Origin of the sequence: Caballeronia sp. LZ043, from assembly GCF_031451075.1 — a bacterium.
Lineage (GTDB): Bacteria > Pseudomonadota > Gammaproteobacteria > Burkholderiales > Burkholderiaceae > Caballeronia.
On the sequence record NZ_JARUXT010000012.1, the window covers coordinates 1 to 55,926 of the forward strand.

Annotated in this window: 55 protein-coding genes and 3 pseudogenes; 37 read left to right on the forward strand and 21 right to left on the reverse strand. The window is 65.2% G+C overall.

Annotated features, from left to right (window positions below; translation table 11 throughout):
* The first annotated feature begins 160 nt into the window (after positions 1–160).
* Both QCE64_RS34925 and QCE64_RS34930 read left to right on the forward strand, forming a co-directional pair.
* A complete protein-coding gene (locus QCE64_RS34925) occupies positions 161–733 on the forward strand; it encodes a PAS and helix-turn-helix domain-containing protein (protein ID WP_309927602.1) in 573 nt (190 codons plus the stop codon).
* Between the two features lie 421 nt (positions 734–1,154).
* Positions 1,155–1,274 (forward strand): annotated as a pseudogene (locus tag QCE64_RS34930) (alpha/beta fold hydrolase); the annotation flags it as partial.
* Positions 1,275–1,287: 13 nt separating this feature from the next.
* On the opposite strand, the gene QCE64_RS34935 reads toward QCE64_RS34930, so the two are convergent.
* A complete protein-coding gene (locus QCE64_RS34935) occupies positions 1,288–1,812 on the reverse strand; it encodes an enoyl-CoA hydratase/isomerase family protein (protein WP_404987863.1) in 525 nt (174 codons plus the stop codon).
* A 44-nt stretch (positions 1,813–1,856) separates the two neighbouring features.
* Between QCE64_RS34935 and QCE64_RS34940 the strand changes: the two are divergent.
* A pseudogene (locus QCE64_RS34940) lies at positions 1,857–2,459 on the forward strand (LacI family DNA-binding transcriptional regulator); the annotation flags it as partial.
* Between the two features lie 10 nt (positions 2,460–2,469).
* Here QCE64_RS34940 and QCE64_RS34945 read toward each other — a convergent pair.
* From QCE64_RS34945 to QCE64_RS34975, 7 genes are all read right to left on the reverse strand, one after another.
* Positions 2,470–2,961, reverse strand: a complete 492-nt coding sequence (locus tag QCE64_RS34945; RefSeq protein ID WP_309812398.1) for a MaoC/PaaZ C-terminal domain-containing protein — start codon at positions 2,959–2,961, stop codon at positions 2,470–2,472.
* Positions 2,962–3,001: 40 nt separating this feature from the next.
* A complete protein-coding gene (locus tag QCE64_RS34950; protein ID WP_310008805.1) occupies positions 3,002–3,853 on the reverse strand; it encodes a sugar phosphate isomerase/epimerase family protein in 852 nt (283 codons plus the stop codon).
* Between the two features lie 12 nt (positions 3,854–3,865).
* Positions 3,866–5,023, reverse strand: coding sequence for a dihydrodipicolinate synthase family protein (locus tag QCE64_RS34955; protein WP_310008808.1), 1,158 nt, complete (start codon positions 5,021–5,023; stop codon positions 3,866–3,868).
* 24 nt (positions 5,024–5,047) lie between these two features.
* Positions 5,048–5,881 carry a shikimate dehydrogenase gene (locus tag QCE64_RS34960; RefSeq protein ID WP_310008810.1) on the reverse strand — a complete coding sequence of 278 codons (834 nt, stop codon included), beginning with the start codon at positions 5,879–5,881 and terminating at the stop codon, positions 5,048–5,050.
* Complete coding sequence (locus QCE64_RS34965; RefSeq protein ID WP_310008812.1) at positions 5,878–7,482, reverse strand: CoA-transferase; 1,605 nt, start codon at positions 7,480–7,482, stop codon at positions 5,878–5,880. The genes QCE64_RS34960 and QCE64_RS34965 overlap by 4 nt, the downstream gene beginning before the upstream one ends.
* A gap of 59 nt (positions 7,483–7,541) precedes the next feature.
* A complete protein-coding gene (locus QCE64_RS34970; protein WP_310008814.1) occupies positions 7,542–8,885 on the reverse strand; it encodes an MFS transporter in 1,344 nt (447 codons plus the stop codon).
* A gap of 119 nt (positions 8,886–9,004) precedes the next feature.
* Positions 9,005–9,763, reverse strand: a complete 759-nt coding sequence (locus QCE64_RS34975) for an enoyl-CoA hydratase/isomerase family protein (protein WP_309927625.1) — start codon at positions 9,761–9,763, stop codon at positions 9,005–9,007.
* Between the two features lie 324 nt (positions 9,764–10,087).
* On the opposite strand from QCE64_RS34975, the gene QCE64_RS34980 reads away from it, so the two are divergent.
* From QCE64_RS34980 to QCE64_RS35055, 16 genes are all read left to right on the forward strand, one after another.
* Complete coding sequence (locus tag QCE64_RS34980) at positions 10,088–10,780, forward strand: TetR/AcrR family transcriptional regulator (protein WP_309927628.1); 693 nt, start codon at positions 10,088–10,090, stop codon at positions 10,778–10,780.
* 93 nt (positions 10,781–10,873) lie between these two features.
* Positions 10,874–11,920 (forward strand): Gfo/Idh/MocA family oxidoreductase, encoded by a 1,047-nt coding sequence (locus QCE64_RS34985; RefSeq protein WP_310008817.1) that lies wholly within the window; start codon positions 10,874–10,876, stop codon positions 11,918–11,920.
* Positions 11,917–12,732, forward strand: coding sequence for a shikimate dehydrogenase (locus tag QCE64_RS34990; RefSeq protein WP_310008819.1), 816 nt, complete (start codon positions 11,917–11,919; stop codon positions 12,730–12,732). The genes QCE64_RS34985 and QCE64_RS34990 overlap by 4 nt, the downstream gene beginning before the upstream one ends.
* Positions 12,733–12,796: 64 nt before the next feature.
* Positions 12,797–13,834: a LacI family DNA-binding transcriptional regulator gene (locus tag QCE64_RS34995; protein ID WP_309927637.1), complete on the forward strand. Its 1,038-nt coding sequence runs from the start codon at positions 12,797–12,799 to the stop codon at positions 13,832–13,834.
* Between the two features lie 203 nt (positions 13,835–14,037).
* Positions 14,038–15,021 carry a TRAP transporter substrate-binding protein gene (locus QCE64_RS35000; protein WP_309927639.1) on the forward strand — a complete coding sequence of 328 codons (984 nt, stop codon included), beginning with the start codon at positions 14,038–14,040 and terminating at the stop codon, positions 15,019–15,021.
* A gap of 22 nt (positions 15,022–15,043) precedes the next feature.
* Positions 15,044–15,604 carry a TRAP transporter small permease gene (locus tag QCE64_RS35005; RefSeq protein ID WP_310008821.1) on the forward strand — a complete coding sequence of 187 codons (561 nt, stop codon included), beginning with the start codon at positions 15,044–15,046 and terminating at the stop codon, positions 15,602–15,604.
* Positions 15,601–16,866, forward strand: a complete 1,266-nt coding sequence (locus QCE64_RS35010) for a TRAP transporter large permease (protein ID WP_309927646.1) — start codon at positions 15,601–15,603, stop codon at positions 16,864–16,866. The genes QCE64_RS35005 and QCE64_RS35010 overlap by 4 nt, the downstream gene beginning before the upstream one ends.
* Positions 16,842–17,642 carry a 3-ketoacyl-ACP reductase gene (locus tag QCE64_RS35015; protein WP_310008823.1) on the forward strand — a complete coding sequence of 267 codons (801 nt, stop codon included), beginning with the start codon at positions 16,842–16,844 and terminating at the stop codon, positions 17,640–17,642. Before QCE64_RS35010 ends, QCE64_RS35015 begins: the two co-directional genes overlap by 25 nt.
* A 40-nt stretch (positions 17,643–17,682) precedes the next feature.
* Positions 17,683–18,849 carry a dihydrodipicolinate synthase family protein gene (locus tag QCE64_RS35020; protein WP_310008825.1) on the forward strand — a complete coding sequence of 389 codons (1,167 nt, stop codon included), beginning with the start codon at positions 17,683–17,685 and terminating at the stop codon, positions 18,847–18,849.
* Positions 18,850–18,859: 10 nt separating this feature from the next.
* Entirely contained in the window at positions 18,860–19,618 is a 759-nt protein-coding gene (locus tag QCE64_RS35025) for an enoyl-CoA hydratase/isomerase family protein (protein ID WP_310008828.1), read from the forward strand.
* 4 nt (positions 19,619–19,622) lie between these two features.
* Positions 19,623–20,441, forward strand: a complete 819-nt coding sequence (locus QCE64_RS35030) for an aldo/keto reductase (RefSeq protein ID WP_309927655.1) — start codon at positions 19,623–19,625, stop codon at positions 20,439–20,441.
* 10 nt (positions 20,442–20,451) lie between these two features.
* On the forward strand, positions 20,452–20,925 hold the full coding sequence (locus tag QCE64_RS35035; protein ID WP_309927658.1) for a MaoC/PaaZ C-terminal domain-containing protein: 474 nt from the start codon (positions 20,452–20,454) through the stop codon (positions 20,923–20,925).
* 1 nt (position 20,926) lies between these two features.
* Positions 20,927–22,447 carry a CoA-transferase gene (locus QCE64_RS35040; protein ID WP_310008830.1) on the forward strand — a complete coding sequence of 507 codons (1,521 nt, stop codon included), beginning with the start codon at positions 20,927–20,929 and terminating at the stop codon, positions 22,445–22,447.
* A gap of 39 nt (positions 22,448–22,486) precedes the next feature.
* Positions 22,487–23,647, forward strand: coding sequence for an acyl-CoA dehydrogenase (locus QCE64_RS35045; RefSeq protein ID WP_310008832.1), 1,161 nt, complete (start codon positions 22,487–22,489; stop codon positions 23,645–23,647).
* 22 nt (positions 23,648–23,669) lie between these two features.
* A complete protein-coding gene (locus QCE64_RS35050) occupies positions 23,670–25,265 on the forward strand; it encodes an acyl CoA:acetate/3-ketoacid CoA transferase (protein ID WP_310008834.1) in 1,596 nt (531 codons plus the stop codon).
* A complete protein-coding gene (locus QCE64_RS35055; RefSeq protein ID WP_309935943.1) occupies positions 25,258–26,037 on the forward strand; it encodes an enoyl-CoA hydratase/isomerase family protein in 780 nt (259 codons plus the stop codon). Before QCE64_RS35050 ends, QCE64_RS35055 begins: the two co-directional genes overlap by 8 nt.
* 15 nt (positions 26,038–26,052) lie before the next feature.
* On the opposite strand, the gene QCE64_RS35060 is transcribed toward QCE64_RS35055, so the two are convergent.
* Genes QCE64_RS35060 through QCE64_RS35070 form a run of 3 tightly spaced genes read right to left on the reverse strand, consistent with a single transcriptional unit; the run spans position 26,053 to position 28,811 of the window.
* The gene (locus tag QCE64_RS35060) at positions 26,053–26,898 is read right to left on the reverse strand and encodes a sugar phosphate isomerase/epimerase family protein (RefSeq protein WP_310008835.1); all 846 of its coding nucleotides are present in this window, start codon (positions 26,896–26,898) and stop codon (positions 26,053–26,055) included.
* Between the two features lie 9 nt (positions 26,899–26,907).
* Positions 26,908–27,675: a 3-ketoacyl-ACP reductase gene (locus QCE64_RS35065; protein ID WP_309927673.1), complete on the reverse strand. Its 768-nt coding sequence runs from the start codon at positions 27,673–27,675 to the stop codon at positions 26,908–26,910.
* Positions 27,676–27,677: 2 nt separating this feature from the next.
* Complete coding sequence (locus QCE64_RS35070; RefSeq protein ID WP_309935944.1) at positions 27,678–28,811, reverse strand: acyl-CoA dehydrogenase family protein; 1,134 nt, start codon at positions 28,809–28,811, stop codon at positions 27,678–27,680.
* 178 nt (positions 28,812–28,989) lie between these two features.
* Here QCE64_RS35070 and QCE64_RS35075 point away from each other — a divergent pair, with 178 nt between their 5' ends.
* On the forward strand, positions 28,990–29,403 hold the full coding sequence (locus QCE64_RS35075) for a thioesterase family protein (RefSeq protein WP_309935945.1): 414 nt from the start codon (positions 28,990–28,992) through the stop codon (positions 29,401–29,403).
* A gap of 139 nt (positions 29,404–29,542) precedes the next feature.
* On the forward strand, positions 29,543–30,439 hold the full coding sequence (locus QCE64_RS35080) for an oxidoreductase (RefSeq protein WP_310008837.1): 897 nt from the start codon (positions 29,543–29,545) through the stop codon (positions 30,437–30,439).
* 27 nt (positions 30,440–30,466) lie between these two features.
* Here the strand turns inward: QCE64_RS35080 and QCE64_RS35085 are convergent, their stop codons facing one another.
* Together QCE64_RS35085 and QCE64_RS35090 are read right to left on the reverse strand one after the other, a co-directional pair.
* Positions 30,467–31,423: a hypothetical protein gene (locus tag QCE64_RS35085; RefSeq protein WP_310008839.1), complete on the reverse strand. Its 957-nt coding sequence runs from the start codon at positions 31,421–31,423 to the stop codon at positions 30,467–30,469.
* Positions 31,402–32,700 (reverse strand): winged helix-turn-helix domain-containing protein, encoded by a 1,299-nt coding sequence (locus QCE64_RS35090; protein ID WP_310008841.1) that lies wholly within the window; start codon positions 32,698–32,700, stop codon positions 31,402–31,404. Before QCE64_RS35090 ends, QCE64_RS35085 begins: the two co-directional genes overlap by 22 nt.
* Positions 32,701–32,901: 201 nt before the next feature.
* Here QCE64_RS35090 and QCE64_RS35095 point away from each other — a divergent pair, with 201 nt between their 5' ends.
* Positions 32,902–34,143 carry an FAD-binding oxidoreductase gene (locus QCE64_RS35095; RefSeq protein ID WP_310008844.1) on the forward strand — a complete coding sequence of 414 codons (1,242 nt, stop codon included), beginning with the start codon at positions 32,902–32,904 and terminating at the stop codon, positions 34,141–34,143.
* An 18-nt stretch (positions 34,144–34,161) separates the two neighbouring features.
* Here QCE64_RS35095 and QCE64_RS35100 read toward each other — a convergent pair whose 3' ends face one another.
* The 5 genes from QCE64_RS35100 to QCE64_RS35120 all read right to left on the reverse strand — a co-directional run bounded on the left by QCE64_RS35100 (position 34,162) and on the right by QCE64_RS35120 (position 40,534).
* Positions 34,162–35,385 (reverse strand): Gfo/Idh/MocA family oxidoreductase, encoded by a 1,224-nt coding sequence (locus QCE64_RS35100; RefSeq protein ID WP_310008846.1) that lies wholly within the window; start codon positions 35,383–35,385, stop codon positions 34,162–34,164.
* A 34-nt stretch (positions 35,386–35,419) separates the two neighbouring features.
* Complete coding sequence (locus tag QCE64_RS35105; protein ID WP_310008848.1) at positions 35,420–36,031, reverse strand: DUF1275 family protein; 612 nt, start codon at positions 36,029–36,031, stop codon at positions 35,420–35,422.
* Positions 36,032–36,412: 381 nt separating this feature from the next.
* Positions 36,413–36,694 (reverse strand): DUF3253 domain-containing protein, encoded by a 282-nt coding sequence (locus tag QCE64_RS35110; protein WP_309927695.1) that lies wholly within the window; start codon positions 36,692–36,694, stop codon positions 36,413–36,415.
* Positions 36,691–38,262, reverse strand: coding sequence for a sensor domain-containing diguanylate cyclase (locus tag QCE64_RS35115; protein ID WP_310008850.1), 1,572 nt, complete (start codon positions 38,260–38,262; stop codon positions 36,691–36,693). Before QCE64_RS35115 ends, QCE64_RS35110 begins: the two co-directional genes overlap by 4 nt.
* Positions 38,263–38,467: 205 nt before the next feature.
* The gene (locus QCE64_RS35120; protein ID WP_310008852.1) at positions 38,468–40,534 is read right to left on the reverse strand and encodes an EAL domain-containing protein; all 2,067 of its coding nucleotides are present in this window, start codon (positions 40,532–40,534) and stop codon (positions 38,468–38,470) included.
* 507 nt (positions 40,535–41,041) lie between these two features.
* On the opposite strand from QCE64_RS35120, the gene QCE64_RS35125 reads away from it, so the two are divergent.
* Positions 41,042–41,425 carry a hypothetical protein gene (locus tag QCE64_RS35125; RefSeq protein WP_309927702.1) on the forward strand — a complete coding sequence of 128 codons (384 nt, stop codon included), beginning with the start codon at positions 41,042–41,044 and terminating at the stop codon, positions 41,423–41,425.
* An 18-nt stretch (positions 41,426–41,443) separates the two neighbouring features.
* Here the strand turns inward: QCE64_RS35125 and QCE64_RS35130 are convergent, their stop codons facing one another.
* Positions 41,444–42,349: a LysR family transcriptional regulator gene (locus QCE64_RS35130; protein WP_404987875.1), complete on the reverse strand. Its 906-nt coding sequence runs from the start codon at positions 42,347–42,349 to the stop codon at positions 41,444–41,446.
* 149 nt (positions 42,350–42,498) lie between these two features.
* Here QCE64_RS35130 and QCE64_RS35135 point away from each other — a divergent pair, with 149 nt between their 5' ends.
* The 14 genes from QCE64_RS35135 to QCE64_RS35200 all read left to right on the forward strand — a co-directional run bounded on the left by QCE64_RS35135 (position 42,499) and on the right by QCE64_RS35200 (position 54,483).
* Positions 42,499–43,350, forward strand: coding sequence for a transporter substrate-binding domain-containing protein (locus QCE64_RS35135; RefSeq protein ID WP_309927708.1), 852 nt, complete (start codon positions 42,499–42,501; stop codon positions 43,348–43,350).
* Between the two features lie 4 nt (positions 43,351–43,354).
* Positions 43,355–44,035, forward strand: coding sequence for an amino acid ABC transporter permease (locus QCE64_RS35140; RefSeq protein WP_309935957.1), 681 nt, complete (start codon positions 43,355–43,357; stop codon positions 44,033–44,035).
* Positions 44,025–44,687, forward strand: a complete 663-nt coding sequence (locus tag QCE64_RS35145) for an amino acid ABC transporter permease (protein ID WP_309927711.1) — start codon at positions 44,025–44,027, stop codon at positions 44,685–44,687. Before QCE64_RS35140 ends, QCE64_RS35145 begins: the two co-directional genes overlap by 11 nt.
* Before the next feature lie 30 nt (positions 44,688–44,717).
* On the forward strand, positions 44,718–45,677 hold the full coding sequence (locus tag QCE64_RS35150; RefSeq protein WP_309821378.1) for an agmatinase: 960 nt from the start codon (positions 44,718–44,720) through the stop codon (positions 45,675–45,677).
* Entirely contained in the window at positions 45,674–46,414 is a 741-nt protein-coding gene (locus QCE64_RS35155) for an amino acid ABC transporter ATP-binding protein (protein WP_309927713.1), read from the forward strand. Before QCE64_RS35150 ends, QCE64_RS35155 begins: the two co-directional genes overlap by 4 nt.
* A 23-nt stretch (positions 46,415–46,437) precedes the next feature.
* The gene (locus QCE64_RS35160; RefSeq protein WP_309821382.1) at positions 46,438–46,851 is read left to right on the forward strand and encodes a RidA family protein; all 414 of its coding nucleotides are present in this window, start codon (positions 46,438–46,440) and stop codon (positions 46,849–46,851) included.
* Positions 46,848–47,984 (forward strand): acetylornithine deacetylase, encoded by a 1,137-nt coding sequence (argE, locus tag QCE64_RS35165; RefSeq protein ID WP_310008854.1) that lies wholly within the window; start codon positions 46,848–46,850, stop codon positions 47,982–47,984. Before QCE64_RS35160 ends, argE begins: the two co-directional genes overlap by 4 nt.
* A gap of 604 nt (positions 47,985–48,588) precedes the next feature.
* Positions 48,589–48,846 carry a PAAR domain-containing protein gene (locus tag QCE64_RS35170; RefSeq protein ID WP_310008855.1) on the forward strand — a complete coding sequence of 86 codons (258 nt, stop codon included), beginning with the start codon at positions 48,589–48,591 and terminating at the stop codon, positions 48,844–48,846.
* A gap of 75 nt (positions 48,847–48,921) precedes the next feature.
* Positions 48,922–49,821: a LysR family transcriptional regulator gene (locus QCE64_RS35175; protein WP_310008857.1), complete on the forward strand. Its 900-nt coding sequence runs from the start codon at positions 48,922–48,924 to the stop codon at positions 49,819–49,821.
* Positions 49,822–50,004: 183 nt separating this feature from the next.
* Entirely contained in the window at positions 50,005–51,327 is a 1,323-nt protein-coding gene (locus QCE64_RS35180) for an MFS transporter (RefSeq protein ID WP_310008859.1), read from the forward strand.
* Positions 51,328–51,356: 29 nt separating this feature from the next.
* The gene (locus QCE64_RS35185; RefSeq protein WP_310008861.1) at positions 51,357–52,400 is read left to right on the forward strand and encodes an amidohydrolase family protein; all 1,044 of its coding nucleotides are present in this window, start codon (positions 51,357–51,359) and stop codon (positions 52,398–52,400) included.
* Positions 52,397–53,065 (forward strand): RraA family protein, encoded by a 669-nt coding sequence (locus QCE64_RS35190; RefSeq protein ID WP_310008863.1) that lies wholly within the window; start codon positions 52,397–52,399, stop codon positions 53,063–53,065. The genes QCE64_RS35185 and QCE64_RS35190 overlap by 4 nt, the downstream gene beginning before the upstream one ends.
* A gap of 64 nt (positions 53,066–53,129) precedes the next feature.
* On the forward strand, positions 53,130–53,522 hold the full coding sequence (locus QCE64_RS35195) for a hypothetical protein (protein WP_309927727.1): 393 nt from the start codon (positions 53,130–53,132) through the stop codon (positions 53,520–53,522).
* A 124-nt stretch (positions 53,523–53,646) separates the two neighbouring features.
* The gene (locus tag QCE64_RS35200) at positions 53,647–54,483 is read left to right on the forward strand and encodes a bifunctional allantoicase/(S)-ureidoglycine aminohydrolase (protein ID WP_310008867.1); all 837 of its coding nucleotides are present in this window, start codon (positions 53,647–53,649) and stop codon (positions 54,481–54,483) included.
* Positions 54,484–54,493: 10 nt separating this feature from the next.
* On the opposite strand, the gene QCE64_RS35205 is transcribed toward QCE64_RS35200, so the two are convergent.
* Both QCE64_RS35205 and sdhB read right to left on the reverse strand, forming a co-directional pair.
* Positions 54,494–55,684 (reverse strand): amidohydrolase family protein, encoded by a 1,191-nt coding sequence (locus QCE64_RS35205; protein ID WP_310008868.1) that lies wholly within the window; start codon positions 55,682–55,684, stop codon positions 54,494–54,496.
* Positions 55,685–55,823: 139 nt separating this feature from the next.
* Positions 55,824–55,926: pseudogene (gene sdhB, locus QCE64_RS35210) on the reverse strand (succinate dehydrogenase iron-sulfur subunit); the annotation flags it as partial.

A 55,926-nucleotide genomic window follows, 5' to 3' on the forward strand; every position in this document is an offset into this window, starting at 1 on the left:
CGCTGCGATGGAACGCGCAGGCTGGAGCGAGTCGCGCATCAAGAAGGTGATGGGCGAGAACTGGATGCGCTTCTTCGGCGAAGTGTGGAACGTCTGAACGTGCTGGCCAGTCGCGCGGGCGTACAATCCCGACGCCTGTGTACACCCAATGCACGCCATCATGCCGAACCCGAGCGAGACGACGTCCAAGCTGGACTATGAAGATCTTTTCCGGCATCTGCCCGTTGCGGTGATCGTGGCCCGCGAGCGCATCATGGTGGACTGCAATGCACGCGCGCTCGAACTGTTCCGGGCGGAACGCGGCGATATCGTCGATCAGTCGTTCTCCAAGCTCTACCCGCAGAAAAAGGACTTCGCGAGCACCGGTCACCGTCTCGGACCGCTGATCGCGAAGCGCGCGGTCTTCAGCGACGACCGCATCATGCGGCGCATCGACGGCAGTCATTTCTGGGTCACCGTGCGCGGCTTCGGCTATAACCCGCAACGCCCTTTCGAGCTTGCCGTCTGGACCTTCACGGATCTTTCGGACAGCGCCAAGCCGCCCGATGTCACGAGCACGCTGACGGAACGCGAGCGCGACGTCGCCGCCTGTCTCGTGCATGGCCTGACGAGCAAGGAGATCGGCAAGGAACTGAACATCAGCCCGCGCACGGTGGATATCCATCGTGCGAGCCTCCTGCGCAAGTACGGCGTGCGCGCGACGCCGGAACTCATCACGCGGCTGCTGGCCTGACGGTCCGTCAACTCAAGGCGGTTTCGGCGAATTGCGTGCATTGCCGAAAGAACGAAAAGGGTTTCCCGACTTAGCATGATCCCGGCTCTTGAAGGTGACTGCCCTCCGAGACCCGGGACCCGAATCACTCGCGTGTTCACGCGCTCAAGCCCCGGTCCTGACTGAACGCACAGCAGCATCCAGCGAGGACACTGTGGCAAAGCTGATCGACACACCCATGATCGAACGCCGGAACATGCTCACCGTGAGCGCCGGCACCGCCATCGCCGCGATGGCGGCCGCGGCGGTACCGCTGGCATCGGCGGCGGAACGCGTGGCGTCTGCACACAGGACGCCGGGCAATGCATCGGTCGATTCGGTCACGGCGAAGGACGGCACGCGCATCTTCTTCAAGGACTGGGGCGCCGGCAAAACGGTCGTGCTGTCGGCGAAGCTATTGCGTCACGCGAGCCTGAAGGTGTATCCGGGTGCGCCGCACAGCATGTGCACCACCGACGCCGACAAGGTCAACGCCGACCTGCTCGAATTCCTGCGCAGCTGAACAGACCCGAGCCTCAGGTACAGGCTTCGATAGCAGGAGCCAACGCGAGAGGCTCGGGTTCGTCGTCGATCTCGTTGAAGAACATCTTCGCGGCGCGCTGCACCGAAGGCGAAAGCGGCAGCAGTTCCTGCACCAGCAGATCGGTGGCGCTTTCCAGATCGCTATCCACGGCGAAATCGGTCGCCAGTCCCCATTCGTATGCCTGCGAGCCGCTGACATAGCGCGAGCGCATCAGGATGTCCCGCGCCCGTCCCCCGCCCACGATGCCGGCCAGCCGCTGCAATGCGCCGGCGCCCGGAATCTGCACGACCTGATCCGAAGGAAAAGCGTACAGCGTGGTTTGCGTCGCGATGCGGAAGTCGCATGCGAGCGCCAGCTCGAACCCGGCGCCGAAGCAATAGCCCCGGCACGCGGCGATCACGGGCTTGGTGCAGCGCGCGGGCGCGTCGGTCTTCCAGTCCGCCGCGTGACCCGCAGGGCGGCACGCATCGGTTCCGCCGCGGCAGAAATGCTCGCCGCTCGCGCGCAGCACGATCACCTGAACCTCCGCCTGCGCCTCCAGTGCGCGAAACGCATGGTCGAGCTGCCGGCCTGCTCGATCTCGACAGACCGCTGGTCATGCTCCGGCACAGCGAGACCTTGCCTATCTCGAGCGTGGGCATCGACAACAGCCTCGCAACCTACATGCTCACGCGGCACTTGCTGGAGCGCGGTTTTCGCAGCTTCGCCTATCTGGGTTTCGGTCATGCGCAGATCAACGCTGCGCGCATTGCCGGCGTGCGCGACGGCCTTGCGGAAGCCGGTATCGAAGTCGACGTACACGACGCTCACACACCGACCAGCCGCGCCGGCGAGCATGCGTGTTCGCGCGTGATGCTGGGACCGCGCCGTCCGCAGGCCGTGATCTGCTACAACGACCTGATCGCGCTCGGCTTCATCAAGGCGGCGCGTGCGCTCGGCATTCGCGTGCCCGACGATGTCGCCATGACCGGCATCGACAACATTCCCTACGGAGAACTGTCCGCGCCGACACTGACGAGCGGGGACACGCAAAGCGAGACGATCGGGGAGGTCGCGATGCAGAAGCTGGTGGACATGCTGGGCGGGAAGGATCACATCGAGCACGTGACCATCGAACCGTGTCTGATCGTGCGCGATTCGACGGCCGTGACTGACGGCCGCTGAACGCGGCGGTTCAGGTCCGGTTCGCCATCAGCAGCAGCGTTTCTCCGTCCTGGACCACTTCGCGGGCCTGGTTCAGCACCTTGAGCCTGAGCGTCGCGATGCCGCGATCCGCGCGCTTGGTCGGCCGCTTCGCGACCACTTCGACCTCGACATGAATGCGGTCGCCGATCATCAGCGGCGCGCGGAACGACCAGTTCCAGCTCAAGGTCGCCAGTCCCTTCAGGCGGACGGCGCAACGGGTCTTGAGGCCGTCGGCGAGCGCGAGTCCCAGCAGTCCATGCGCGATGCGGCCGGGAAAGCCGGCTTCCTGGGCCGCGACGTCGTCGAGATGAAGATCGTAGAGATCGCCCGATACGCCCGCGAAATTGACCACGTGCGTTTCCGTGACCGTCATGCCCGAGGTGGCGAAGTGGTCGCCGGCCTCGATGTCGTTGAGGTCGTACATGCCGGGCGCGAGCGCACGGCCTTGGGCGATGGCATCGGTATCCTGTCGTACTTCCATGAGCGTCGTTGTCTCCATTGTTGGTGATGAGCGGTCGCCTTCAGCAGACCGTTTGCAGGCGCTGCGCACACACCTTCAGCACTTCGTCCGGCTCCGCCTTCCACCAGCGGTCGCGCGAAAACAACTCGACTTCCACCATGCCCGCATAACCCGCGCGTTCGATCTCACCGCGAAAGCCCGTCAGATCGATCACGCCGTCGCCCATCATGCCGCGGTCCAGCAGCATGTCGCTGGTGTCGGCGAGCCAATCGCACACGTGATACGCGAGGATCCGTTGCGCGCGTCCCGCCGCCGCGATCGACTCCGCGAGCAGCGGGTCCCACCAGCAGTGATAGACGTCGATGGCAACGCCGAGCATTGACGGATCGCCCGGCGCGATCTTCTCGCACAGCGAAAGCGCCTGCCCGATCGTGTTGATGACGGCGCGTTCCGCCGCGTACATTGGATGCAAGGGTTCGATGGCGAGCGGCACGCCGAGCTTGCGCGCCTCGGCATGCAACTCGGCGATGCCCTCTTCCACCTGCGCACGCGCGCCCGGAAGATCGCGCCCGTTCGCGCTCACACCGCCCACCACCATCACGAAGCAGCGCGCTTCGAGTTCCGCTGCCTCGTGCAGCGCCTTGATATTGCTGTCGATGCTCGCGCGCCGCGCGGCCTGCGTTTCGCCCGTCAGGTACGTGGAGCGGCAATAGCCGGTCACCGTGAGTTGCAGCGCCCGCAGCTTGCGCGCCACGGCGGCAACGCCCATGGCTTCCACTTCATGCCGCCATGGCGCGACGCCGCCGAAGCCGGCGCGCGCCACGCGTTCGAGCGTTACATCGAGCGGCTCGCGATGTCCGAGTGTCGCGGTATTGATCGCACAACGGTCCAGCCGGTTCTCAAGCGTCTCCATGCGTGTCTCCGCTCATAGTCCGAAGGTCTGCATCACGAGCCGCATGCGCTGCACAGCGAGTTCGGGCTCGCGCAGCAGGTTCGCGGCATCCGCGAGACGGAACACGTCCGCGAGATACAGCGGCGGACGCGCGCCGTGATGTCCGCCCGGCATGAAGAAGTGCGGCTGGAATCCGTTCAGGTACGCGAGGAATACGACGCCCGTCTTGTAGTACTGCGTGGGCGCGCGGAAGATGTGCCGCGACAGCGCCACCGTAGGTTCGAGCAGACGGTCATAGCGTGCGGCGTCGCCCGCGGCCAGTGCAGCAAGCGCCTGCGATGCAGCGGGCGCAATGGCATCGAAAATGCCGAGCAGCGCATGCGAATAGCCCTGCTCGTCGCCCTTGATGAGCGACGGATAATTGAAGTCGTCGCCCGTGTACATCTTCACGCCTTGCGGCAGGCGGCGCCGGAAAGCGATCTCGCGTGCATCGTCCAGCAGCGAGATCTTGATGCCGTCCACCTTGTGCGCATTGTCCGCGATCACCTGGAGGCACACATCGGCGGCTGCGTCGAGATCGTTGCTGCCCCAGTAGCCTTTCAGCTCGGGATCGAACATGTCGCCGAGCCAGTGCAGGATCACGGGCCGCGAGCACATTGCCAGCACCTCGCGATACACGCGCAGAAAATCGTCGCGATGCCGCGCCACACGCACCAGCGCGCGGCTCGCCATCAGGATCACGCGGCTGCCGGTGCGCTGGATGGCGTCGAGTTGCAGCGCATAGGCGCGGATCACGTCGTCGCAGGACGTGGCCTCGTGCGCTGGCAGATGATCGGTGCCGCAGCCCGAGGCGATCAGCGCGCCGGGCAGATCGCGAGTTTCCTGCATCGTGCGCTCGACGAGTTCGCGCGCGGTATCCCACGTCACGCCCATGCCGCGCTGCGCGGTGTCCATGGCCTCGGCGATGCCCAGTCCCTGACCGATCAGGTAGCGCCGGTATTCGATCGTGCGCGTCCAGTCGAGCACGGCGGGCTGGTTCAGCTCGCTGCTGCGAAGCGGATCGGCCACGACGTGCGCCGCTGAATAAGCGATGCGGTTGAACTTCGCGCCCATCGGCGCCCCACCGATCGGGTCGCCGGTAAGCCGATAGTTTTCCAACTGGCCGGAAGCGGCCGGAAGAACGATTTGCATGATGTCGAAGGCTTGAAAATTCGGTTACGACGCAGGCATCTCGATGCCGAAGAACGTCGCGAAGGCCGCGAGCTGTCCTTCGATCATCGGCTGGCCATTGGTCGCGCGGCAGCCGCACGCCCGCGCATGTTTCAGCAGCGGCGTTTCTGCGGGCGTCATGATGATGTCCACCACCTGAAGCGCAGGCGCGAACGCGCCGAATGCGACGGGCATGCCGTCGCCCGGCTTCATGCCGACGGGCGAACAGTTGATCAGCACGTCCACGCCCGCGAGATTGGCGGGATCGACATCGACGTTTGTCGCACAGCCCGGGTAGTAGCGATTCAGCCGCGCCGACAACTGCTCGGGCAACTCGCGCTGCGGATCGCTCAGCGCGATGCTCGCCGCGCCGGCCTCCGCCAGCGCATGCGCGACGGCCGCGCCCGCGCCGCCCGCGCCGAGTTGCTTCACATGCTTGCCGCGCACCTCGAAGCCAATGCGCGTCAGCCCCTGCACGAGACCGGTGCCGTCGAACAGGTCGCCGAACCAGCTGCCATCGGGCTGGCGGCGCATCACATTGAGCGCGCCGACGCGGCGGGCGGTGTCGGAGACTTCATCGACCATCGACATCGCGCGCACCTTGTGCGGCACCGTGACCACGAGGCCATCGAGATTGCCGAGCGCCTGAAGACCTGCGACGGCAGGATCGAACACGTTCACGGGGACATCGAAGGGCAGGCAGATTGCATCGATGCCGCCGGTCTCGAAGAGCGCGTTCATCAGCTGCGGCGTCTTCACCTGCGTGACGGGGTTGCCGAGAATGCCGAACAGCCGTGTCGATCCGCCGATGCGCGGTCCCTCTTGCGCATGCTTCGTCACGACTGCTGCTCCCTGAACGCAGCGAGCCGCGGATGCGACGGCCAGCTTTGTTCGTCCATCGCGGCGTCGAGGCCCATCGGCTCGGGACGGAACAGGCGCTCATCCATCAGCTTCAGGTCCGGCGAGATGACCGGACGGAACGCCATGTGCGCGAGCACGTCCCGTTCGAGATCGATGCCCGGTGCGATTTCGATCAGTTCGAGCGCGCCGTCGATGGTGCGGAACACCGCGCGCTCGGTCACGAACAACGTGATCTGGCCGCGTTCCTGCGCATACGGTCCGCTGTACGACACCTGCTGCAGTTTCGACACGAACTTGCGATGCGTGCCTTCCTTCAGGATCTGCAACTGGCCGCCTTCGCACGCCACCTTCAGGCTGCCCGCCGTGAAGGTGCCGCCGAAGACCATCTTGCGCGCGTTCTGGCTGATGTTGATGAAGCCGCCCACGCCGATCAGCTTGTTCGCGAAGCGGCTGATGTTGACGCTGCCCTGCGCATCGATCTCGACGGCGGACAGAAACGCGATGTCGATACCGCCGCCATCGTAGAAGTCGAACTGATACGGCATGTCGACGATGGCGCTGTAGTTGCGCGCGGCGCCCGCATCGAGTCCGGCCGCCGGCGCGCCGCCGATCAGCCCTTGCTCGTTGGTCAGCACGATGTGATGCAGCACGTCTTCTTCCGCCGCAACAAGGCCGATGCCGGTACACACGCCTGAGCCCACATTGCACACCGCGCCGACGCGCAGTTCCATCGCGAGACGCCGCGCGATGATCTTGCGTTCGTCGAGCGGCAAGCGCGGAAAGCCTTCCAGCGGAATGCGCATCTCGCCGGTGAAGGCGGGGTCGTAGGCGGTCTGGTAGGTCACGGGTTGTTCGGGATCGATCACCACGGCATCCACCAGCATGCCTGGAATCTTCACTGTCTTGGCCGGCAGGGTGCCGCGCTTCGCCAGCCGCTTGACCTGCACGATGACCAAGCCACCGTTGCGGCGCGTGGCCTGCGCCATCGAGAGCATGTCGCCGAACACGGCTTCATGTTCCATCGAGATGTTGCCGTCCTCGTCCGCCGTGGTGCCGCGCAGGAACGCGACATCGACTTCGAAGGGCTTGTAGAACAGCCACTCGCGGCCTTCGAGTTCGATCAGGCTCACGAGCTTGTCGTCGCTCGGCGCGCCCTGAAGGCCGCCGCTATTGCGCGGATCCACGAAGGTGTGCAGGCCGACATGGCTGATGAGCCCTGGACGCCCCGCCGCCATCTCGCGCGTCAGCAGCGAAAGCGCGCCTTGCGGCAGCGTCCACGCCTCGATCTCCTGGTTCAGCGCCATCTGCGCGAGCGGCGGCGAATCAACCAGCGTGCCGCACACGACGCGCTTCAGCAGGCCCGCATGCGCGAGCCGCGACGCGCCGCGCTCGCCGCGATCGCCCAGACCGACCGGATGCACCGACGTCAGCTGACGAGGCTCACCCTTCGCGAGAAAGCGCCGTTCAAGCGCTTCGATCAGCGTTTCCGGCACGGCATGTCCGCTCCCCGATCCGCCGATCATCAATGTATCGCCATCCTTGAGCAGGGATGCAGCCTGGTCGGCGGTCAAGATTTGCATGGTTTCAACTCCGCTTGTTTCTGTGTGTCGATTTCAATGTCCAGGCGTGTTCGCCTTCGTCACGCCGCCGTGCGCGCTTCCGGCAAGGCGGGCTCATCGTCGCGATGACGCGAGAGCTGCTTGCCGAGCAGCGCCGCAATCAGCGTGAGGAAGCTGAAGACCGCGAGAAACACCATCACGTAGGTGGGCTTGCCGTTCGCGTAGGCCACCAGCGCGGTGGCGATGAACGGCGTCGGCCCGCCTATGAGTGCGCCGGACATCTCGCGGCACATCGCGATGCCTGAAAAGCGGTACTGCGTGGGAAACAGGTTGGCCAGGAACGCCCCCTGCGCGCCGCAGGTGCAGCCCCAGCTGATGCCATAGACCGCGCTCATCGCAATGGTGGCGAGCACGACGTCCTTCGAATCGATCGCGAGGAACAGCGGATACACGAGCGCGAGGGCGATCATCGCGCCGGCGGCGAAGATGTTGGCGCTGCCGAAGCGGTCCGCGAGCAGGCCGCCGACCGGCGCACAGAACAATGAAAAGAACAGCGCGATGATGAGCACCACCAGACTGTCCGATTTCGCCATGCCGACCGTGTTGGTCATGTAACTGAGCGCGAAGGTATTGAGCACGTAGCTGAGCGCCTGATGGCCACCCATCGCGAAGAAGCCGCACAGCAGTTCGCGCCGGCTGTTGCGGAACAGTTGCGCCAACGGCACCCTCTCCGCCTTGGCCTTCTTGCTGGCCTTTTCCATGGCGGCGACGTACTCGGGCGTTTCATCGAGCTTCGAGCGAATGTAGATGGCGACGCCGAACAGCCCCAGCGACAGCAGGAACGGCACGCGCCACGCCCACGAGAACAGGATGTCCTCGGGCACATACGAGATCAGCAGAAAAGTTGCGATTGCAATCATCACGCCGAAGTTGGTCGCCGCGTTCGGAATCGAGGTGAAGAACGCGCGCCGGCTCGGCGGCGTGTATTCGGCGATCAGCGTGATGGCGCCCGCCAGTTCCGCGCCCGCGCCGAAGCCCTGCATCATGCGCATCAGCACCAGCAGCAAAGGCGCGATGATGCCCGCCTGCTGCCAGGTAGGCAGTATCCCCAGTCCGACCGTGGCCGCCCCCATGATGGTCACGCAGAACACGAGCGCCGGCTTGCGGCCGTACTTGTCGCCGATGTGCGAGATGACGATGCCGCCCAGCGGGCGAATGATGAAGCCCACCGCGAAGGTCGCGAACGCGGCCAGCGTGCCGGCCAGCGACGAGAGTTGCGGAAAGAACAGCTTGTTGATGATGAGGCCCGACGCCGCAGCGTACAGGCCATAGTCGTACCACTCGATGATGGTGCCGAGGGTCGACGCGAACACGGCGCGTCGGATGTTCCTGCGGTCTGCCTTCTGCGCGTGTGCTGGTTGCATGGCGCTGTCTCCTGCTTCGCTTTTGATTTTGTGCGACACCGCGGCCTCGCGGTGCACGTTGACGGAAATCCCTCCGCCTGTTGCGGCGGACGGTACTGCTGCATGAATCAGTCTTGCTGTCAGCCTTGCTTCGTGCGCTTGCCGAAGGCGTTGGCGCCCGCTTCGTAATTGCCCGACGCGAAACAGAGCGAGGTCAATTCGTTCTCGTAGCGGATGCCCTGCTCGACGCTCATCGACAGCGCCGCGCGCACGGCGGCCTTGACCGATTGCGTCGCGATGGGGCTGAATTCGGCCATCCTGCGGCACAGCGCCATGGCGCTGTCGACGACTTCCGCGTCTTCCACCACCATCTCGACCAGCCCGATATCACGCGCTTCGCCGGCGTCGATGGTATCGCCCGTCAATAGCAGACGCATGGCCTGTCCATAGCCGACGAGACGCGGCAGCATCTGCGACGCACCGCCGCCGCCCACCCAGCCGCGCAGCACTTCGGGCGCGCCGAACTTCGCGCTCTTGCCGGCGACCCGGATATCCGCACCGAGCATCATCTCGAGGCCGCCGCCCAGCACCCAGCCCTTCAAGGCCGCGACGACGGGCTTGGTGAAGTCGCGCACCACCATCGCGTAGTCGGTGCGTGCACGAAACTCCCATGCCGTCTGGTAAGTCTTGAGCGAATGCAGGTCGCTGCCCGCACTGAACGCGCGCTCGCCTTCGCCGCGCAGCAGCACGACGCGGATCGCCGCATCGCGCTCGATGTCCTGACGGATCCCGAGCAGCGCCTGCGTCATCCCGGGCGTCATCGAATTCATTTTCTCGGGACGGTTGATGACGATCTCGGCCACCGCGCCGTGACGCCGCATCACCATGTTCTCCTGCATCGCGCCTCCTCTTTTGTCGGCCGCCAGGGCAGCCTGTCCTCTTCGCGTTTCCCCTAATACTTACTTACTAGTAAGTAGCTTGAGCGGACATTATCATCAATCTCAGGCGTCAGGCAACGGAAATTTGAGGTGCAGCGAACGAAGGCGGCGCAGTCCTTTTTCAGGCGAGGGCGGCAACGGGAAAAGAATGAGGGTCGTGTAAAATCAGCCGCTGAAAAGTGCCGGATGGCTGAACACGGCACGCTCCGGTCCCCGCCCGCCACGCCCGTTTCTTTGCCCCGTGTGAGGCCCAGTCAACCCTCCGATCCTCACCAAGGTGCCACGTTGAGTCAGACCACAAGCGCCGTGAAACCCGCGAAGCCCGCGAAAGCCACCAAGGCCGGCAAGGGCGACCCGGCCGCCGCCGCACCGAAGCGCTCGTCGATGTACGACAGCATCAAGGACCTGGCGAAGCGGCTCCTGATCGCGCACGGCTATCACAAGACCACGTTTGGCGTGATCGCCAAGGAACTCGGCATCACCACGACCAACATCCACTATCACTTCGGCAACAAGAACAGCCTCGTCGAGGAAGTGGTGAAGGACTATGTGGCGGGCGCCACGGAAGGCCAGAAGAAGATCTGGCTCGATGAAACGCTTTCCTTGCAGGACAAGTTGCAGGCTGAGATCGGCTACAACCGCAACCTGTTCCGCAAATACAACCCGGGCGGCAAGACGCGCAAGCCGTGGAGCCTGATCGGACGCCTGCGCATGGAAAGCGACGTGCTGACCGACGAAGCACGCGCGGCCCTCGCGGGCTTCACTACCGAGATTCACGCGGCGGTCGAAGTGGCCGTCGAACAAGCAAGCCGCAGCGGCGAGTTGAAACGCGACACGCCGAAGGAAGACCTGATTCTTCTGCTGACGCATCTGATCGACAGCCTCTCGGTGTTCGCACAGGACGCGGGCGGCTTCGAGCGCGTCGAACAGTTCATGAACTCGTTCTCGCGCGTGGTGCTCGCGAAATACACCCGGTAAGTCTCTCGTACACGCGACGAATCGCACAGTCGGCGTTAAGCCTACTGGACAATTAGATCGATCTACCTTAATGTCTTCTCACGGAGACATTCTATGAACGAGACTGGCTTTGGCATTGCCGTCGTGGGCGCGGGCATGGCTTCCGCGCCGCATCTGGCGGGTCTGCTCGACTTGCAGGACCGGGTAAGCGTGCGACACGTCGTGGCGCGCTCGGCGGAACGGGCGGACGCATTCGCGAGCCGCTTGCCGCACGCCCGCGTCACGCTGGATCTGGACACCGCCCTCAACGACGAAAACGTGAACGGCGTGCTGCTGCTGACTCCGCCGAACACGCATCTCGAACTCGGCGCACGGATCGCGGCGGCGGGCAAGCACCTGCTGGTGGAGAAGCCCATCGACGTCACCACGTCGCGCGCACGCGAACTGGTCGCGTGTTGCGAACAACATGGCATCGTCGCGGCGGCGGTATTGCAGCACCGCACGCGCGATGCATCGCGCAAGCTGCGCCAGTTGCTCGATGCACGCGCACTCGGCGCGATTCACAGCGCCAGCGTGGCCGTGCCGTGGTGGCGTCCGCAGTCCTATTACGATGAACCCGGGCGCGGCACGCTCGCGCGCGACGGCGGCGGCGTGCTGATGACCCAGGCGATTCATACGCTGGACCTGTTCCTGTGGCTCGTCGGACTGCCGGACGAAGTCTTCGCCTATGCGGTCACCAGTCCCGCGCACCGGATGGAGTGCGAGGACACCGTGGCGGGCGTCATGCGCTATCGCAGCGGCTGTGTGGCGTCGCTGCATGCCAGCACGGCCATCTATCCCGGCTTTCCCGAACGCATCGAGATCAGCGGCAGCAAGGGCAGCGCCACGCTCGGCGGCGGCAAGCTCAGCGTGCAATACATGGACGGCTCGGCGCTCGAAGAAGGCGAGACAGCTTCGCTCGGCTCCGGCGCAGACCCGATGGCGTTCTCGCATCACGCGCATCGGGCCGTGATGTCCAGCTTCGTCGATGCCGCGACGCGCGGCGTCGAACCGGTCGCCTCGTTGCGCAGCGCGCTGGACGTCCACGTGCTGATCGATGCGCTGATCGCTTCGTCGGCCGCCCGCCAACCCATGCCCGTCAACCCAGGTTCGCCATCATGACTTCTGCCCTGAATGCCGCTGTCGGCGGCGATACACGCCTGTTCGCCATCGTCGGCGATCCGATTGCACAAGCGCGCTCGCCGCTGGTGTTCAACGCCATCTTCCAGCGCATGGGCGTGAACGCGGTGCTCGTGCCGATGCAGATTCCCGCGGCATCGCTCGAAACCGCCATTGCCGGCTTGAAGCGCATCGCCAATCTCGACGGCATCGTCGTCACGGTGCCGCACAAGATTGCGATGACCAGCTGGGTCGACCGGCTGCTGCCCATCGCGCAGAAGGTCGGCGCGATCAACTGCATGCGCCGCGCCGAATCCGGCGAGTGGATCGGCGAGATGTACGACGGCGAAGGCTTCACGCGCGGCCTGCGCAAGCAGGGCCACGAACCGCGCGGCATGGCCGTGTTCCAGGCCGGCGCGGGCGGCGCGGGCAAGGCGCTGGCGCACGCGCTTGCCAGCGCAGGCGTCAAGTCGCTGCGCCTGATCGATGTGGACCGGGCGAAGCAGGACGCGCTCGTCACGGAGATCGCGCAGGCCTATCCGCAGGTGAACGTCGCGGCGGGAGACTCGCAACCCGCTGACGTGGACATGGTCGTCAACGCGACGCCCTGCGGCATGGCCGAAGGCGATGCGTTGCCCTTCTCCATCGAGCAACTCGACCGCAACGTGCTCGTGGCCGACATCATCATGAAGCCCGAACGGACACCGCTGCTGCGACGGGCTGAAGAGCGCGGTCATCGCACGCACCTGGGACGGCATCTGCTGGAGAACCAGGCGGAGATCGTCGCCGAATTCTTTGGCCTGAAACCGATGTAGTGCGCCCCGGTCGGCGCAGCCGATTCATATACACTCCGGACATACGAATCTTCAAGCGCTCCCCATGTCCCGAGGCAAACCAGGCTCTTCCGTCACGCTGCTGGACATCGCCAACGAACTCGGCCTGTCCCGCGCCACGGTTTCTCTCGTGCTGCGCAACAGCCCGCGCATCTCCGAAGCCACCCGCGAACGCGTACTGGAAGCCTTCAAGCGTCAGGGTTATGTCTATAACCGCCATGCGGCGGGCATGCGCAGCAACCAGACGCATACCGTCGGCGTGGTCGTCAACGACCTCGCCAATCCCTACTTCACCATGCTGGTCCGCGCCATCGAGGCGAGCCTCAGCACGCAGGGATTCATGACGCTGCTCGGCAACACGGACGAGTCGCTCGACCGGCAAAGCCGCTTTCTCGAAACCGTGAGGCAGCACAACATCGACGGCCTCATCGTCTGTCCGACCGAATCCACCACAGCCACGCAGATGCGCCAGGTGCTGGCGTGGGGCATCCCGTGCGTATTCGCGTCGCGCTATGTGAGCGGACTCCAGGCCGATTACGTCGGCGTCGACAACCGTCGCGGCATGGCGCTCGCGACCTCGCATCTGATCGGGCTCGGCCACAAGCGCATTGCGATGATCGGCGGCATCATGCGCGCCTCCACCGGCAGCGATCGCGCCGAAGGCTATCGCGAGGCCTTGCAGGCGGCCAAGATCAAGTTCGACGAACGTCTGCTCGTGCCCTCGCCGCTCACGCGCTACGACGGCAAGCGCATCATCACCGAACTCCTGCGCCTGAAGAATCCGCCTACGGCGGTGGTCTGCGGCAATGACATCGTCGCGTTCGGCGTGATGCTCGGTCTGCGCGCGCATGGCATCGAACCGGGCCGCGACTTCGGCGTGGTAGGTTTCGACGACGTGCCCGAAGCCGCGCTCTGGGAGCCGCCGCTCACCACGGTCCAGGTCTTGCAGGACGAGATCGGCCAGAGCGCCGCGGACCTGCTGCTCAAGCGCATGACGGAGCCGTCGCGCACCGCCACGCGCATCCTCTCGGACCCTGTGCTGATCATTCGCGGCACCTGCGGCGGACGTCCCGGCGCGGCCTGAGCATCGCGCCCACGGCTTCGCCCGTTCGGGTTTCCCTTATAAAAATCCGCTTGCGTCACATCGAAGCTGCCCCTAACCTTTCAGGTAGATCGATCTACTCAATCTGCCTGATGGCTGGATGCGTGTGCGCAAACACGACGGCCAAGGCCCATCCGTGCCGCCTGTCGTGCGTCACGGCCATAAGAACCACAGGAATCCGACGCATGCGCGACTACCTACTCTCTCGCAGAAAACTCCTGACGCTCACGGTCGCCTCGGCGGCGGCCGGTTGGCTGCCGCGTCTCGCCAGTGCGGACAGCCAGACGATCCGCATCGGCGACGTGGTGGACCGGCACAACCCGGAAGTGATCACCGAGAACCTGATGGCGAAGCGGCTCAAGGAGACGACCGGCTTCGACGCCCGCGTGTTCCCCGACGGCGTGCTCGGCTCGCACACCCGCATGAACGAGCAGCTGCGCAACGGCACGCTGGAAATCACGGTGGCGAACGTGGCGGACCTCGAAGGCTATGACAAGCGCCTCGGTCTGTTCGCGATGCCGTTCGCCTTTCCCGATCGCAAGACGCTGTTCGCTGCGCAAGATGGCGCGCTCGGCGAGGCCTACGCGGGCATTCTGGAGAAGCTGGATTTCGTGCTGCTCGGCTGGTTCGATTCGGGTCTGCGCAGCGTCTACAACCGCACGCGCGCCATCAACGAGCCCAACGACATGAAGGGCCTGAAGATTCGCACGCAGGGCAACCAGATCATGATCGCAACGTTCAACCAGTTCGGCGCGCAGGCCACGCCGCTGGACACCACGCAGATTTATTCGGCGTTGCAGCAGGGCGTGGTGGACGGGGCCGAGAACTCGGTGACCTTCTTCGTCCAGCAGCATCACAGCGAGGTGGCGAAGCATTACTCGTACACGAACCACTTCTTCTCGATCGACCCGATGCTGGCCAGCAAGAAATGGTTCGACTCGCTCGACGCGAAGAAGCAGGACGCCGTCAAGCAGGCCGCCGCGCAGGCCCAGCAGCACGAGCGCGACCTGTGGCTTGCGTCGGACGCGAAGTATCTCGCCGAAGCGAAGAAGAACGGCGTCGAATTCAACGATACCAACAGCGCCGCGTTCCGCGCGGCCGTCAAGCCGATCTACGCCAAGTACCGCTCGAACTTCGCCGAGCTGGCGAAGTACCTGCCGGACCTCTGATCAACCGCACCAGGTGCCCGCCATGAAACCCCATTCGCGTTCCTCCGCGCGCAGGGACGGCATCAACCAGACTGCGCCGTTTCGCCTGCTCGCGAGCGTCGAAGATCTGCTGATCGCCGTCCTGGTCTTCGCGATCTTCTGCGTCGTGCTGGCGGGCATCGTGTCCCGCTTCGTCTTCCATGTGTCGCTCTCGTGGAACATCGAGGTCAGCGTCACGCTGATGATCTGGATGACCTTCATCGGCATCGCGGTCGGCGTGCGTGACCAGGTGCACGTGGCCTTCGAACTGTTCGAGGATCGGCTCTCGGGGCGCTGGCTCGTGCTTGCGTCGCTCGTCCAGATGCTGCTGATGGGCGCGCTGCTCGTCGCGCTCGCGTGGGGCGGCTGGCAGTTCATGCAACTGGGCTTCGACCAGATCACGCCGAGCGGCATCCCGCAATGGATCTCGTTCGCCGCCATCCCGGCCGGCAGTGCACTGGGGCTGCTGCATCTGCTGGCGCATGTCTGGGACCTGCTCGCGCATGCCGATGCCGACCCCGTTCATGCCCACGCACACGGTTCTGCCGAAACGAGGACGCAATGATTCTGACCATCGGACTTCTCGCGCTGTTCGTGGTGGCGGGCGCGCCGATCATCGCGTCGCTGGGCGTGGTGGGCACCATCGACGGCCTGATGCAGGGCCTGCCGCTGACCAACATCGCGCAGGCGATGTATCACGGCGTGGACTCGTTCACGCTGCTCGCCGTGCCGCTGTTCATCCTTGCCGGCGAGATCCTGTTTCACTCGGGCTCGGCCGGCAAGCTGGTGAGCTTCATGAACCTGCTGGTGGGCCGCGTGCCGGGCGGGCTGGGCGTGAGCGCAGTGGCCTCGACCATGGTGTTCTCCGGCCTGAGCGGCTCGGTCAATGCCGACGCCGCCGCCATCAGCTCCGCCATGCTGCCTTCGATGGAGAAAGCCGGGTATCGCAAGGAATGGTCGTCGGCGATCATCGCGGCGGCGGCCGGCACCGGCATCCTGATTCCGCCGTCGATCACCATCATCGTGCTCGCCACGGTCGCGAACATGTCGGTGACCAAGCTGTTTCTCGCGGCCACCTTGCCCGCCATCCTGGTCGGCGTCACGAAGATGTTCATCATCATGTACCGCGCGCGGTCGGAGCCGCCGGTGGCGCCGGTCCACTTCAGCGTGCGCGAACTGGGCCGCGCGTTCCTGCTCGCGATCCCGGCGCTCGGTGCCCCCATCATCATTCTCGGCGGCATCTTCATGGGCTTCTTCACCGCGACGGAATCCGCGGCTGCGGCGGTGGCCTACGTCACGATCATCACGCTGCTGCAACGCTCGATTCCAACGCGCGCCTGGTCCGGCATTCTGATCAAGGCGGGCCGCACCAGCGCCATCGTGCTGTCGCTGGTGGGCGTCGCGCAGATTCTCGGCTACATGCTGGCGTACAACTCGGTGGGCGAGCAGGTGGCCGAGTTCGCCTCGCAACTGACCGGCAACCGCTTCGTCTTCACGGTGTTCATCGTGGTCGTGTTCTGGCTGCTGGGCGCGCTGCTCGACGGCATTCCCGCGCTGATCCTGCTGATCCCGCTGTTCCTGCCGATCGCGCAGGACGCCGGCTACAGCGACGTGCACTTTGCGATTCTGGCCATTGCCATCGTCGGCATCTCGCTCGTGACGCCGCCGATCGGCACGGCATGTTTCATCGTCACCGGCGTCGCCAACATCAGGATGGTCAACCTGGTGCGCCCGATGCTGCCCTTCATGGCGATCATGTTCGTCACCATCCTGCTGTTGGCCTTCGTGCCGGCGTTCTCCGAATGGCTTCCTCATCTTCTCTACTAGCGGCGCGCGCCGTCCGGCCGCTGGCGCTCATCACCGGCGCACGGCGCGGCATCGGCGCGGGCATCGCGGCGGAACTGGCGCGGCAGGGCTTCGATCTCGCGCTGCTCGACATCGCGGAAGACGGCGCGGACCAGGTGCTTGCCGCCGCCGAAGCGCATGGCGCGCGCGCGGGCTTCTGGCAATACGATCTCGCCGACAGCGGCGCACACCGCGCGCTGGTCGAACGCATCGTCGTGGCATGCGGGCCGATCGCCTGTCTCGTGAACAACGCGGGCGTGTCCGCCGACGCGCGCGGCGACCTGCTCGAACTCGGCGAGCGCTCCTATGACAAGGTGATCGACATCAACATGCGCGGCACGTTCTTTTTCACGCAGGCCGTGGCGCGTCACATGGCCGAACACACGCATCCTGCACAACACGCACGCACCATCGTCACGGTGTCGTCGGTGAGCGCCGAACTCGCGTCGACGGAGCGCGGCGAATACTGCATGTCGAAGGCTGGACTCGGCATGCTCACCAAGCTGTTCGCGCTGCGCCTCGCGCCGTTGAACATCGGCGTGTTCGAGATTCGCCCCGGCATCATCCGCACGCCGATGACGGAGGCCGTCGCCGCGCGCCATGACGAACGCATCGCCGACGGCGTCGTGCCCATGCGGCGCTGGGGCGTCCCGGCCGACGTCGCTGCGGCGGTCGCGGCGCTGGCGTCCGGACAGATGCAGTTCGCGACGGGCAGCGTGCTCAACATCGACGGCGCGCTGTCGGTTCCGCGCCTGTGAGCGCTTTCCCTCTTCTTCCGATGACCCCGGGTCCCGCCCTATGAACAGCCTGAAACTGCCCACATCGACCGGCGCGCTGGAGCGCTACACGCTCGCCGGCACGCCGCTTCCGGACGCTCGCCCCGCCGCGCCGTTCAACCGCATCGTGCTTTCGGCGGCGCACGTCGTGGCCGATCCGTTCGCCGACGTCGAACCGTCCGAAGGCGGCCGGATCGACTGGGACAGGACGCTCGAATACCGCCGCTATCTCGCGGGGCTGGGCCTGGGCATCGCCGAGGCGATGGACACCGCCCAGCGCGGCATGGGTCTGAACTGGAAGGACTCGCTGCAACTGATCCGCCGCACGCGCGCGGAGTTGTCGGACAGTCCGGTGCCGGTCTTCAACGGCTGCGGCACGGATCATCTCGATCCCGCCTCCGTCACTTCGCTCGATGCCGTGGTGAGCGCCTATCTCGAACAGGTCGATGCGATCCAGACAGCCGGCGGCCGCCTGATCCTGATGGCGAGCCGCGCGCTGGCCCGCGTGGCGCGCACGCCGGCGGACTATGTGTCGGTGTATCGGCGGGTGCTGGCGCACGTGGATCAGCCGGTGATCCTGCACTGGCTCGGCGACATGTTCGATCCCGCGCTGACCGGCTACTGGGGCACCGACGACCTGAGCGCCGCGCGCGACATCGCGCTCGACGTCATGACGGAGTCCGCCGCGAAGGTCGAGGGCATCAAGGTGTCGTTGCTGGACAAGCAACGCGAGATCGACATGCGCCGCCTGCTGCCTGCCGGCGTGAAGATGTACACCGGCGACGACTTCAACTATCCGGAACTGATTGCCGGCGACGAGCAGGGCTACTCGCACGCGCTGCTCGGCATCTTCGATGCCATCGCACCTGCCGCGTCGGCCGCGCTCGGCGAACTGGCTGCGGGACGGCGCGAGCGCTTCCTCGAAATCCTGGCGCCCACGGTGCCGCTTTCGCGCCACATCTTCCGGGCGCCGACGCGCTTCTACAAGACCGGCATCGTCTTTTTGGCCTGGCTGAACGGCCATCAGCCGAACATGACGATGCTGGCCGGCCATCAGGCGATGCGTCCGCTGCCCTACTTCGTCGATCTCTTCAGGCTCGCCGATGCCGCCGGTCTGTTGCGGCAACCCGAACTCGCGGTGATGCGCATGAAGACCTTCCTCGCCGTCCACGGCGTGACCCAGGACTGAGGCTCCGCGCATGGGACAGCTACTCGCGCGCCGCGACGGCGCAGTGCTCACGCTGCAACTGAGCAATCCGGGCAAGGCCAACGCGCTCGACTTCGCGATGCTCGCCGCACTCGACGATGCCATCGCGCGCGTCGAGCAGGACGATACGATCCGCGCCGTCGTGCTGCGCGGCGCCGAAGGCGGCGTGTTCTGCTCCGGTGCGGATATCCGCGAATGGTCGGCGCTCGATCCGGAGACCTTCGCGCAGCAGTGGATCGGCAAGGGCAACGAGTTGTTCGGACGCTTCGAGCGCGTGCGTTGCCCGACCGTCGCCGTGATCGAGGGCTTGTGCTTCGGCGGCGGACTGGAACTGGCGCTGTGCTGCGATCTGCGGCTCGCCACCGACGGCGCGCGCCTGCGCTTTCCGGAAGTCGCCATCGGCGCCATTCCGGGCTGGGAAGGCGGCGACCGGCTGCGGCGCATCGCGGGCCGCGGACGCGCGCTCGAAGCCGTGCTGCTGTCGCGCGAGATCGACGCGCACACGGCGCTGCACTGGGGCGTGCTCAACGAGGTTTGCTTGCCGCAAGACCTGCCCGCCCGTCTCGACGACTGGACCACGCGCTTGTGCCAGATCTCACCACGCGCCGCTGCGCTGGCGAAGGCGCTCATCATCGACGACCACAAGGACGCCCGCACGGCCTATCCCGCAGCCGCGCTCGCGGTCCGTTCCAGCGCGGACGCCGAACGCGGCATCCGTGCCTTCTTCGACAAGACCACCGCTTCCTTCTGACACCATGAATCCACTCTTCCAGGGTACTCATCAACGTGCATTCGGCACCTGGCCGCTGCAAGGCCAGGCGCTTCAGGACGCGTTGCGTATCGCGGTCGACACCGGCTATCGCGCCATCGACACCGCGCAGATGTACGGCAACGAAGCCGATGTCGGCACGGCGCTGCAAGCCGTGGGCATGAAGCGCGAAGACCTGTGCATCACGACCAAGATCGCGCCGGCCAACGATTCCGCCGAAGCCTTACTGCCCTCGCTGCGCGAGAGCCTCGCGAAGCTGCAGATCGATCAGGTCGATATCCTGCTGCTGCACTGGCCGCCCGCTCATGGCGATGTCGCGCCCTCGGTGCAACGGCTCGAAGAAGCGGTGCAGGCGGGCCTTGCGCGCCACATCGGCATCAGCAACTTCACCGCCGCGATGATGCGCACCGCGAAGGCCGCGACGAAACTCCCGCTCATCACGAACCAGGTCGAGTTCCATCCGCTGCTCGATCAGCGCGTGTTGCTGCGCACCGCCACGGAGACGGGCATTCCGCTGTCGTCGTATTGCTCGGTGGCGCGCGGCGAAATCTTCAAATACCCGCTGTTCGAGGAGATCGGCGCGGGCTATGGCAAGACGGCTGCGCAAGCCGCGCTGCGCTGGATCCTGCAGAAGGGCGTAACCATCAACACGATGTCCACCCGGCGCGAGAACATACAGGCCAATTTCGACGTGATGGACTTCACGCTGTCGAGCATCGACATGGATCGCATCGATGCGCTCAACTCGACGAACTACCGCATCGTCAATCGCGAACGCGTGCCCGACGCGCCCGACTTCGACTGAAGGAACAATCATGACCCAACCGCTGCTCTTTGAAGAGATCGAGCCGGGACTCAGCTTCGCAACCTCGGGCATCGTCGTCACCGAAAGCCACGTGGTGCAGTTCGCCGGCCTCTCAGGCGACTTCTTCGACGTCCACATGGACGACGACTTCGCGCGCAGCGTCGGCTTTTCCGGCCGCATCGCGCATGGACTGCTGTGTCTCGCGATGGTCGATGGTCTCAAGAACCGCGCGGCCACCAGTCTCGCTTCGGTCGCGACGCTGGAATGGACCTATCGCTTCCACAAGCCGGTGCTGATCGGCGACCGCATCCAGGGGCGCATCAGCGTGCTCGACAAGCGTCCGACGAAGCGCGCCGACCGCGGCATCGTGCGCTTGCAGGTGGAGGTGCGCAATCAGGACGACGCGGTGATCCAGGAAGGACTCAACGTGCTGATGGTGCGGACCCGCGCCCATGCCGTGAAGACAAGCAACGAGGAACGATGAAATGAAGCAAGCCAATCTGGTTGACGCCGATACGATGGCGGCAGCGGTCTTCGACGGCGCGACGGTCGTGCTGAGTGGTTCCGGCGGCGGGCTGGTGGAGCCGGATCACGTCGCGGCGGCCATCGAGCGGCGCTTTCTCGCGACCGGTCATCCCTGCGATCTCACGCTGATCCACGGCCTGGGCATCGGCGACGGCCGGGAGAGCGGCATCAGCCGCTTTGCGCACGAAGGCATGGTGAGACGCGTGATCGGAGGTCACTGGACCTGGTCGAAGCGCATGCAGACGCTCGCGCGCGAGGAACGCATCGAAGCCTATACGCTGCCCGCCGGCGTGATCCAGACGCTGATCCGCGAAGCCGGTGCGGGCCGTCATGGACTCGTCACGCATATCGGCCTCGACACCTTCGCCGATCCCCGTCACGGCGGCGGCCGGGTCAACGCCCGCGCCCGCGAGGATCTGGTCGAAGTGGTCACGCTCGGCGGCAAGGAACTGCTCTGGTACAAGCCCTTGCGGATCGACTTCGCCATCGTGCGCGGCACCACGGCGGACGGGCAAGGCAATCTCACCTCACGCGAGGAACCCGCCGACATCGACGCCTTCGCCGCCGCGCTCGCCGCGCACAACAGCGGGGGCCGCGTGTTCGCCCAGGTGCGCGACGTGTCCGCCACGCCGATCGCGCCCGCGCGCGCGGTCACGGTGCCGGGCGTGCTGGTCGATCAGATTTGCGTACACGCGGAGCAGAAGCAGACCACCGGCGCGGCCTACGATGCCACCATCAGCGGCGAACTGGCCGCACCCGGCACGCGCACGCCGCCGCCGTTGCCCGAAGGTCTCCGCTATCTGATCGCGAAACGCGCCGCGCAGGAACTGGCGCCCGGCGCCTGCGTCAACTTCGGCTACGGCCTGCCCGACGGCATTCCCGCCGTCGCGCATGCGGAAGGCCGCGAGATCAGCTGGACCGTGATCGAACAGGGCTCGCACAACGGCGAACTGCTGGGCGGCGACCTGTTCGGCGCAACGCGCCATCCGAGCGCGATCCTCAAATCCAACGACCAGTTCGACTTCTTCAGCGGCGGCGGCATCGACATCGCGTTTCTCGGCATGGGCGAGCTGGACGCGCAAGGCAACGTCAACGTCTCGTGGCTGGGCGAGAACATCGTCGGGCCGGGCGGATTTGTCGACATCACGCAGCGCACGCGCAAGGTGGTCTTCTGCGGAGCGTTCGAAGCCAAGGGACTGGAAGTCGAGCTTGAAGACGGCAAGGTGCAGATCCGCCGCCATGGCGCGGTGCCGAAGCTGGTCGAGCAGGTGCGCCACATCACCTTCAGCGGCAAACGCGCCCGCGCCGACGGCCAGCAGGTGATCTACGTGACCGAGCGCGCCGTCTTCGAACTGACGGCGCAGGGCTTGCAGCTGATCGAGGTCGCGCCCGGCGTGGATCTCGTGCGCGATGTGCTCGAACGCATGCCCTTCGAGGTGGCGCTGCATCCGTCGCTGCGCGAGCGCGTGGCCACGGCGTAGGCAGCGGTTTAATACAGGCATAGGGGAGCACAAAAGCCGATGGACTTCACGCTGAGCGACACGCAGAAGATGCTGATCGAAACGGCGCGCCGCTTCGTGCGGACCGAGTTGCAGCCGCTTGAACAACAGGTGGAGGACGAAGGCGTGTTGTCGCCTGAGCGTGCGCGCGAATTGCAAAAGCGCGCCCAGGCGCTCGGCCTGTACGCGGTCAACATGCCCGCTGAACTGGGCGGCGGCGGATTGACTACAGTCGATGCCATGCTGTGCGAGGAACAGTTCGGCCACAGCTCGGACATCCTCGTGCGACGCGCCTTCGGCAACGTCTACGACGCGCTGCTGGCCTGCGAAGGCGAGCAGATCGAGCGCTGGCTCGCGCCCGCGATTCGAGGCGAGCGCACGTGCGGTCTCGCGATCACCGAAACCGGCGCGGGCTCGGACGCTCAAGCCATCAAGACCACGGCCCGCAAGACCGCGTCCGGCTGGGTATTGAACGGCAGCAAGCACTTCATCAGCGACGCGCAATGGAGCGACTTCTTCCTCGTCTCGGCCCGCACCGGCGAACAGGAGATCTCGCTGTTCGTGGTGGACAAGGCATTGCCCGGCTTCACCGTGGGCCGCGATCAGCCGATGATGGGCCTGCGCGGCACGCCCCATCACGAACTCTTCTTCGACGATGTCCCACTGGAACCGCTCGCACTGCTCGGCCGCGAGGGTGAAGGCTTCCGGCTCGCCATGCGGATGCTCGGCCGTGTGCGCCTGGCGCTGGTGGGCGCGCGCGGCATCGGCAAGGCGGCGCATGTGCTGGAAATGATGATCGGCTATGCGGCCGAGCGGCGCCAGTTCGGCGAACGCATCGGCGACTTCCAGATGATCCAGCAGCTCATCGCCGACAGCGTGATGGAGATCAACGCGGCGCGGCTGATGCTGCTCAACGCGGCCAGCATGATGGACGCAGGGCTGGACGCGCGCGACTGGATCTCGATGGTCAAGGTGCAGTCGTCAGAAACGCTCGGCCGCGTGGTGGACCGCGCGGTGCAGGTGTTCGGCGGCATGGGGTTCTGCAAGGAACTGGCCATCGAACGGTATTACCGCGATGCACGCGTCTACCGCATCTTCGACGGCACCTCGGAGATTCATCGCGGCATCATCGCGCGCAATGCGCTGAAGCGCGGCGCAGCGCTGTTCGACCTGCACCGCTGAGCCCAGCCCTCTTCCTCACGACATGAACAAACTCATCACCGCCGACGCCGCAGCCCGGCTGATCCGCACGGACGATGTTGTCAGCATCAGTTCGTCGAGCGCGCTCGGCTGCCCGGACAAGGTGCTGGCCGCCATCGGCGCGCGCTTCGAGCGCGAGGGCCAGCCGCGCAATCTCACGACGCTGAACCCGATCGCCGCCGGCGACATGTACGGCGTGAAGGGCATCGATCATCTCGCGCGGCCCGGGCTGCTCGCGCGCACGCTGGCCGGATCCTATCCGAGCGGGCCTTCCTCGCTGCCGATGCCCGACATCTGGCGCATGATCGTCGAGAACCGGATCGAGGCCTACAACGTTCCGAGCGGCATCCTGTTCGACATGCACCGGGACGCCGCCGCGCGACGTCCCGGCGTGCTGACGAAAGTCGGCATGGGCACCTTCGTCGATTCCGATCTGCAAGGCTGCGCGATGAACGCCGCTGCGTCCGCGCGGCCGATCGTGCGGCGCGTGTCCTTCGACGGCGAGGACTGGCTCTATTTTCCGGCGCTCGTGCCGCGCGTGGCGATCATCCGCGCAACCACCGCCGACGAAGCAGGCAACCTGAGCTATGAGCACGAAGGCGCGTTGCTCGGCGGGATCGATCAGGCATTGGCCGCGCGCAATCATGGCGGCATCGTGATCGCGCAGGTCAAGCGCGTGGTGAAGTCCGGCACGCTGCGTCCACACGATGTGCGCGTGCCCTGCAATCTGGTCGATTACATCGTCGTGGATCCGGATCAGTGGCAGACCACCCAGACACCCTACGACCCCGCCATCAGCGGCGAGATCGCGTTGCCATCGAGTGCTTTCGAGCCTACGCCGTGGGGGCCGGAGAAGGTCATCGCCCGACGTGCGGCGATGGAACTCGCGCACGGCCATGCCGCCAACCTGGGCTTCGGCATCTCGGCCAACGTGCCGCGCATCCTGCTCGAAGAAGGCCTGCATGGCGCGGTGACATGGGCCATCGAGCAAGGCGCCGTCGGCGGCATGCCGCTGCTTGGCTTCGCGTTCGGCTGTGCATCGAATGCGGATGCCATCGTGCCTTCACCGAATCAGTTCACGTACTTTCAGGGCGGCGGCTTCGATATCGCGCTGCTGTCTTTCCTCCAAGTGGACAGCGACGGCAGCGTGAACGTCTCGCGGCTCGCATCGAAACCGTATCTGACCGCGGGCTGCGGCGGCTTCGTCGATATCACGGCCCACGCGCGGCGCATCGTGTTCTCCGGCTTCTTCACCGCAGGCGCGCAACTGCAAGTGGGCGACGGCAAGCTCGCGATCCTGAAGGAAGGCCGCACCCGCAAATTCGTGCAGGCCGCCGAGCAGATCACCTTCAGCGGGCGCGTCGGCCGCGAGCGCGGGCAACGCGTGACTTATGTTACCGAGCGCTGCGTCATCGATCTGCTCGCAGACGGCCTCACCGTGACCGAGATCGCGCCCGGCGTGGACCTGCAACGCGACATCCTGGAGCAGGCCGAACTCGCACTCAAGGTGTCGCCCGACCTGCGCCCGATGAACCCCGCCCTGTTCACCGACGCGCCCTTCGGACTGCGCCTGAAACCTCGCGAGACCCGCCATGACTGACCATTTTGTTTCCGTCGCCCGCGAGGCTCACGTCGCCACCGTCACGCTGGAGCGGCCGGACAAGCTCAACGCGCTGACGCCCGCGATGCTGGAAACGCTGGAACAGATCGCGCGCGAACTCGAAGCCGACACGGCGACGCGCATCGTCATCCTCACGGGCAGCGGCGCCACGGCGTTCTGCGTCGGCGCGGACATCAACGAATGGGCCGCGCTCGAACCGCTCGACATGTGGCGGCGCTGGGTGCGCCGGGGACATCAGGTCTTCGATCAATGGGCGCGACTGCGTCAGCCGGTGATCGCGGCGGTTAACGGCCATGCGTTCGGCGGCGGACTCGAACTGGCGATCACCGCGGACGTGCGCATCGCGGCCACGGAAGCCCGCTTTGCGCTGCCGGAAGCATCCATCGCGACCTGTCCCGGATGGTCGGGCACGCAGCGGCTGGTGCGGCTCATCGGCGCCAGCCACGCGAAGTATCTGGCATTGAGCGGCACACGCCTGAGCGCCGCCGATGCCCACGCCTGCGGGCTGGTTCATGAAGTCGTGCCGCGCGAGCAACTGACGGTGCGCGCGCAAGAATTGGCCCGCGAGATGGCCGCGCGTGCGCCGGTGGCGTTGCAGCTGACGAAGCAATTGATGAACGCCGCCAGCGGCGAGGAATCCGCCGCGACGCTCGAAGCGATGGCAGGCGCACTCGCCGCGAGCACGCAGGACGCGGCGGAAGGCATTCGCAGTTTCAGGGAAAAGCGTCCGCCGCTTTATGAAGGACGTTGACGCGGATCGAGCGCTTCAGCAGCACTCGAACATGCGCTCGCGGCACACGCGCAGCGTTTCGTCGGCGGGACGCGTCCACCAGTCCAGTCGCGAGAAGATCTCCACTTCCACCGGACCGTCATAGCCCGCACCTTCGACGGCCGCACGCAGGCGCTTCAGATCGATCACGCCGTCGCCCATCATGCCCCGGTCCTGCAACGGGTCACGGGTTTCGAGAAGCCAGTCGCATACATGCAGCGCGAGAATGCGCTGCCCCGCGCGGGCGATCGCCGGCATCAGCGCCGGATCCCACCACACATGGTAGGCATCGACGGCCACACCGAAGCTGCCCGTGCGCGACGGGTCCAGACGGTCGCACCAGTCGAGCGCCTGATCGAGCGTGTTGAGCAGGCTGCGGTCGGCGGCATAGACCGGATGCAGCGGTTCGAGCGCAATGCGCACGCCCGTCTCGTCGATCGTCGGCTGCAAGGCGGCGAGGCCGTCGAGAATCTGTTTGCGGGCATCGTCGATATCGCGCGAACCGGACGGCAACCCGCCCACCACCGCGACCAGCAGCGGCGCGCCGAGCACTGCCGCGGTTTCCAGCGCGCGGCGGTTCGAATCGAGCGCCGCGCGACGGCCCGCTTCATCAGGCGCGGCAAAGTATGCGGTGCGGCAATAGGCATTGACCTTCAACCCGGCCGCCCGGATTGCGCTGGCGGCTGCTTGCGGGCGCATCTCGTCAACTTCGTGACGCCACGGCGTGATCCAGCCGAAGCCCTGTTCCGCGATGCGTGCCGCCGTCACGTCGATTGCCTCGCGATGGCCCAGCGTCGCGGTATTGATGCAGCAGAGATCGCCGCGTCCGTTCAGTTCGCGCATGGCATGACCTCAGAAGCGCTGGATCATCAGGCCGCCGTCCACGCGCACTTCCTGCGCGACGGTATAGGGCAGCAGTCCGGCCGCCATCGTGCGGATCACGCGCGCCACGTCTTCAGGCTGGCCCCAGCGCGGCGTCGCGGTCATGCCCTCGGCGATCAGCGCATCGTATTTCGCCTTCGACGGCGCGGTCATCTCGGTCAGGATCAGACCGGGCTGCACCTCGAACACGCCGATGCCATGCGACGCCAGCCGCAGCGCGAACAGGCGCGCCGCCATCGACAGCGCGCTCTTCGACATGCAGTATTCGCCCCGCTCGACCGAAGCGACCACCGCGTTCGACGACGTCACGAACACGATGCTGCGCGCCCCCTCGCCGGCCGGCGTCTGTTGAGTCATCTGCCGCGCCACGGCCTGCGACAGGAAGAACGTGCCGCGCGTGTTGATATCGAAGCAGCGGTCGTAGCTTTGCGGGTTCACGTCGAGCAAATCGCCACGGTTGAGCACCGAGACGCCCGCGTTATTCACCAGGCAGTCGATGCCGCCGAAGCGCGCCGTGATGGCATCGAGCGCGGCCGCGTGAGCGTCGATGTCGCCGATGTCGAGATCCAGCGGCAGGCAGGCACGCCCGAGCGCCTCGACTTCGGTGACGAGCGACTGAAGACGCTCCGCGTCGCCGAGCGCGATGGCGGCGATATCGAACCCTTCAGCGGCCAGCGCCAGTGCGACGGCCCGTCCGATGCCGCGCGACGCGCCCGTGACGACTGCGCTTTTACTCATATTCATGCCTTCATTAATTGACGAGCAATGATGATGCGCTGGATCTGGTTCGTGCCTTCGTAGATCTGCGTGATCTTGGCGTCGCGGTACAGGCGTTCCACTTCGTAGCCGCGAATGGTGCCGCTGCCGCCAAAGATCTGAATGGCGTTGCTGGTGTGCTGTACCGCTGCGTCGCCGGCGAAGCACTTGGCCATCGAGGCTGCGGCGGTCGCTTCGAGGCCCGCGTCCATCCTGCTCGCGGCCGCGCGCACCAGCAGGCGCGCCGCCTCGCAGTCCTTGGCCATGTCGGCCAGCATGAACTGGACAGCCTGGAACTCGGCGATGGCCTGGCCGAACTGCTTGCGCATCTTCGCCTGTTCGACGCCCGCCTCCAGCGCGGCCTGGATGATGCCCACGGCCAGCGCCCCGATCCCCACGCGCCCTTTCTCGAGCACGCTCATCATCATGTGGAAGCCACGGCCTTCGGTGCCGAGCAGTGCATCGGCGGGTAGCCTGACTTCATCGAAATGCAGTTCGCCGACCTGCGACGCGCGCTGTCCCAGCTTGTGCTCCTTCGGTCCGCGCGACACGCCGCGCGCTGCGCAATCGACGATGAAAATGCTCATGCCGCGCTTGCCCGCAGCGGGGTCCGTGCGAGCCAGCACGAGCGCTACATCGGCGACGGGCGCGTTGTGAATCCACAACTTGGAGCCGCTGAGCAGCCAGCCTTCGCCGTCGCGCACGGCCGTGGTCTTCACGCCGGAGACATCGCTGCCCGCGCCGGCCTCGGTGATGCAATACGCGCCCTTTGTCTCGGCACGCACCAGCGGTCCGAGCCAGCGGTCGATCTGTGCCGGCGTGCCATGCCGGCTCAACAGCGTGCTGAGCAATTCGACCAGACCGCACTGATCCGCGACCGAGGCATAACCGCGACTCAACTCCTCCATCACGATGGCATACGCGAGGCAATCCAGCCCCGCGCCGCCCAGCGAATCCGGCACGGTGATGCCGAACAGGCCGGTCTCGCCCATCTGCCGGTAGATCTCCGCCGGAAAGCTTTCTTCGCGGTCCAGCCGCTCAGCTTGTGGACGGATGACTTCGTTGGCGAAGCGCCGGGCCATGTCGGCGACCTGCTGATGCTCGGTGGACAGAATCACCTCGTCTCCTCGGTTGTGGTCTTGCATTCGGGTGCTGTGATCGGCTGATCCGTGAGCGTTACTCTATGCCAAGTAGATCGATCTAGCAAGTTGAGGAATTCACTCGCTGGTTCACTGGACGCTGGCCGATCTGGCGCACTACCATACGGCTGGCTCAACTCAATCCGAGGTCGGACGCGTGCTCAAGGAAACGATTTTTCGTGTCGAGGTGCAGTTCGGCGATTGCGATCCCGCGGGGATCGTGTTCTTCCCGAACTTCTCGCGCTGGATGGATGCCGCATCGCACGATTACTTCATGCAATGCGGTCTGCCGCCGTGGCGGAATCTGGACGCATTGCCCGGTTGCGTGGGCGCGCCGCTGCTGGAAATCCACAGCCGCTTTCATGCGTCGGCCACGTATGGCGAAACGCTCGAGATTCGTACGTCCACCGAGGAATGGCGCAACAAGGTCTTCATTCAGGCACATCGCATCCTGCGCGGCGATACGCTGATCTGCGAGTTTCGCGCGACGCGCGCGTTGTGCGTCAAGCTGGCGGATGGCACGCTCAAGGCAGTCGCGATACCGGAGTTCATTCGGGCGGCGTGTGAGTGAGCGATTGCGTGCGGCACCCTCCGCTTACAGCAAGCATGCAGTCCATGCGTTCCGCAGCAGCCTGAGGCAACTTGCGCTACCCTCGCGTGCTGACGCCCGGGCCCCTGCCCGGCAAACAGACAAGGGACGCCAGCACACGATGACCCAGCGTGACACCATGAAAATCGCCCTGATCGGCCCGGGGGCAATCGGCACCACCGTCGCCGCCGCGTTGCATGAGACCGGCCGCACGCCCACCCTGTGCGGCCGCACCGCGCTTCCGCAACTGGAGTTGCGCTTCGAAGGCGAACGCATCATCGTGCCGGGACCGGTGCGGACCCGTCCGGAAGAGATCACGGACACTTACGACCTGGTATTCGTCGCCGTCAAGTCGACGCAGATCGATGCCGCAGCGCCCTGGCTCTCCGTCCTGTGCAATGACAGGACCGTGGTCTGCGTGCTGCAGAACGGCGTCGAACAGAAGCAGCTCTTCGCGCCGTATCTGTCGGGCAATCCGGTGCTGCCTTCCGTCGTCTGGTTTCCCGCGCAACGCGAACCGGACGCCTCGGTGTGGCTGCGCCGCGAAGCGCGTCTCACCTTGCCGGACCTGCCTGAAAGCCGCCTCGTGATGGAAGCGATGCACGGTACGCGCTGCCGCGCCGACATCGCGGAAGACTTCGCCTCAGTCGCCTGGCGCAAGCTGTTGCTGAACGCGGTGGCGGGCCTGATGGTGCTGAGCGGCCGCCGCGCCGGCATGTTTGCCCGTGACGACATCGCCGGATTGGCGCTTGCCTATGCAAAGGAATGTCTTGCAGTAGCACGGGCCGAAGGTGCGACGCTGGGCGATGAAGTGGCGCAGGAAATCGTCGATGGCTTTCGCCGCTCGCCAGCCGACCTGGGCACCTCGATCCTCGCCGACCGGCAAGCGGGCCGCCCGCTCGAATGGGATTGCCGCAACGGCGTGGTGCAGCGCCGTGGCCGCGCGCACGGCATTGCAACACCGATCAGCGATTTCGTGGTGCCGCTGCTGGCTGCGGCCAGTGACGGGCCGGGTTGAGCGCGATGCACGTTCAACAGCAGCGTGTCACTCCGCCGCGCGCCAGCTGTCGAGCAACGCCCGCGCTTCCCTGACATCGACGATCGCGCAGCCTGGCGGAAACCGCTCGCATACCTCGGACAGCAGTGCGCGCGCATGACCGCTTTCACCTTGCGCGTGCTTGTAACGCGCCAGACTCTTCGCCGCACGCAGTTCGAAGAACAACGCGCCCTGCTGACGCGCGACCTCGAGCGCCTGCTTGAACAAGCCCTCCGCATCGCCACTACCGGACGCCGCGCGAATCTCGCCCGCGATACGCAACAGTTCCGGCAGATTCCACAGTTCGTCGTGCTGCTTCGCACGCGCGAGCGCGTCGTCGATGACCGCCTGCGCCTCCGCATGCCGCCCGAAGCGCGACAGACCATGCGCGTAGAGCCCGGCAAACAGCGTCTGGCGCATGCCGAGATGCTCGCGTTCGAGCTGCGCCAGCGCGTCGCTGAGAATCGTCAGGCCCTGACGCTCGTTCCGCTCGATCAGCAAGGCTCCGTGAAGGCCGCGCGCCATGGCATCGAAGAGCGCGAGGCCGTTCTTCGCCACACAATCCTGCAGGATGTCGAGCGCTTCTTCGGCGGCGTCGAGATCGCCCGCGTAGAAGCTCAGCGGAATGAACGCGAACACCAGCACGTAGCCGATGGTCAGCGTATGGCCGCTTGCCTCGGCATCCCTGCGCGCCCGGTATGCCTCCTCCAGCGCGCGTTCCGCGCAGCCCTGGAACCACAGGACACTGGCCATCAGCGAACGCGTGCCCTCGCGTCCGTTCACGTGGTTATCCGACAGTCGCGACTGTCGACATTGGGCATCGAAGGCTTCGAGCACGCCGGCAAGCAAGCGCCGCGCTTCAGCCTGCCTGCCCATGTGATGCCAGGCAAAGGCCGTGAGCCGGCTGCCCTCCGATATCGCGTCTCCGATCACGCCGGCGGGCGTCAGGCGTGCGTCGCTTGCCACGGCCGCCGCTGATTCCAGCGCGAACGCCGCCGGAAAGACGCCCAGCCGCCGCAGCACGACACGTTCGGTTTTCGGGAAGCAGCTGATGGCTCCAGTCGAGTGCCGCGAGCAGCGTCTTCTGGCGCTCCGGGGCGGTGCGGCGGCCTTGGGCGAGCGTCGCGAAGCGGTCGTCGAGCAGCTCGAAGAGTTCGCGGACGCCGAACGCATCCAGACGCGTGGCCGCCAGTTCGATCGCGAGAGCAATGCCGTCGAGCCTGCGGCAGATGCGGGCGAGCAGCGGCGCTTCCTCGCCGGTCGGCATGAAGCCGCCGCGCGCGGCCTCGGCGCGCGCCACGAAGAGTTCCACCGCCGGATAACGCAGCGCTTCGGCCATCGTCATGGTTGGCAGAGTCGGGCGGACTTGCGAGCGGCTCCAGCCGGTACACATGTTCTCCGAGCGCCTGCAACGGCTCGCGGCTCGTCGCCAGCACCGTCAGGGACGGCGCCGCCGCGATCAGCTTCTCCGCGACGACCGCGGCCGCCTCGATCACGTGCTCGCAGTTGTCCAGCACCACGAGTTGCGGCCGGCGCTGCAAGCGGACGGTGTTCGTCAGCGCCTGCAGGATGTCGTCCGAATGCACGGCGAGACCCATCGCGTGCGCGACGGCGTGAGGAACGAAACGCGCATCGGACAGCCGCGACAGATTGACGAACCAGACATCGTGCTGCCCCGCCTGCTCTCTCTGGTGCGCGAGCGCCAGCGCAACCGTGGTCTTGCCGATGCCGCCGTGACCGGCCACCGTCAGGATGCGCGTGCGCGTCAGCCGGTCCCGCAAGGTGCGGATGGTCTCCGCGCGGCCGACCGGACGCACCAGCGCCGCAGGCAGGTTGTGCGACGCCGCGTGCGGGGCTTGCGGCAGATCCGCGCCGGATGAGACCGCCTCGCGCTCGACGGCCGCCACGAACTGATAGCCGCGCCCCACCACGGTCGCGACGAAGCGCTGGTCGTTGGCCGCTTTCCCCAGCGCCTTGCGCAGCGCGGCGATATGGACCTTGAGATTGCTGTCTTCGACCACGGCGCGCGGCCAGGCGCGCGCCATGAGTTCCTGCTTGGTGACCAGCTCGCCGCGACGTTCCACCAAAGCGGTCAACAGGTCGAAGGCACGTCCGCCGATGAGCACGCGCGCATCGCCATCGAGCAGCATCTGTTGCGACGGAACGAGCCTGAACGATCCGAACAGATAGACCACTTCTGTCGCGTCGTCGGCAGGGCCGCTTTCGAACGGGGTGCTGGGCATGATCGGGCTGTCGGAACGGCCTCGGGGCCGTCACAGGAAAATGAAAGGAAACAGCGCCGCATCAGTCTAGCCCGTTTCACCCCTGCTCAATGGAAGCTGTCCCGCCTCGCGGTCGCGTCACACGAAACCGGCATGACCTGAGACAATCCGCTCACACCTTCAGGGACATGTCATGCGCCAGGCTTGCACGGAGTCTTTGCAATGAAGTTCGATACCCTCGTACTCGGCGCCGGCATGGTGGGCGTATCGGTTGCCGTGCATCTGCAACGCCGCGGACTCGCGGTCGCGTTGGTCGACCGCAAGGCGCCGGGCAACGAGACCTCGCTGGGCAATGCGGGGCTGATCCAGCGCGAAGGCGTGTATCCGTATGCGCTGCCCCGCGACGCCGCCACGCTGTTGCGCTATGCCGGCAACCGTTCGGCCGAGGTCCGCTATCACCCGCGCGCGTTGCCCGCCTTCGTGCCCTTCCTGCTGCGCTACTGGCACCATTCGCGCGCGGACCGGCATGCGGCCATCGCACGGTCCTATGCCACGCTGATCGAGCACTGCGTCAGCGAACATCGCGAGCTTGCCGAAGCAGCGGGCGCGCAGGGGCTGCTGCGCCCGGGCGGCTGGCTCAAGGTCTTTCGCAGCGCGGCTGCACAGGATGCGGAACGGCGCACGGCGCAGCGCTGGCATGAAGAATACGGCGTCGCCTACCAGGTGCTCGATGCCGCGCAGCTGCAACGTGAAGAACCCTCGCTGAGTCGCGCGCTGAGCGGCGCGCTGCGCTATACCGACGCCGTGTCCGTCAGCGATCCCAACGCGCTCGTAACGGCTTACGCGCGTTATTTCGAGCAGCTGGGAGGCCGTGTGTTTGTCGGCGATGCGGCGACGCTCGCGCCGCAATGGCAGGTCGAGACGGCCACGGGACGCATCGAGGCGCGTGCGGCCGTGATCGCGCTCGGTCCATGGTCGGAGCGGCTCACGTCACGTCTGGGCTACGCGCTGCCGCTCGTCGTGAAGCGCGGCTATCACATGCACTACGCGGCGGCCGATGGCGCGCAATTGCATCAGCCGGTGCTCGACGCGGAGCGAGGCTATCTGATCACGCCGATGGCGCGCGGCATCCGCCTGACGACGGGCGCGGAACTGGCCTACTGCGACGCGCCCGCCACGCCGGCGCAGCTCGACGCGCTCGAACCCGTCGCGCGCGCGACCTTTCCGCTCGGCGCGCGTCTCGATGACACGCCGTGGCTCGGCCGGCGTCCCTGCACGCCGGACATGATGCCGGTCATCGGCCGGGCGCCGCGTCATGAGGACCTGTGGTTCGCTTTCGGTCATGCGCATCACGGACTGACGCTCGGCCCCGTGACCGGGCGGCTGATTGCAGAGATGATGACGGGCGCCGCGCCGGTGGCGGACCCGTTTCCGTTCCGGGCCGAGCGGTTCGCGAGAGGCTGAACGGGACCGGCAGGCGTCTCACTCGTCGAGACGCACCGGCCTGCCTTCGCGCGCGGAGCGATATAACGCTTCCATCAGCACCTGATCGCGCAGACCTTCTTCACCGGGCGTGTCCGGCTCGCTTCCGTCGCGCACGCATCGCGCGAAGTGATCGATCTCGAGCATGAACTGATCCTTGAATTCGAGCCGCGGCTCATCGACTTGTTCGATATCGCCTTCGCGATGCGCGATCCGCATGCGCTGCCCCTTGTAGGCGAAGGCGTTCTCCACGTCGATCCAGCCTTTCTCGAGACGGATGCGCATGTCCTTCGACTCATGCGCGCCATAGCTCGCCGCGCAATTGGCAATGGCGCCGGAGGGGAAGCGCAGCATGAACGCAATCGTCTCTTCCACTTCGCGATAACGCTCGTCCGCCGCCGGATTGACGATCTGCGCATACACCTCCACGGGCTCTTCGCCGAGCACATGGCGCACGCCGTTCAGGCAATACAGCCCGATGTCCGGCAATGCACCGCCTCCCGCGAGCGCCGCCCGCAGCCGCCATTGCTCGCCCGAGCCCTGCACCTGCGCATTGGTCGCCTCGATCACGCGCGCCCTGCCGAGTTTGCCCGACTGCACCCGGCGCGTGGCCTCGCTGTTGAAGACCTCGAACTGACAGCGGTAAGCGATCATCAGCTTCACGCCCGCCTTCGCGCAGGCGTCGATCATCTGCCGCGCCTCGTCGGCGGTGTTCGCCATGGGCTTCTCGCACAGCACGTGTTTGCCTGCCTGCGCCGCGGCGCTCACGTGCTCCAGGTGCAGGCCATTCGGCGTGACGACGTACACGGCCTGAACGTCGGCATTGTCCGCGAGGCGTGACATCTCGGCGTATGAATACACCGACTGCTCGTCGATGCCGTATTGCTTCGCCACCGCCCGCGCCTTGTCGGGGCTGCCCGAGACGAGCGCCGTGACGCGCGCGTCCTTGCAGGCGTTGAAGGCGGGAAGGATCTGCTCCAGCGCCAGACGGCCCAGCCCGATCACCGCAAATCCCACGCGCTGATCCGGCGCCGATGGTGCGGGCGGAGGTGGCGAAGGTTTGTCGGCGTCGCCCTTCCAGTTCCCGAAGCGAACCTTGCCGTCCTCGACCGTGCCGAGATCGATGGCGGCGGGCGTCTGCGACTGCCCGGGCGCGGGGAGCGACGGACCATCGGGCGTGCCGGGACCGCTTACGGTGAACTTGGCCTTGTCGTGTGTGGACATGATGCATCCTCCTGCGTTGAGTGGTTCATTCGGATCATGCTTGCGGCGCATTGCGTGCAAGCAGCGCAACGCATGCACCCGCGAAGGCCGTCGCCGCCAGAATCGCGAGCGCACCCGTGCCATATAAAAAGTCGAGCAACGTACTGAGCGCCGCGCCGGCGACGAACGCCATCCATCGCCCGACGCCCGCTGCCGCCGCGCTGAACTTCCCTTCTCCCAGATGCCGCGCGATGCGGATGAAGTTGCCTGTGATGAACGAAATGCCTGGCTCATCGGCGCGGGTCTGGTTGATTGCGCCGATGCCCGCCGCGATCAGACAGGTGGCGGTCACCGGATACGCGGTGCCTGCTAACGGCACGGCGCAGGCCAGCAGCAACGCGGTGGATGTCAGGCAGAACGGGGCACGCCAGCTCGGCAGGCGTGCCGCGAGCCATGCGGCAAGCGTCGCCGCGACGAAGAAGCTGGCGATCACGCTCACGAGCGGCAGCGCCTTGCTCCATGCGCCGGCGATCAATGACTGGCCGAGCTTGGTCGAATTGCCGGTCATGTAGACAGCCAGCAGGTCCTTGCTGTGAAGCATGATGAGCGCGTCGGTACCGCCCGCGATGGCCACGAGCGCAAGCACAGGCACGGCGGTATCGGCCATGTCTCTCAGCCAGGACGTGACGGACGAAGGCATGTTCGTGTTGTGTGGGGAGGGCGTGGTCCGGAAGCTTCCACGGTCCGCAAATTCGGTGCCTGTGGGATGAGGCCGGGCGTCAGGACGATCTCGCTTTCAGAGACTTGTCATGAGCTTGCGCGCGGTAAAAGCGCCGGAGCGGGTGATGGCAGCGCGGACGTCTGTTACGGGAGCAACTGCTGCGGCAGTGCTGTCAGCGCGTGGTCATCGCCGAACGCTTACGGGATGAATCCGGGCAGCTTCAGGCTGGCCGAAGCGCGCGCTCCCCGGCCAGCGCGATGTCGCGAATGACCTATCTGATGTCGTGATCGATGTGCCGGCATACGGTGTCGGCATCTGAACCCGGCGTCAACCGCTCGCCGGAAAGCCTGGCCCGCGACGCAACCGGATCGGGCCATGGCCGATGTCGTCCGGGTCGAGCGTCGTTTCTCCCTGCGTGATCTTCAGTCGCTGCCGATGCGCCATCCGCGCAGCCACGTCCCGCACCGCGGGCATCAGGTCGCGCCAGCCGTCTTCATCGTGGGTGAGCGCACGCGCAACGTCCGACGGACAAATGGACGCCGTCTCGGCGCGGCTGCGCAGCAGATCGAGCACGCATCGTTCGATGTCCGGAGCGGATACGCGTGTCATTTGACGGTCTCGTCCGCGAGGCTGCGGGATCGACGCGCCGCATCGGCGTGCAGCGTGTCACGCGCAAGCTTCGTCTTGCGGACCGGATTCGCTTCCACCGTGACGATCGATACGCGATTGCGACCGTCACGCTTTGCGTCATACAGGGCTTCATCGGCGCGACGCATCGCTGTTTCGAGAGTCGTGCCGTCGTCCGGCTGGCAAAGCGCCACGCCGATGCTCACCGTCACCGGCGCCAGCGGCGTGGGCTGCGCCATCCCGCTTTCTTCCGCGCAGGCGGCGACATCGGTCAGGATGGCGTCGGCGACATCCTCGGCGCGGCGCGGCGTGCAGTCGGCCAGCACGACGATGAACTCCTCGCCGCCATAGCGCGCGACGATGTCGTTCTGCCGGCGCGCCCGCCGCGTCAGGCAATGCGCGACGAAGCGCAACGCCCGGTCGCCCGCCACGTGGCCATGCGTGTCGTTATAGGCCTTGAAGTGATCGGCATCGACGAACATGATCGCCATCGGCAGCCGATGCCGCACGGCCCGCGCCCACATTGCCGGCAGCGTCGCGTCCAGGCCGCGACGGTTGGCGACGCCCGTCAGCCCGTCCGTGTCCGCAATTGCAATCAGCCGCGCCTGCGCCGCATCGCGCTGGCGCACCGCGAACACGAGCAGCCACACGACGATCGTGAACGCGCACGACACTACGACACTCAACGCGCCGATGATGAGCGAACGATGCCTCCACTCTTCGGTGATTTCATCCATGGCCGGCGCGACCATGGCGACAAGATTGCTGTCCTCCACGTTCGCGAACGTGGACAGACGCTCGACACCATCCACCGGCGACTTCGCGACGAATGAACCGCCCTTCGGTCCGAGCATGGACAGGAACGCGGGTGAGGCAACGGAAATCATTTTGCTGCGGCTCACCTGCGGATAGCGCGCGAGGATGAAACCGTCGGTCTGCATGATGGTGGCGGCGCCGTGCGTGCCCAGCTTGACGCCGTCGACCAGCTGCTGGAAATAGTCGAGGTCGAGCGAGATCAGCGCGACGCCGCCAAAGCTGCCGTCCGCCTTCGAAATGCGGCGACTGAGCGCGATGGAAGGACTGCCGTTCCTCAGCCGGGATTCATAAGGCTTCGAGATGAACAGGCCCACGTCGTCGCGGTTCTTGTGCACGAGGAAGTAATCGCGATCGGCGAGGTTCAGCGTTGGAAAGAGCCGTGCGCGCCCCTGCACGATCCGGCCCTCCTCATCCACGGCGTAGATGCCCATCACGTGGGGCGCCATGGTCGCGCGGTCGAACAGCATCTGCCTGCGCAACTCCGGCGGCAACGCGAGAATTTCCGGATTCGACACCCCGTCCACCACGGCCTGCAAGGAAAGGTCGTAGACCTGCAGGTTGCGGCTCATGTCGCGCGCAAGGGCGGCGGCCACGTTCTCGGAGGTGTCGCGCGCCTTGTCCAAAGCCTCTTGCCTGCCGGAGACCAGGACCACGGCCGTCGTGATCAGAACCACGAGGCAGACGAAGGTCGTGCTCAGCGCGATAAGGATCGCGTGCCTGTCGACCCAGGACATCGTCCAGCGTGATTCCTTTCCGAGGGTTGATGACTGCTTCAACCGTGCTCTCCTTCGCGAACGCGGTTCTGTCAGAAACCGCGCGCCCTCTCTCGTTTTGAATAATTTTTGACCAGCGTTCCGGTTTTTTCCGGAACAGTCCCGCATCCTAACGTCCCGGACGCCATTCCGGTGGACAGCGGCTGCCTTGGAAGCCGAACAGAGGCTAATCGGACACGACCCGGCCGGCTTCGACAGCCTTCACGAACTGTTCCGGCGCCATGGGCCGTCCCAGCAGAAAGCCCTGCAACATATCGCAGCCCAGCTGGCTCAGGAAGGCCTGCTGCTCCTCCGTTTCGACGCCCTCCGCAACGACTCGCAGATTGAGAGTCCGCCCCAGCGCGACTATCGCCGCCACGATGGCCGCGTCCTCGGTATCGCGCCTCAGATCGCGAATGAAGCCCCGGTCGATTTTCAGTTCATGGGCAGGCAGCCGCTTCAGATAAAGAAGACTGGAATAACCCGTTCCGAAATCATCGATAGCAATCCGCACGCCTGTCTCGCGCAACTGTTTCAGCACGCTCAGGCTGACTTCGACGTCGTGCATCGCGGTGGATTCGGTGATCTCCAGAATCAGGTGACGCGGTTCGAGCCGATGCTGAACGAGCGCCTGGCGCACGACCTGCACGAGACTCGTGTGGACGAACTGCGTGGCCGACAGATTCACGGCGACGCTCCAGTCCGTGTGCCCCGCCTCGACCCAGATGCGCATCTGACGGCAGGCCTCGTTGAGAGCCCATTCGCCGATGGGCACCATCAGCCCGCTCTTCTCGGCAATCGGGAGAAACTCGTCCGGCGCCATCAGGCCCCGCGACGGATGCTTCCAGCGCAGCAGCGCTTCCGCCCCCACCACGGGACCGCTCCGCGCTTCGAATTTAGGCTGATAGTGCAGGATCAGTTCGCCGCCCGACAGCGCCATGCGCAGCTCACGCGCCAGCTGCATGTGCTCGTAGGCGTCGGCGTGCATGGACGGCTCGAAGAAGCAGTAGTTGTTGCGGCCCATGGCCTTGGCGCGGTACATCGCCGTATCGGCGCTCGACAACAGCTCGCTCTGGGTCCGGCCATGCTCGGGATAACAGGCAATGCCGATACTCGTCGACACTTGGATTTCATGCTCGCCCGCCGAGTACGGTTCTTCAACGATGCGGATCAGCGTGGCCGCGATGTTCGCGACGTCCGCAGGCCGGGTGACGTCGCACAACAGGACGAACTCGTCGCCGCCCACACGGGCGAAGGTGTCGTTCTCGCGCATGCTGGCGCCGATGCGTCGCGAGACGTCGATCAGCAAGCGGTCTCCCACCTGGTGCCCGAATGCGTCGTTGACGGCCTTGAAGCCATCGAGGTCGAGGAACATCAGCGTGAAGTGCCGCCCCTGCTGGATGAGCTGGTTCAGGCGGTCATCGAGCAGGACGCGGTTGGGCAGCCGGGTCAGGCTGTCATGCAGGGCGAGATGAATCAGCTCCTTGTTGGCTTCCGCGAGCGACCGGGACAGCGCGGCGGTACGCAGTTCGAGCCTGAGCTCCAGCACCGATACGATCAGCGCGATGCTCAGCACCGCCACGGTCACGACGATGACGATCGCTGCCAGCCATGACGTGTTCGTCCCGTGACGCGCCGCCTCGCATATGCTGCCCAGCGGAAAATGCGCGGCCGCCATGCCGGTGTAATGCATGCCGACGATGGCCGACCCCATCAGCAGCGATGCGCCGCCGCGAAACAGGAACACCCCGGCCGCCCTGCCGCGGATATGGAAGGCCGTCCACAAGGCCGCGCCCGACGCCGCAACGGCGATGACAATGGACAGCGCCACCAGGCTCCAGTCGTAGTCGATGACCGGGTTCATCTGCATCGCGGCCATGCCCGTGTAGTGCATGCCGGCGATGGCGGGCCCCATGAGCAGTGAGCCGAGCATCAGCCGGCGCCACGGCAGCGCGTACTGGCTGACGAGCCATAACGCAAAGGTGGATGCCGCGATGGCGATCAGCAGCGACAGGAAGGTGATGGCCGGGTCATAGCCGACGGGGATGGGCAGATCGAAGGCGAGCATGCCGACGAAGTGCATCGACCAGATGCCGAGCCCCATTGCACAACCGCCGCCGACGAGCCAGAAGAGGCCGGCCAGCCCTTTGGCCGATGCCACACGGCCGGCCATGTCGAGCGCGGTATAGGAAGCCAGGATCGCTACGAACAGCGAACAGACGACGAGGAGCGGATTATAGGAAGTGGCGAGCATGTATTCCGGATTGCTTTTTTTAGCAACGTTTGTGTGTTGCTGGTGTTCCAAGAATGAACAGCTTCAACCTCGTGCGTATCTGCTTCCGAAACAGATGCACGCGACATTCTGAACCGAACGTGCGCAACTGTCACAGCATTTTCGTGCACTCAAAAAGCCCTTGATGAAACGGTCTGACCGTCTGTTTCCGAATAAAGCTTCATGCAGGTTCCATGCCAATTGTCTTACCAGAAACGTATGCCGCGTAACCCATGCGCAACGGGTGTCACGCGGTCCGTTACGTTACATGCACACAGTGTTACGTCCATTCGTCCCGTGCGTACGTATTGCATTAATGACCCAGGATGTTATCGATGGAACTTGCGAAAGGAAGTGGGATCAGGCTCTGGGGCCGCTGCATTAGCGTGCGCAACGGAAAGGACGAGTGGTTCAAAAAGACATTCCGCCTTACCGGTGTATTACTCGGCATGACGATTGCACATTGGTCGCGCCAGTCACGACGTATGGATGGAGAACGAAATCATGGAAAGCGGAAGCGTGGGTTACAGCTATCTCGGGATTCCCGAGCGTCTGGCCGGCGTGCTGTGGGCTACCGTGCGCGAGATGCAGATGAGTCTGGCGGGCCGGGAGGATTCCTCATGGGCGCAATTGACCAGTGCTTCGCTCAGCCGGTGTGTATTGCACTTTGCCTGTCTCTACCGGGAACACGGCAGCCGCGACCCGCGACCCGAGGTAGCCTGCTCCGAAGTCTTCCACCTGTTCTCCGAGCAATTGCTCTCCGATACGACCGCCGCCGAATGGCGCGTGCCCGATCATCTCGTTCCTGTCGTGGCTGGGGCGATCGCCGCCTGCGGTGAACTCGTCGTCGATCGCATGAACCGCGTCGTGTGAAGACGCAGCATCCTCCTTTCACGCACTGCCATGGAGCTGTTGCAGAAGGTCCAGGAACAGATCGAGCGCGCGCGTGCGGGGCCGCGAGATCTCGGTGATGGCGCTGATGGTGTTTTCGTACACGGGCACGCCCGGCACCTTGACGAGCGCCTGCCGCTTCGCAAACGAAGCCGCATAGAACTGCGGCAGCAAGCCGACATAGTGGCCTGACAGCACGAGCATCGCGACCGCCTCCAGACCCGAAGCCGACGGCCCGCGCGCCATGCCGAGCGTATTGAGCATCTCGTGCACGAAGGGTTGCGACCGATACACCAGCGGCAGCGCCGCGGCATCACGGAGACTGCGGCGCGCCACATAAAGCTGCTGGCGCTCGATGAAGAGCGGCAAGTAGTGAAAGCCGGCCTCGCGCCGGTACATTCCGCGAATCGCCACCTGCACGCGACGCTCGCGCAACGCGAGATCGAGCTCATTGAAGGTCATCACGCGCAGTTCCACGCTCACGTCCGGCGCAAGTTCCTTGAGCGAGGCCAGTGCTTCCGGCAGATGACAGCCTTCGTCGCTGACGATGTGCTCGACCATGCCGATGGCGAGCGTTCCGGACAACACGCCGCGCACCGCATCGATTTCCGGACGGATGCGCGCGAGCGACATCAGCGCATCGCGTGCGAGTTCGAGCGCCACCTTGCCCGCGTGCGTCAACACGAAGCCTGACGGCCCGCGTTCGCACAGCCGCGCCCCGAGTGTTTCCTCGACCTCGCGGATATGCCGGCTGATCGACGCCTTCGACATGTTGAGCTGCTTCTCGGCGGCGGCAAAACCATTCGCCTGCGCGACCGAGCAGAAGATGCGCAGCGACCGGAGGTCACGCTCGCTGAAGTCGGGGCGCTTCACGACGGAATGTTTGACGGGGGGTCGTTCGGACATGGCAGCGAAGAAAAAAGCTTCGAAAAAGGTTACGTTTTTCGGAACCATACCGATAAAAAAATCATTTTTCACTCACTTTATGGCGACATACATTTCGGCTGCCTCGTCCCCGAGCGTCCCTCAAGCCGTCCCCTCAAGCGGAGAAAGCAATGAAAACCTGGTCCAGACGATCTTTTGTGAAAGCGACGCTTGCGTCGGGCGCCGCGCTGGCGCTGCCGACCATCGCGCACGCCGAAGGCGGCACGCTCGCCGATATCAAGAAGCGCGGCAAGCTCGTGGTGGGTACCGAGGCGGCGTACGAGCCGTTCGAATTCGTCGAGAACGGCCAGATCGTCGGCTATGGGCATGACGTGCTGGAACTGATGGCGGCGAAACTCGGCGTCAAGCTCGAACAAATGAACCTGCCGTTTCAGGGTCTGCTGCCGGGCCTGATGTCGCACAAGTTCGACTTCGTGGCGACCAGCGTCGGCATCACGCCGGAGCGCGCGAAGCGTTTCGCGTTCAGCGAGCCGGTCGGCGTCGTGCGTTCGGTGCTGATGGTGCGCGCGGACGACAAGAGCATCAACCGCGACCTCGACATCGGCGGCAAGATCATCGGCACGCAGATGGGTTCGTCGTCGCAGCCGGTGGCCACCGAGTTCGAGAAGGAACTGAAGGACAAGACTGGCAAGGGCTATGCGGACACCAAGCTGTTCCAGGCCTATCCGGATGTATCGAACGCGCTGGCGAACAAGACCGTCGATGTCGCGCTGATGCCGTCGAACATCGCCGCCGTGCAGATGAAGCGCCAGCCGAACGCGTTCCGCATCGCCGGCACCATCGGCCAGCCGAAGCTGCTCGCGTGGGTGGCGAATCCGAACGATCTCGAGATCCGCAAATTCATCAACGATTCGCTCGAATCTTTCCGGAACGACGGCAAGCTCGCCGCGCTCCAGACCAAATGGTTTGGCGCCGCGATGGACACGCCACGCAGCGACTATCTGCCGGCCGGCGCGATCTGACGCCATGTTCGACTGGATCGACCCGGGCGGCGTGATCGCGCCCTTCCTCGACGGCGTCGTGTCAGGGACGGCGCTCACGCTGGGCGCATCGGCATGCGCCTTCGTGATCGGGCTCGCACTCGGCATCGTGCTGCTGCTCGCGCGCATTTCGCCATTCGCGCCGCTGCGCTCGCTGGTCGTGCTGTGGGTCAGCCTGATTCGCGGCACGCCCGCGCTGATCCACATGCTGATCGCGTACTACATGGTGCCCGCGCTGCTCGACATCTCGATCTCGCCGGTCACGGCGGGGATTGCCGCGCTCGCCTGCAACACCAGCGCGTATATCGTCGAGATCCTGCGCGGCGCGCTCGGCACGATCTCCTGGGGTCAGCGCGCCGCAGGCTATGCGGTGGGCATGCGCACCGCGCAGGTCTGGCGTCATGTGCTGCTGCCGCAAGTGATCTATCGATCGATTCCGCCGCTCACCAGCGAGTTCACGATCCTGCTCAAGGCGTCCTCGCTGATGTCGATCATCGCCGTGCCCGAGCTCGCGACCGTCGCACGCAACGCGACGTTGCAGACCGACTTGCCGCTGCAGGTTTTCGCAATCACGGCCGCCGTTTATTTCGTGATCCTGTTCCTGATTTCCGCTGCTTCGCGACTGTGCGAACGCCGCGTCGCGAGGATGCTTCCCCATGGCCATTGATTTCTCGATCGTCCGTGAAGCGATTCCCCCGCTGCTCCAAGGATTGCGCATCACCGCGCTGGTCAGCGTGACCGGCATTCCGCTGGGTATCGTGCTTGGCATCGTGGCGGCCTATGCGGCGCAGTCGCGCACCGTGCTGCGGCCCGTGGCGCTCGCCTATGTCGAGCTGGTGCGCAACATTCCGTACCTGATCCTCGTGTACCTGGCGTTCTTCGGCCTGCCGAAACTGGGCGTGCCCGCCTCGGCGATGACGGTGGCGATCGGCTGCACGGTGTTCTACACGGGCGGCTACTTCTGCGAGATCCTGCGCGCCGCGTTGCGTTCCGTGCCGCGCGGCCAGACCTTCGCGTCGCTGTCGCTCGGCATGACGTTCTGGCAGGCGCAGCGGCACATCATCGCGCCGCAGCTGTTCGGTTTCATCACGCCGCCCACCACGAGCCTCGTCATCATGATGTTCAAGGACTCCGCCATCTTCTCCGTGATGAGCCTGCCGGAGATGACGTACCAGAGCAACCTGCTCACCGCGAACACGTTCGCCTATGTCGAAGTGCTCGGCACGACGGCCTTGATGTACTGGATCTGCAGCGTTCTGCTGGCGGGCGCCGGCCGGCGCCTGGAGACCGTGATCGGCCGCCGCACGCGTCATGTCTGACGCGCCTTCCCCTCACTCTGGAGACACCCCATGACCCAATACACTGTCGCGCCGCGCGTCGGCCATCCCACGCTGCTGTACTCGGAACTCGATCTCGACATCGACAACCTCAAGGCCGACATCGCCGTGCTCGGCATGCCGTATGGCGCGCCCTATGACGCATCGGACTTCAGCAACGACCAGACCAACGCGCCCTCGGCGATCCGCCAGGCAACGGACCGCGTCGTGCGCAAGCCCTATCACTACGACTTCGATATCGACGGTCCGCTGCTGCAAGGCCGTACCGATGTGCGCTTCGTCGATTGCGGCGACATCATTCCCGACCTGACGAAGCCTGGCGAACACTATGCGCGTGCCGAAGCGGCGGTGCGCCGCATCGCGGCGGGCGGCGCGATGCCCATCGTGCTCGGCGGCGATCACGGCATCACCACGCCGGTGCTGCGCGGTCTCGACCAGAAAGGCCCGATCACGCTGGTGCATATCGATGCCCACCTCGACTGGCGCGACGATGTCAACGGCGTGCGCGAAGGCCTCTCCAGCCCGATTCGCCGCGCCTCCGAAATGGCGCACGTCGACCGCATCATCCAGATCGGTCTGCGCGCGCAAGGCAGCGGACGCCCCGAGGAACTGGTCGCGGCGCGCGCGTACGGCTCGGACCTTGTGACGGCTTACGAACTGCATGACATCGGCATGGAGGCGGTGCTCGCCCGCATTCCCGACGGCGGCAACTACTACCTGACCATCGACGCCGATGGTCTCGATCCCTCGGTGATGCCGGCGGTGGCGGGACCGGCGCCGGGCGGCGTGACCTTCGTGCAGGCGCGCAAGTTGATTCATGGCTTGGTGAAGAAGGGTCGCGTGGTGGGGATGGACATTGTCGAGATCCAGCCGGAGAAGGACGACAAGAACCTGATCTCCTGCATCACGGCGGGCCGCCTGATTCTCAACCTGATCGGCGCGTCGATCCGCGCGGGGTATTTCGACAAATGACGACACCGGTCATCGAGATTCGCGGCATCGACAAATGGTACGGTGCGCATCACGTGCTCAAGCAGTGTTCGACGCACGTGAACAAGGGCGAGATCGTCGTGGTCTGCGGGCCTTCGGGTTCCGGAAAATCGACGCTCATCAAGACCGTGAATGCGCTGGAGCCGTTCCAGAAAGGCGACATTCTCGTCGACGGCACCTCGCTCGCCGCGAAGTCGACCAACCTGCCGAAGCTGCGCAGCCGCGTCGGCATGGTGTTCCAGCACTTCGAGCTGTTTCCGCATCTCGACTTGACGCGCAACCTGACGCTTGCGCAGCGCATCGTGCTCGGCCGCGACGAGACGAGCGCGCGTGCAAAGGCGCGTGAACTGCTCGATCGCGTCGGGCTCTCGGCGCATGCGCACAAGTATCCGGGGCAGTTGTCGGGCGGCCAGCAGCAGCGCGTCGCCATCGCGCGTGCGCTCTCGATGGACCCCATGGCGATGCTGTTCGACGAACCGACTTCCGCGCTTGATCCCGAGATGGTGAACGAGGTGCTCGACGTGATGGTGGAGCTTGCGCGCGAAGGCATGACCATGATGGTGGTGACGCACGAGATGGGCTTCGCGCGGCGCGTCGCACATCGCGTCGTGTTCATGGAGGACGGCGCGATCATCGAGGACAGCCCCACCGATGCGTTTTTCCAGGACGCGGCCAGTCCCGCGGTGAAACGCTTTCTTTCGAAAATTCTTCAGCACTGATTCCACTTTTTTTTCGATACGACATGACCACGCATACCCGCATCCGCAAGTTCAATACGCGCGAAACCTATCCGGAACAGAAGCTCGATAACGACCTGTGCCAGGCCGTGATCGCCGGCAACACGATCTATCTGCGCGGCCAGATCGGCCAGGATCTCGACACGCGCGAGTCGGTGGGCATCGGCGACGTCACCGCGCAGACTGAAAAGGCGATGGCGAACGTCAAGATGCTGCTCGACGAATGCGGCAGCAAGCTCGAAGACATCTGCAAGGTGACGGTCTATATCATCGATCCGCGCTATCGCGAGGCCGTCTATAACGTGATGGGCCGCTGGCTCAAGGGCGTGTTTCCGGTTTCCACCGGCATCGTCGTGCAGGCGCTCGCGCGGCCCGAGTGGCTGGTCGAGATCGACGTGACCGCGGTGAAGCCGGCATGACGCCCGGCCGCAGCGCCGAGTTGCTGAAGGCGCTGATCGCCTTCCCGACGATCTCGCGCACGCCCAATCTCACGCTGATCGAGCATGTCGCAGGACTGCTCGGCGCGGCGGGAATCGCATGCACGCTCGTCAGAAACGATGCGGGCACCTGCGCCAACCTGTTCGCGAGCACCGGGCCGGCGCATGTGCCCGGCGTGATGCTCTCGGGTCATACCGATGTCGTGCCGGTCGAAGGCCAGCCGTGGACCGTGCCGCCCTTCGAGGCGACGGTGCGCGACGGACGCCTGTACGGACGCGGCTCGGCCGACATGAAAGGCTTCGTTGCGTGCGCGGTCGTCGCGATGCTCGATGCCTCGGCACGCACGCTGAGGAAGCCGTTGCAGCTCGCGCTGTCGTATGACGAGGAAATCGGCTGCGTGGGCGTGCGGCGGCTGATCGACGTGCTGGAAAGCGCGCCGGTGCGGCCCGAGCTGTGCGTGGTCGGCGAGCCGACGATGATGCAGATCGCCACCGGCCACAAGGGCAAGGCCGCGTACCGCGCGGTCTGTTGCGGCGAGGAAGGGCATTCTGCCCTCGCACCGAAGTACACGAACGCGATCCACGTCGCCACCGACTGGATCACGGCCATGCGCGCGGCGCAGCAGCAGCTCGCGGAACACGGCGTACAGGACGACGGTTACGACGTGCCTTATTCGACGATTCACGTCGGCACGATTCACGGCGGCCGTGCGCTGAATATCGTGCCGAACGAGTGCACGCTCGACTTCGAGATCCGCACGCTGGCGGCGGATCGTGCGGAAGCGATTCTCGACGGCATCCGGGCGCGCGCTGCAGCGGACGGCAGCGCGACGCTGCCGGAGATCGAGGAAGTGAATGCTTATCCCGGTCTCGAGACGCACGTTACAAGCGACGCGGTGCGCTTTCTCGAAGCGCTGTTGCCGCCAGGAACGGATACGCGCAAGGTCGCGTTCGGTACGGAAGGCGGGTTGTTCTCGGCGCGGCTCTCGGTGCCGGCGCTGGTGTGCGGTCCCGGCGATATCGCTGTCGCGCACAAGCCGGATGAGTTTGTCGAGCTGGCGCAGCTGGATGCGTGCGATGAGTTTCTGGCGCGGTTGGTGGGGAGTTTAGCCTAGGGAGGGACTCTGCCCTGACACTTCCAATCAGTGTGTCCCAAAGCGACCGTCCAGTTTCGGACCATTCTGGTAGACAGTCAGTGACACGCTCGCGGACATTAGTGCCTTCACCGCACGCGTCCCGTACACATTGTTCGCTTGTGTTCCTTGTTCGTGTGCTCCACAGCCATGAACGGAACGAGGAACACGAACAGCATGCAGGGCCTGTCCCGCACCCTGACCGTCAGCGGCCCCGCGCTGCCCATCCTGCCTGCGGGTGAACCGGCGCTGCTGATGAAGTCTTGTTCCGCCTGAATTCATACGTTACATCGCGACCACCGGGCTCCGTTGTATTGAAGACCGAGCCTGGAACCCATCATGTCTATCTTGATAGCGTTCGATTTGAGTTCGACAACGGAAAACTCATCAGTGTCGAATAGTTCGCGTTTGGACGACTGATATCAAGATATATACTCGGAGCGGCTTCCGAGCCAGCATGGCAATGATGAGTGGAGCGGCGTCAAAACTACCCTCATGTGCAAGCCTCATCCCATGGGTATCGTGGAAGTCAATGCATTGAAAGCAATACTTTATGAGCAACCCGGAACGTCCGCGCCCCTCCCCCATGCACTCCACCCCCATCGCCACCCTAGGCACCTCCACCACCCACGGCGGCATGGTGACCTCCGCCACATCCGGCCTCATCGTCAGCACCCGCCCTGTCGCACGCGCAGGCGACAGCGTCAGTTGCCCGCTGCATGGCCCCGGCGTCATCATCGACGGCGCTCACAGCGTAGTCGATGGCCGTCCGCTTGCCCGTCACGGCAGCAGCACCTCATGCGGCGCGAGCCTCATCGTGACAAGCAGCGGTCCCTCCGTGTAACGTCGTGCCAATGTCAACGCGGCCCGCCCCGCCGCAGCCGAATCCCACATCGCCATCACAGAACTCCAACAACCCATGAACTTCAGATCCCTCCAATGCTTCGTCATTCTCGCCGAGGAACTGAACTTCAGCCGTGCCGCGGAGCGCCTGCACATCGCACAGCCCGCCCTGAGCCAGCAGATCCGCCTGCTGGAAGAGCGCCTCGGCACGCAACTCGTCGACCGCGCGCGACGGCCGCTGCGGCTCACCGAAGCCGGCCACTACCTGTGCACCGAAGCGCGGCAGATACTCGGCTCATGGGAACAGGCGAGCCTCGGCGCACAGGAGATCGGCGTCGGACGGCGCGGCTGGCTCTCGATCGGCTTCACGCGCTCCGCGATGTACAGCATCCTCCCGCCCGCGCTCAAAGCCTTTCATCACGCTTACCCTGAAGTCGAACTCAAGCTCTTCGAAATGCTGACCGAGGAGCAAACCGATGCCTTGCGCGACCTGCGCATCCACGTCGGCATCGGACGGCAGCCGCTCGATATCCCGGGCTGCACCTCCTACACACTGCTGCGCGAGCATGTAGTGGCCGTGCTTTCGCCCGATCATCCGCTGGCTGCACGAAAGAAAGTGCGCATCGCCGAACTCGCCGATACCCCGCTCATCGTCTATCCAAAACATCAGAACGCGCAGTTCAAGCACACGGTGCAGTCCTTGTATCGCGATGCAGGCGTGACGCCGTTCATCGCGCATCAGGCCTATGAGATCCAGACCGCGATCGCACTCGTCGCAGCAGGGCTCGGCGTGACTTTCGTCGGTGAATCCGTGGCGCGGCACGGACGCGCGGACGTCGTGTTCCGCCCGCTCGCGGGCCCCGGCGCATCGCTCTGGTCGACACTGGCCGCCACCTTCCGCGGCGAAGACGATTCGGCACATCTGCACGCCTTCCTGCGCTGCCTTCCGCCGTCCCTTGACTCTCCCGCACTATAAGCAGAAGCTTATAGAAGCATAAGCAACGCGTCTTGGACGCGCGCCGTCGCGCTTCTTATCATCGATCCAACGTACAGGCTGGCGTGCTGTACGCGTCAGCCAGCCCGATTGCAAGAACGGCGCAGGCTGTTTGTAAAGCGGGGCCGCAGAGCCTCGCGATCCGATGAAGAACGTGGAGACGGCATGACCCCTTTCAACGAAGCGGCGACGATGCGAAAAGTCTACGGGCGGCTCATGCCCTTGCTCTTCGCCATGATGTTCTTCAACTATCTCGACCGCATCAACATCGGCTTCGCCGCGCTCGACATGAACAAGGCGCTCGGCTTCAGCCCGGCCGTGTTCGGCTTCGCGGGCAGCATCTTCTTCGTCGGCTACATGGTGCTCGAAGTGCCGAGCAACCTGTTGCTACATCGCGTCGGCGCGCGCCGCTGGATTGCGCGCATCCTGCTGACGTGGGGCGCCGTCGCCGCGGCCACTGCCTTCGTCTTCGACGACAAGAGCTTCTACGTGCTGCGTTTCACGCTCGGCGTGATGGAAGCGGGCTTCCTGCCGGGCGTCGCGGTCTATCTGACCAAGTGGTTCCCGGTGCGCTACCGGGCCCGCGCGGTGGGCGGCTACATCATCGCGGGATCGTTCTCGGCCGTGCTCGGTGGCCCCATCTCGACCATGCTCATGACCTACGCGAACGGCGTGCTGGGTCTGCAAGGATGGCAATGGATGTTCATCCTCGAAGGCATTCCCGCGATGCTGCTCGGCCTGCTCACGCTGCGCATCATGACGGAGCGGCCCGCTGAAGCCGACTGGCTGAGCGACGACGAAAAGCAGTGGCTCGAAACCACGCTCGCCGCCGAACGCGAAGCCGTGGGCGGCGCCAAGCACTTCCCGTTGTTGCGTGTCGCGGGCGACATCCGCGTATGGAGCCTCGCCTGCCTGTTCGGCTGCGCACTGGTCGGCATCTATGGACTGTTCCTGTGGCTGCCGCAGATCGTCAAGAGTCTCGGCCATCTGAGCAACATCGAAGTCGGCTTTCTCTCGGCCGCGCCGCCGCTGCTGGGCGTGCTCGGCACCTTCATCATCAGCCGCAGTTCCGACCGCACCGGCGACCGCAAGAAGCATCTCGCCTTCGTCTATGGCATGAGCGCCGTGGCCATCGCGGGCAGCGCCTATGCGCCGAATCCCGTCATCGCCTATGTGCTGCTGTGCGTGACAGGGCTCTTCATCTACGCAGGCAATCCGCTGTTCTGGAGTCTCGCGTCGTCGTTCCGGACCGGCGCGGCAGGCGCGGCCACCATCGCGCTCATCAACACGATCGCGCAGTTCGGCGGGCTGGTCGGGCCGTGGAGCATCGGCCTCGTGCGCAACGCAACCGGCAACTTCAAGCTCGCGTTGCTGACCATCGCGGCGTTTCTCGTCGCGGCCACCGTGATCGCGCTGGTCATGCGCGTCAAGCCCGCCGACGACGAAGCCTCCTCCCTGCCCGCCGGCGACCCCGCCGCACGCACCTGAATTCGCACTCAACGCAACGGACCTTACGCATGATCATCGATTGCCATGGCCACTACACGACCTCGCCCCCGCAGCATGAAGCATGGCGCGCGAAACAGATTGCCGCGCTGAAGGACGGTCATACGCCGCCCCCGCTGCTCAGCGTCTCCGATGACGAGATTCGCGCGAGCATCGAAGGCGGGCAGTTGCGCATCCAGCGCGAACGCGGCACCGATCTCACCCTCTTCTCGCCGCGCGCCGCCGGCATGGGTCATCACCTCGCCACAGCCGAAGCCAATGCCGTCTGGTCCGGCGCATGCAACGATCTCGTGCATCGCGTGGTGGAGTTGTTTCCGCGTAACTTCGTCGGCGTGTGCCAGTTGCCGCAGGCTCCCGGTGTCGCGCCGGACAACTGCATCGCCGAATTGCGGCGCTGCGTGCAAGAACTGGGCTTCATCGGCTGCAATCTGAATCCGGATCCATCGGGCGGTCATTGGTCCGGGCTGCCGCTCACGGACCGGTCCTGGTATCCGCTCTATGAAGCGATGGTCGAACTCGACGTGCCGGCCATGATCCACGTCTCGTCGTCGTGCAACCCGAACTTTCATGCAACGGGCGCGCATTACATCAACGGCGATACGTCCGCGTTCATGCAGTTGCTGAGCGGCGATCTGTTCGCCGACTTCCCGACGCTCAAGTTCATCATTCCGCATGGCGGCGGCGCAGTGCCTTATCACTGGGGCCGCTATCGCGGACTCGCGCAGGACATGAAGCGGCCGCTGCTCACCGAGTATCTGCTCAACAACGTGTTCTTCGATACCTGCGTCTATCACCAGCCGGGCGCCGAGCTGCTCGCCAAGGTGATCCCGGCGAAGAACATCCTGTTTGCATCGGAGACGATCGGCGCGGTGCAGGGCATCGATCCCGAGACCGGCCATCATTACGACGATACGCGCCGCTATATCGACGCCATCGAATGGCTCGCGGATGCCGACCGTCAGCGCATCTACGAAGACAACGCGCGGGCCGTGTATGGACGCCTCAACGCGCAGCTCGACCGACAACAACAATCCACCGAAGGAGCAACGTCATGAATCCGGCTGGCTGGCGTGAACATGAATCGGCGGTACAGGCGAGCCCCGCGACGCTCGCTGCGTTGCGCGAACTCGCGGTCTCGCTTCTGAGCGACAACATGGCCCGCGTGAGCGGCACGACCGGGCTGCGTCCCTATCATCGTCCGCGGCCGATGGCCGGCACCGCGGTCACGGTGCGCACACGCGGCGGCGACAATCTCGCGATTCATCGCGCGTTCGATTACTGCCGCCCCGGCGACGTGCTCGTGATCGATGGCGCAGGCGAACTCACGCAAGCGCTGATGGGCGACATCATGGCGAGCTATGCGGCAAGCCTCGGCGTGCAGGGCCTCGTGATCGATGGCGCGATCCGCGACGTCGGCGCGCTGAGCCAGCGTGATTTTCCGGTGTATGCGCGCGGCGTCACGCATCGCGGACCCTACAAGAACGGACCGGGCGAGATCAACGTGCCGGTGACCGTGGGCGGCATGGTGGTGCATCCGGGCGATATCGTCGTCGGCGACGAGGACGGCGTGCTGGCCATTGCACCGGTCGATGTCGAAGCCGTCATCGAAGGCGCGCGCAAGCAGGCAGCGAAGGAAGCGGCACAGCTCGAAGCCATCGCGCAAGGACGCTTCGATCGCACCTGGGTCGCGGCACAACGTGACCGGATGATCAACGGCTGAGGGCTTGCCGAACTCACGCCCGCGCGCGCATGATGACGCGTTCGCCTCTCCGACTTCACGCGTCATGCCCGACACCCTGGACACTGCAGCACTCATCGAACTCGCACGACACGCCGAGGCCGGCAATCCCGGCCCCTGCACCTGCACGAAAACCCCGCTCGACGGCTGGCAGTCGCAACCGCTTTCTCTCGACGAAACGCAGCTCCGCGAGATCGGCACCTTGTGGCCGCAAGACGATCCGGAGCCCACGTTCGCCGAGTATCTGCCCAACAAGATCCAGTACTGGTCAGCGGACGCGCCCATCGCGCCGCGCTACTTCCCGTACAACCGTTGCGGCGTGTGGGAGTGCTCGGTCTGCGGGCGTCTCTATCTGCGTTACACGGAAGGCGGCGGCTACTTCGTGGATCGCCGCATTCGCGCATTGCGTCTCGCACTGATCGAAGACGTGCCGCTGTAGGCGGTCACGGCAAAGGCGCCATCGGGCTGCGCCGGAAAGACTATGATGGATCGATGCGCGGCACGGCGCAACGATCACGGCTCCGCCACGCGCATGCGATGTCCACCCTTACGGAGACTCTCGTATGTCAAGCCAACCCTACTATGCGCCGCATGGCGGCCATCCGGCGCAGACCGAACTCCTGACCGACCGTGCGATGTTCACCGAAGCCTATGCCGTCATTCCGAAAGGCGTGATGCGCGACATCGTCACCAGTTATCTGCCGTTCTGGGACAAGACCCGTCTGTGGGTCCTGGCACGCCCGTTGACGGGATTCGCCGAGACGTTCTCGCAATACATCATGGAAGTCGCGCCCGGTGGCGGCAGCGAGCAGCCCGAGCAGGACCCCGATGCCGAAGGCGTGTTGTTCATCGTGGAAGGCGAGATCGAACTGACATTGCAAGGCGCCCTGCATGTGCTCAAGCCCGGCGGCTATGCGTTCATTCCACCGGGCGTGTCCTGGCAGATGCGCAATCGTCATCAGGATGCCGCGCGCTTTCACTGGCTGCGCAAGCACTATGAAGCCGTCGACGGCGTGCCGCTTCCCGACGCCTTCGTGACCAATGAGCTGGACATCGAGCCCATTCCAATGCCCGGCACCGAAGGGCGCTGGGTGACGACGCGCTTCGTCGATCCCGAAGACATTTGTCACGACATGCACGTGAACATCGTCACGTTCCAGCCCGGCGGCGTGATTCCGTTCGCGGAAACGCACGTGATGGAACACGGGCTATATGTGCTCGAAGGCAAGGCGGTGTATCGGCTGAATCAGGACTGGGTCGAGGTCGAGGCCGGCGACTTCATGTGGCTGCGCGCCTTCTGTCCGCAAGCATGCTACGCAGGCGGACCAGGGCGCTTCCGCTATCTCTTGTACAAGGACGTCAACCGCCACGTGAAGCTCACGCTCGGCGCGCGGCGTTGATAAGGCTTCATCACGCGACGAGTGCTCCGTCGCGCGCGACGATGCGCCCGTTCGCCATGACGAGCTTGCGCTTCGGCCGCGCGACGACCGCCTGTGCGACGGACTTTGCATCGACGAGCACGAGATCCGCGCGCGCGCCGACGCGCAAGCCATAGTCCGTAAAACCGCAGCCGCGTGCTCCGGCCACGCTGACGGTATCGAACGCAAGCTGCAGATCGTCGTCGCGACGCAGGTCGTAGCGCATGCCGATCAGCATCGCGCGTTCGAGCATGTCGGGCACGCCGTAGGGCGTCCAGGTATCGCGTATGCCGTCGTTGCCGCCGAATATCGTGATGCCTTTGTCTGTGCATGTCTTCAAGGGCGGCACGGTGACTGACGGCGGCGCGCTCGTCATCAACGCCACGCGCAAGTGCGCGATGCGATCGAGCAAGCTGTCGCGTTCACGTTCTGGCAATGCGCCCAGACAGAAGCCATGGCTGATGACGACTTGCCCTTGCATGCCCGTCGCCTCGACGCGCTCCAGCAGCAGCCGCAGCGTGAATGCGCCCACTTCGCCGGGTTCGTGCAGATGAATGTCGATGGGCTTGCCATGGCGTTGCGCGAGCGCGAATGTCGTGTTCAGCGAGGCCACCGGATCACGGTCGATCAAGGCGGGATCGAGTGCGCCGAGCACGTCCGCACCTTCGGCGAGCGCGCGGTCGAGCAGTTCGGCCGTGCCTGGACGGATCAGCATGCCCGACTGCGGAAACGCGACGATCTGCATGTCGAGCATCTCGCGCAGGGTTTCACGCGTGGCGAGCACGCCTTCGAGGTGACGCAGGCCCGCATCGGTATCGATGTCAACGTGCGTGCGCAAACGCGTGGTCCCGGCCTGCATGAATGCACGCGCCAGTGCCAGCGATTGGGTTTCGGCGCTATGTCCTGACGTGCTGCGCCACGCGCGTTCGTTGCTGATGCGGTCGGTCAGCAACGGGCCGACTTCGTTGCGATACCACGGCAGTCCCCAGTGGGTCTTGTCGAGATGCGTGTGGCCCTCGACGAAGCCCGGCAGCAGCAGCGCGTCGCCGCCGTCTTCGACGGGCACGCCGGGCGGCACGGCAAGCTCAGGGCCAAGCGCTGCGATACGCTTGTCTTCGATGGTGACGGACACGCGCTGGCCATCGGCCAGGCGAAGGTTGCTGAGATGGAGTGAGCGCGGCATGAACGCACCTGAGACGGTTGGCTTCGTATGCGGGAATAGTACCCTGCCGGACCGTGACCGCTTTTGGCACGCGCCAGACAAAAAGGCGCGGCCTTTTGAGGGGCCGCGCCTTTCGCGTTGTTCGATGCCTTGTCTTGCCTTAAACCGCCCGGCGCACCATCAATTCCTTGATCTTGCCGATCGCCTTGGTCGGGTTGAGCCCCTTCGGGCACACGTCGACGCAATTCATGATCGTATGGCAG

What these genes read in the sequence shown, in the direction of transcription:
- QCE64_RS34925 (WP_309927602.1), top strand. Translation starts at nt 161, where the DNA reads ATGCCGAACCCGAGCGAGACGACGTCCAAGCTGGACTATGAAGATCTT.
- QCE64_RS34945 (WP_309812398.1), bottom strand. Translation starts at nt 2,961, where the DNA reads ATGGAAGTACGACAGGATACCGATGCCATCGCCCAAGGCCGTGCGCTC.
- QCE64_RS34950 (WP_310008805.1), bottom strand. Translation starts at nt 3,853, where the DNA reads ATGGAGACGCTTGAGAACCGGCTGGACCGTTGTGCGATCAATACCGCG.
- QCE64_RS34955 (WP_310008808.1), bottom strand. Translation starts at nt 5,023, where the DNA reads ATGCAAATCGTTCTTCCGGCCGCTTCCGGCCAGTTGGAAAACTATCGG.
- QCE64_RS34965 (WP_310008812.1), bottom strand. Translation starts at nt 7,482, where the DNA reads ATGCAAATCTTGACCGCCGACCAGGCTGCATCCCTGCTCAAGGATGGC.
- QCE64_RS34970 (WP_310008814.1), bottom strand. Translation starts at nt 8,885, where the DNA reads ATGCAACCAGCACACGCGCAGAAGGCAGACCGCAGGAACATCCGACGC.
- QCE64_RS34975 (WP_309927625.1), bottom strand. Translation starts at nt 9,763, where the DNA reads ATGCAGGAGAACATGGTGATGCGGCGTCACGGCGCGGTGGCCGAGATC.
- QCE64_RS34985 (WP_310008817.1), top strand. Translation starts at nt 10,874, where the DNA reads ATGAACGAGACTGGCTTTGGCATTGCCGTCGTGGGCGCGGGCATGGCT.
- QCE64_RS34990 (WP_310008819.1), top strand. Translation starts at nt 11,917, where the DNA reads ATGACTTCTGCCCTGAATGCCGCTGTCGGCGGCGATACACGCCTGTTC.
- QCE64_RS34995 (WP_309927637.1), top strand. Translation starts at nt 12,797, where the DNA reads ATGTCCCGAGGCAAACCAGGCTCTTCCGTCACGCTGCTGGACATCGCC.
- QCE64_RS35000 (WP_309927639.1), top strand. Translation starts at nt 14,038, where the DNA reads ATGCGCGACTACCTACTCTCTCGCAGAAAACTCCTGACGCTCACGGTC.
- QCE64_RS35005 (WP_310008821.1), top strand. Translation starts at nt 15,044, where the DNA reads ATGAAACCCCATTCGCGTTCCTCCGCGCGCAGGGACGGCATCAACCAG.
- QCE64_RS35010 (WP_309927646.1), top strand. Translation starts at nt 15,601, where the DNA reads ATGATTCTGACCATCGGACTTCTCGCGCTGTTCGTGGTGGCGGGCGCG.
- QCE64_RS35015 (WP_310008823.1), top strand. Translation starts at nt 16,842, where the DNA reads ATGGCTTCCTCATCTTCTCTACTAGCGGCGCGCGCCGTCCGGCCGCTG.
- QCE64_RS35020 (WP_310008825.1), top strand. Translation starts at nt 17,683, where the DNA reads ATGAACAGCCTGAAACTGCCCACATCGACCGGCGCGCTGGAGCGCTAC.
- QCE64_RS35025 (WP_310008828.1), top strand. Translation starts at nt 18,860, where the DNA reads ATGGGACAGCTACTCGCGCGCCGCGACGGCGCAGTGCTCACGCTGCAA.
- QCE64_RS35030 (WP_309927655.1), top strand. Translation starts at nt 19,623, where the DNA reads ATGAATCCACTCTTCCAGGGTACTCATCAACGTGCATTCGGCACCTGG.
- QCE64_RS35035 (WP_309927658.1), top strand. Translation starts at nt 20,452, where the DNA reads ATGACCCAACCGCTGCTCTTTGAAGAGATCGAGCCGGGACTCAGCTTC.
- QCE64_RS35040 (WP_310008830.1), top strand. Translation starts at nt 20,927, where the DNA reads ATGAAGCAAGCCAATCTGGTTGACGCCGATACGATGGCGGCAGCGGTC.
- QCE64_RS35045 (WP_310008832.1), top strand. Translation starts at nt 22,487, where the DNA reads ATGGACTTCACGCTGAGCGACACGCAGAAGATGCTGATCGAAACGGCG.
- QCE64_RS35050 (WP_310008834.1), top strand. Translation starts at nt 23,670, where the DNA reads ATGAACAAACTCATCACCGCCGACGCCGCAGCCCGGCTGATCCGCACG.
- QCE64_RS35055 (WP_309935943.1), top strand. Translation starts at nt 25,258, where the DNA reads ATGACTGACCATTTTGTTTCCGTCGCCCGCGAGGCTCACGTCGCCACC.
- QCE64_RS35060 (WP_310008835.1), bottom strand. Translation starts at nt 26,898, where the DNA reads ATGCGCGAACTGAACGGACGCGGCGATCTCTGCTGCATCAATACCGCG.
- QCE64_RS35065 (WP_309927673.1), bottom strand. Translation starts at nt 27,675, where the DNA reads ATGAGTAAAAGCGCAGTCGTCACGGGCGCGTCGCGCGGCATCGGACGG.
- QCE64_RS35080 (WP_310008837.1), top strand. Translation starts at nt 29,543, where the DNA reads ATGACCCAGCGTGACACCATGAAAATCGCCCTGATCGGCCCGGGGGCA.
- QCE64_RS35090 (WP_310008841.1), bottom strand. Translation starts at nt 32,700, where the DNA reads ATGCCCAGCACCCCGTTCGAAAGCGGCCCTGCCGACGACGCGACAGAA.
- QCE64_RS35095 (WP_310008844.1), top strand. Translation starts at nt 32,902, where the DNA reads ATGAAGTTCGATACCCTCGTACTCGGCGCCGGCATGGTGGGCGTATCG.
- QCE64_RS35100 (WP_310008846.1), bottom strand. Translation starts at nt 35,385, where the DNA reads ATGTCCACACACGACAAGGCCAAGTTCACCGTAAGCGGTCCCGGCACG.
- QCE64_RS35105 (WP_310008848.1), bottom strand. Translation starts at nt 36,031, where the DNA reads ATGGCCGATACCGCCGTGCCTGTGCTTGCGCTCGTGGCCATCGCGGGC.
- QCE64_RS35110 (WP_309927695.1), bottom strand. Translation starts at nt 36,694, where the DNA reads ATGACACGCGTATCCGCTCCGGACATCGAACGATGCGTGCTCGATCTG.
- QCE64_RS35115 (WP_310008850.1), bottom strand. Translation starts at nt 38,262, where the DNA reads ATGTCCTGGGTCGACAGGCACGCGATCCTTATCGCGCTGAGCACGACC.
- QCE64_RS35120 (WP_310008852.1), bottom strand. Translation starts at nt 40,534, where the DNA reads ATGCTCGCCACTTCCTATAATCCGCTCCTCGTCGTCTGTTCGCTGTTC.
- QCE64_RS35125 (WP_309927702.1), top strand. Translation starts at nt 41,042, where the DNA reads ATGGAGAACGAAATCATGGAAAGCGGAAGCGTGGGTTACAGCTATCTC.
- QCE64_RS35130 (WP_404987875.1), bottom strand. Translation starts at nt 42,349, where the DNA reads ATGTCCGAACGACCCCCCGTCAAACATTCCGTCGTGAAGCGCCCCGAC.
- QCE64_RS35135 (WP_309927708.1), top strand. Translation starts at nt 42,499, where the DNA reads ATGAAAACCTGGTCCAGACGATCTTTTGTGAAAGCGACGCTTGCGTCG.
- QCE64_RS35140 (WP_309935957.1), top strand. Translation starts at nt 43,355, where the DNA reads ATGTTCGACTGGATCGACCCGGGCGGCGTGATCGCGCCCTTCCTCGAC.
- QCE64_RS35145 (WP_309927711.1), top strand. Translation starts at nt 44,025, where the DNA reads ATGGCCATTGATTTCTCGATCGTCCGTGAAGCGATTCCCCCGCTGCTC.
- QCE64_RS35150 (WP_309821378.1), top strand. Translation starts at nt 44,718, where the DNA reads ATGACCCAATACACTGTCGCGCCGCGCGTCGGCCATCCCACGCTGCTG.
- QCE64_RS35155 (WP_309927713.1), top strand. Translation starts at nt 45,674, where the DNA reads ATGACGACACCGGTCATCGAGATTCGCGGCATCGACAAATGGTACGGT.
- QCE64_RS35160 (WP_309821382.1), top strand. Translation starts at nt 46,438, where the DNA reads ATGACCACGCATACCCGCATCCGCAAGTTCAATACGCGCGAAACCTAT.
- argE (WP_310008854.1), top strand. Translation starts at nt 46,848, where the DNA reads ATGACGCCCGGCCGCAGCGCCGAGTTGCTGAAGGCGCTGATCGCCTTC.
- QCE64_RS35170 (WP_310008855.1), top strand. Translation starts at nt 48,589, where the DNA reads ATGCACTCCACCCCCATCGCCACCCTAGGCACCTCCACCACCCACGGC.
- QCE64_RS35175 (WP_310008857.1), top strand. Translation starts at nt 48,922, where the DNA reads ATGAACTTCAGATCCCTCCAATGCTTCGTCATTCTCGCCGAGGAACTG.
- QCE64_RS35180 (WP_310008859.1), top strand. Translation starts at nt 50,005, where the DNA reads ATGACCCCTTTCAACGAAGCGGCGACGATGCGAAAAGTCTACGGGCGG.
- QCE64_RS35185 (WP_310008861.1), top strand. Translation starts at nt 51,357, where the DNA reads ATGATCATCGATTGCCATGGCCACTACACGACCTCGCCCCCGCAGCAT.
- QCE64_RS35190 (WP_310008863.1), top strand. Translation starts at nt 52,397, where the DNA reads ATGAATCCGGCTGGCTGGCGTGAACATGAATCGGCGGTACAGGCGAGC.
- QCE64_RS35195 (WP_309927727.1), top strand. Translation starts at nt 53,130, where the DNA reads ATGCCCGACACCCTGGACACTGCAGCACTCATCGAACTCGCACGACAC.
- QCE64_RS35200 (WP_310008867.1), top strand. Translation starts at nt 53,647, where the DNA reads ATGTCAAGCCAACCCTACTATGCGCCGCATGGCGGCCATCCGGCGCAG.
- QCE64_RS35205 (WP_310008868.1), bottom strand. Translation starts at nt 55,684, where the DNA reads ATGCCGCGCTCACTCCATCTCAGCAACCTTCGCCTGGCCGATGGCCAG.